This is a genomic window from Ruegeria sp. HKCCD4884 (genome assembly GCF_013110855.1).
Taxonomy (GTDB): Bacteria; Pseudomonadota; Alphaproteobacteria; order Rhodobacterales; family Rhodobacteraceae; genus Ruegeria.
Map to the genome: position 1 here is coordinate 171,555 of NZ_WVRJ01000006.1, position 56,392 is coordinate 227,946.

54 protein-coding genes and 1 pseudogene (2 of these 55 only partly in view) are annotated in these 56,392 nt (G+C 57.8%); 27 read left to right on the top strand and 28 right to left on the bottom strand.

Annotation, left to right across the window (positions count from 1 at the left end; translation table 11 throughout):
• Positions 1-30 carry the 3' portion of an efflux RND transporter permease subunit gene (locus tag GS636_RS11090; protein ID WP_171669493.1) on the top strand. 3,012 nt of this gene lie to the left of the window's left edge, so only the last 30 of its 3,042 coding nucleotides appear in the window; its start codon lies beyond the left edge, outside the window; its stop codon occupies positions 28-30.
• Between the two features lie 229 nt (positions 31-259).
• On the opposite strand, the gene carB is transcribed toward GS636_RS11090, so the two are convergent.
• Positions 260-3,604 carry a carbamoyl-phosphate synthase large subunit gene (carB, locus tag GS636_RS11095; RefSeq protein WP_171091640.1) on the bottom strand — a complete coding sequence of 1,115 codons (3,345 nt, stop codon included), beginning with the start codon at positions 3,602-3,604 and terminating at the stop codon, positions 260-262.
• 178 nt (positions 3,605-3,782) lie between these two features.
• Here carB and GS636_RS11100 point away from each other — a divergent pair, with 178 nt between their 5' ends.
• From GS636_RS11100 to aspS, 4 genes are all read left to right on the top strand, one after another.
• The gene (locus tag GS636_RS11100) at positions 3,783-4,910 is read left to right on the top strand and encodes an aminodeoxychorismate synthase component I (protein WP_171669494.1); all 1,128 of its coding nucleotides are present in this window, start codon (positions 3,783-3,785) and stop codon (positions 4,908-4,910) included.
• A complete protein-coding gene (locus GS636_RS11105) occupies positions 4,865-5,512 on the top strand; it encodes an aminotransferase class IV family protein (protein WP_171669495.1) in 648 nt (215 codons plus the stop codon). The genes GS636_RS11100 and GS636_RS11105 overlap by 46 nt, the downstream gene beginning before the upstream one ends.
• Positions 5,509-6,180: a CPBP family intramembrane glutamic endopeptidase gene (locus GS636_RS11110; RefSeq protein ID WP_371808722.1), complete on the top strand. Its 672-nt coding sequence runs from the start codon at positions 5,509-5,511 to the stop codon at positions 6,178-6,180. The genes GS636_RS11105 and GS636_RS11110 overlap by 4 nt, the downstream gene beginning before the upstream one ends.
• Before the next feature lie 79 nt (positions 6,181-6,259).
• Positions 6,260-8,035, top strand: a complete 1,776-nt coding sequence (gene aspS, locus GS636_RS11115; protein ID WP_171669496.1) for an aspartate--tRNA ligase — start codon at positions 6,260-6,262, stop codon at positions 8,033-8,035.
• Positions 8,036-8,215: 180 nt separating this feature from the next.
• Here aspS and GS636_RS11120 read toward each other — a convergent pair whose 3' ends face one another.
• Complete coding sequence (locus tag GS636_RS11120; RefSeq protein ID WP_171669497.1) at positions 8,216-8,935, bottom strand: response regulator; 720 nt, start codon at positions 8,933-8,935, stop codon at positions 8,216-8,218.
• 136 nt (positions 8,936-9,071) lie between these two features.
• On the opposite strand from GS636_RS11120, the gene mce reads away from it, so the two are divergent.
• Together mce and GS636_RS11130 are read left to right on the top strand one after the other, a co-directional pair.
• Complete coding sequence (gene mce / locus GS636_RS11125) at positions 9,072-9,476, top strand: methylmalonyl-CoA epimerase (protein WP_171091628.1); 405 nt, start codon at positions 9,072-9,074, stop codon at positions 9,474-9,476.
• Positions 9,477-9,500: 24 nt separating this feature from the next.
• Positions 9,501-9,773, top strand: coding sequence for a DUF1467 family protein (locus GS636_RS11130; protein WP_171091626.1), 273 nt, complete (start codon positions 9,501-9,503; stop codon positions 9,771-9,773).
• A gap of 7 nt (positions 9,774-9,780) precedes the next feature.
• Here the strand turns inward: GS636_RS11130 and GS636_RS11135 are convergent, their stop codons facing one another.
• Together GS636_RS11135 and GS636_RS11140 are read right to left on the bottom strand one after the other, a co-directional pair.
• A complete protein-coding gene (locus GS636_RS11135; RefSeq protein WP_171669498.1) occupies positions 9,781-10,479 on the bottom strand; it encodes an EI24 domain-containing protein in 699 nt (232 codons plus the stop codon).
• A complete protein-coding gene (locus GS636_RS11140; protein ID WP_171669499.1) occupies positions 10,476-11,054 on the bottom strand; it encodes a nitroreductase family protein in 579 nt (192 codons plus the stop codon). Before GS636_RS11140 ends, GS636_RS11135 begins: the two co-directional genes overlap by 4 nt.
• Before the next feature lie 135 nt (positions 11,055-11,189).
• On the opposite strand from GS636_RS11140, the gene GS636_RS11145 reads away from it, so the two are divergent.
• A complete protein-coding gene (locus tag GS636_RS11145) occupies positions 11,190-11,465 on the top strand; it encodes a DUF167 domain-containing protein (protein WP_171669500.1) in 276 nt (91 codons plus the stop codon).
• Here GS636_RS11145 and GS636_RS11150 read toward each other — a convergent pair.
• On the bottom strand, positions 11,453-11,701 hold the full coding sequence (locus GS636_RS11150; RefSeq protein WP_050604775.1) for a hypothetical protein: 249 nt from the start codon (positions 11,699-11,701) through the stop codon (positions 11,453-11,455). The two genes, GS636_RS11145 and GS636_RS11150, sit on opposite strands and share 13 nt — an antisense overlap.
• Before the next feature lie 121 nt (positions 11,702-11,822).
• Here GS636_RS11150 and GS636_RS11155 point away from each other — a divergent pair, with 121 nt between their 5' ends.
• The 5 genes from GS636_RS11155 to GS636_RS11170 all read left to right on the top strand — a co-directional run bounded on the left by GS636_RS11155 (position 11,823) and on the right by GS636_RS11170 (position 13,761).
• Positions 11,823-12,530: a M48 family metallopeptidase gene (locus tag GS636_RS11155; RefSeq protein WP_171669501.1), complete on the top strand. Its 708-nt coding sequence runs from the start codon at positions 11,823-11,825 to the stop codon at positions 12,528-12,530.
• The gene (locus tag GS636_RS11160) at positions 12,527-12,895 is read left to right on the top strand and encodes a YigZ family protein (RefSeq protein ID WP_171669502.1); all 369 of its coding nucleotides are present in this window, start codon (positions 12,527-12,529) and stop codon (positions 12,893-12,895) included. Before GS636_RS11155 ends, GS636_RS11160 begins: the two co-directional genes overlap by 4 nt.
• Positions 12,896-12,965: 70 nt before the next feature.
• A complete protein-coding gene (locus GS636_RS22690; protein WP_256369065.1) occupies positions 12,966-13,217 on the top strand; it encodes a DUF6455 family protein in 252 nt (83 codons plus the stop codon).
• Between the two features lie 14 nt (positions 13,218-13,231).
• Positions 13,232-13,501 carry a DUF6455 family protein gene (locus GS636_RS11165; RefSeq protein WP_171091614.1) on the top strand — a complete coding sequence of 90 codons (270 nt, stop codon included), beginning with the start codon at positions 13,232-13,234 and terminating at the stop codon, positions 13,499-13,501.
• The gene (locus GS636_RS11170; RefSeq protein WP_171091612.1) at positions 13,501-13,761 is read left to right on the top strand and encodes a DUF6455 family protein; all 261 of its coding nucleotides are present in this window, start codon (positions 13,501-13,503) and stop codon (positions 13,759-13,761) included. Before GS636_RS11165 ends, GS636_RS11170 begins: the two co-directional genes overlap by 1 nt.
• Here the strand turns inward: GS636_RS11170 and GS636_RS11175 are convergent, their stop codons facing one another.
• The gene (locus tag GS636_RS11175; protein ID WP_171091611.1) at positions 13,762-14,004 is read right to left on the bottom strand and encodes a CDGSH iron-sulfur domain-containing protein; all 243 of its coding nucleotides are present in this window, start codon (positions 14,002-14,004) and stop codon (positions 13,762-13,764) included.
• A gap of 229 nt (positions 14,005-14,233) precedes the next feature.
• On the opposite strand from GS636_RS11175, the gene GS636_RS11180 reads away from it, so the two are divergent.
• Positions 14,234-14,422, top strand: coding sequence for a hypothetical protein (locus tag GS636_RS11180; RefSeq protein WP_170346096.1), 189 nt, complete (start codon positions 14,234-14,236; stop codon positions 14,420-14,422).
• A 106-nt stretch (positions 14,423-14,528) separates the two neighbouring features.
• Here the strand turns inward: GS636_RS11180 and GS636_RS11185 are convergent, their stop codons facing one another.
• A complete protein-coding gene (locus GS636_RS11185; RefSeq protein ID WP_171669503.1) occupies positions 14,529-14,888 on the bottom strand; it encodes a hypothetical protein in 360 nt (119 codons plus the stop codon).
• 113 nt (positions 14,889-15,001) lie between these two features.
• Positions 15,002-16,390: a 30S ribosomal protein S12 methylthiotransferase RimO gene (gene rimO / locus GS636_RS11190; protein WP_171669504.1), complete on the bottom strand. Its 1,389-nt coding sequence runs from the start codon at positions 16,388-16,390 to the stop codon at positions 15,002-15,004.
• Between the two features lie 95 nt (positions 16,391-16,485).
• Between rimO and GS636_RS11195 the strand changes: the two genes are divergently transcribed.
• Entirely contained in the window at positions 16,486-18,441 is a 1,956-nt protein-coding gene (locus GS636_RS11195; RefSeq protein WP_171669505.1) for an AsmA family protein, read from the top strand.
• A 41-nt stretch (positions 18,442-18,482) separates the two neighbouring features.
• Here GS636_RS11195 and GS636_RS11200 read toward each other — a convergent pair whose 3' ends face one another.
• Genes GS636_RS11200 through GS636_RS11215 form a run of 4 tightly spaced genes read right to left on the bottom strand, consistent with a single transcriptional unit; the run spans position 18,483 to position 23,054 of the window.
• The gene (locus tag GS636_RS11200) at positions 18,483-19,979 is read right to left on the bottom strand and encodes a phosphomannomutase/phosphoglucomutase (RefSeq protein ID WP_171669506.1); all 1,497 of its coding nucleotides are present in this window, start codon (positions 19,977-19,979) and stop codon (positions 18,483-18,485) included.
• A gap of 15 nt (positions 19,980-19,994) precedes the next feature.
• Entirely contained in the window at positions 19,995-20,828 is an 834-nt protein-coding gene (gene kdsA / locus GS636_RS11205) for a 3-deoxy-8-phosphooctulonate synthase (protein ID WP_171669507.1), read from the bottom strand.
• A 5-nt stretch (positions 20,829-20,833) separates the two neighbouring features.
• Complete coding sequence (locus GS636_RS11210) at positions 20,834-22,417, bottom strand: capsule biosynthesis protein (protein ID WP_171669508.1); 1,584 nt, start codon at positions 22,415-22,417, stop codon at positions 20,834-20,836.
• On the bottom strand, positions 22,395-23,054 hold the full coding sequence (locus tag GS636_RS11215; RefSeq protein WP_171091597.1) for an ABC transporter ATP-binding protein: 660 nt from the start codon (positions 23,052-23,054) through the stop codon (positions 22,395-22,397). The genes GS636_RS11210 and GS636_RS11215 overlap by 23 nt, the downstream gene beginning before the upstream one ends.
• A 214-nt stretch (positions 23,055-23,268) precedes the next feature.
• Here GS636_RS11215 and GS636_RS11220 point away from each other — a divergent pair, with 214 nt between their 5' ends.
• The gene (locus tag GS636_RS11220; RefSeq protein ID WP_171669509.1) at positions 23,269-23,856 is read left to right on the top strand and encodes a uracil-DNA glycosylase family protein; all 588 of its coding nucleotides are present in this window, start codon (positions 23,269-23,271) and stop codon (positions 23,854-23,856) included.
• Positions 23,849-24,637 (top strand): SseB family protein, encoded by a 789-nt coding sequence (locus tag GS636_RS11225; protein WP_171669510.1) that lies wholly within the window; start codon positions 23,849-23,851, stop codon positions 24,635-24,637. Before GS636_RS11220 ends, GS636_RS11225 begins: the two co-directional genes overlap by 8 nt.
• Before the next feature lie 61 nt (positions 24,638-24,698).
• On the opposite strand, the gene yghU is transcribed toward GS636_RS11225, so the two are convergent.
• Positions 24,699-25,577 (bottom strand): glutathione-dependent disulfide-bond oxidoreductase, encoded by an 879-nt coding sequence (gene yghU, locus GS636_RS11230; protein ID WP_171186333.1) that lies wholly within the window; start codon positions 25,575-25,577, stop codon positions 24,699-24,701.
• Positions 25,578-25,813: 236 nt separating this feature from the next.
• Here yghU and GS636_RS11235 point away from each other — a divergent pair, with 236 nt between their 5' ends.
• Complete coding sequence (locus GS636_RS11235; RefSeq protein WP_171091582.1) at positions 25,814-26,332, top strand: YHS domain-containing (seleno)protein; 519 nt, start codon at positions 25,814-25,816, stop codon at positions 26,330-26,332.
• 58 nt (positions 26,333-26,390) lie between these two features.
• Here GS636_RS11235 and GS636_RS11240 read toward each other — a convergent pair whose 3' ends face one another.
• Both GS636_RS11240 and metF read right to left on the bottom strand, forming a co-directional pair.
• A complete protein-coding gene (locus GS636_RS11240) occupies positions 26,391-27,056 on the bottom strand; it encodes a J domain-containing protein (RefSeq protein WP_171091580.1) in 666 nt (221 codons plus the stop codon).
• 228 nt (positions 27,057-27,284) lie between these two features.
• A complete protein-coding gene (metF, locus tag GS636_RS11245) occupies positions 27,285-28,151 on the bottom strand; it encodes a methylenetetrahydrofolate reductase [NAD(P)H] (RefSeq protein WP_171091579.1) in 867 nt (288 codons plus the stop codon).
• Between the two features lie 94 nt (positions 28,152-28,245).
• Here metF and GS636_RS11250 point away from each other — a divergent pair, with 94 nt between their 5' ends.
• Positions 28,246-29,151, top strand: coding sequence for a LysR family transcriptional regulator (locus tag GS636_RS11250; protein WP_171669570.1), 906 nt, complete (start codon positions 28,246-28,248; stop codon positions 29,149-29,151).
• Positions 29,152-29,249: 98 nt separating this feature from the next.
• Positions 29,250-30,035 (top strand): inositol monophosphatase family protein, encoded by a 786-nt coding sequence (locus GS636_RS11255; protein WP_171186328.1) that lies wholly within the window; start codon positions 29,250-29,252, stop codon positions 30,033-30,035.
• 12 nt (positions 30,036-30,047) lie between these two features.
• On the opposite strand, the gene GS636_RS11260 is transcribed toward GS636_RS11255, so the two are convergent.
• A complete protein-coding gene (locus GS636_RS11260) occupies positions 30,048-30,791 on the bottom strand; it encodes a rhomboid family intramembrane serine protease (RefSeq protein ID WP_171669511.1) in 744 nt (247 codons plus the stop codon).
• 42 nt (positions 30,792-30,833) lie between these two features.
• On the bottom strand, positions 30,834-34,232 hold the full coding sequence (gene putA, locus GS636_RS11265) for a bifunctional proline dehydrogenase/L-glutamate gamma-semialdehyde dehydrogenase PutA (RefSeq protein ID WP_171669512.1): 3,399 nt from the start codon (positions 34,230-34,232) through the stop codon (positions 30,834-30,836).
• 108 nt (positions 34,233-34,340) lie between these two features.
• On the opposite strand from putA, the gene GS636_RS11270 reads away from it, so the two are divergent.
• Positions 34,341-34,823 carry an Lrp/AsnC family transcriptional regulator gene (locus tag GS636_RS11270; RefSeq protein ID WP_171647808.1) on the top strand — a complete coding sequence of 161 codons (483 nt, stop codon included), beginning with the start codon at positions 34,341-34,343 and terminating at the stop codon, positions 34,821-34,823.
• Positions 34,824-34,837: 14 nt separating this feature from the next.
• Here the strand turns inward: GS636_RS11270 and GS636_RS11275 are convergent, their stop codons facing one another.
• Positions 34,838-35,611 carry a FadR/GntR family transcriptional regulator gene (locus tag GS636_RS11275; protein WP_171669513.1) on the bottom strand — a complete coding sequence of 258 codons (774 nt, stop codon included), beginning with the start codon at positions 35,609-35,611 and terminating at the stop codon, positions 34,838-34,840.
• A gap of 334 nt (positions 35,612-35,945) precedes the next feature.
• On the opposite strand from GS636_RS11275, the gene GS636_RS11280 reads away from it, so the two are divergent.
• From GS636_RS11280 to dld, 4 genes are all read left to right on the top strand, one after another.
• Positions 35,946-36,995 (top strand): TRAP transporter substrate-binding protein, encoded by a 1,050-nt coding sequence (locus tag GS636_RS11280; RefSeq protein WP_171669514.1) that lies wholly within the window; start codon positions 35,946-35,948, stop codon positions 36,993-36,995.
• Between the two features lie 116 nt (positions 36,996-37,111).
• On the top strand, positions 37,112-39,175 hold the full coding sequence (locus GS636_RS11285) for a TRAP transporter large permease subunit (RefSeq protein WP_171186319.1): 2,064 nt from the start codon (positions 37,112-37,114) through the stop codon (positions 39,173-39,175).
• Positions 39,176-39,187: 12 nt separating this feature from the next.
• Positions 39,188-40,339, top strand: coding sequence for an alpha-hydroxy acid oxidase (locus GS636_RS11290; protein ID WP_171091562.1), 1,152 nt, complete (start codon positions 39,188-39,190; stop codon positions 40,337-40,339).
• Positions 40,340-40,358: 19 nt separating this feature from the next.
• Positions 40,359-42,038, top strand: a complete 1,680-nt coding sequence (gene dld / locus GS636_RS11295) for a D-lactate dehydrogenase (RefSeq protein WP_171669515.1) — start codon at positions 40,359-40,361, stop codon at positions 42,036-42,038.
• Between the two features lie 10 nt (positions 42,039-42,048).
• Here dld and GS636_RS11300 read toward each other — a convergent pair whose 3' ends face one another.
• Together GS636_RS11300 and gph are read right to left on the bottom strand one after the other, a co-directional pair.
• Positions 42,049-43,749, bottom strand: coding sequence for a SulP family inorganic anion transporter (locus GS636_RS11300; protein ID WP_171669516.1), 1,701 nt, complete (start codon positions 43,747-43,749; stop codon positions 42,049-42,051).
• Positions 43,750-44,071: 322 nt separating this feature from the next.
• On the bottom strand, positions 44,072-44,731 hold the full coding sequence (gph, locus tag GS636_RS11305) for a phosphoglycolate phosphatase (protein ID WP_171669517.1): 660 nt from the start codon (positions 44,729-44,731) through the stop codon (positions 44,072-44,074).
• Positions 44,732-44,937: 206 nt separating this feature from the next.
• On the opposite strand from gph, the gene hemP reads away from it, so the two are divergent.
• Positions 44,938-45,105 (top strand): hemin uptake protein HemP, encoded by a 168-nt coding sequence (gene hemP, locus GS636_RS11310; RefSeq protein WP_171669518.1) that lies wholly within the window; start codon positions 44,938-44,940, stop codon positions 45,103-45,105.
• The gene (locus tag GS636_RS11315; protein ID WP_171091554.1) at positions 45,102-45,578 is read left to right on the top strand and encodes a hypothetical protein; all 477 of its coding nucleotides are present in this window, start codon (positions 45,102-45,104) and stop codon (positions 45,576-45,578) included. The genes hemP and GS636_RS11315 overlap by 4 nt, the downstream gene beginning before the upstream one ends.
• Before the next feature lie 50 nt (positions 45,579-45,628).
• On the opposite strand, the gene GS636_RS11320 is transcribed toward GS636_RS11315, so the two are convergent.
• The 8 genes and pseudogenes from GS636_RS11320 to GS636_RS11355 form a co-directional block, all read right to left on the bottom strand.
• Entirely contained in the window at positions 45,629-48,694 is a 3,066-nt protein-coding gene (locus tag GS636_RS11320; RefSeq protein WP_171669519.1) for an aminotransferase class III-fold pyridoxal phosphate-dependent enzyme, read from the bottom strand.
• Positions 48,695-48,802: 108 nt separating this feature from the next.
• Positions 48,803-49,690: pseudogene (locus tag GS636_RS11325) on the bottom strand (NAD(P)-dependent oxidoreductase); the annotation flags it as partial.
• A 75-nt stretch (positions 49,691-49,765) separates the two neighbouring features.
• Positions 49,766-50,155 carry a Cu(I)-responsive transcriptional regulator gene (cueR, locus tag GS636_RS11330; protein WP_171091548.1) on the bottom strand — a complete coding sequence of 130 codons (390 nt, stop codon included), beginning with the start codon at positions 50,153-50,155 and terminating at the stop codon, positions 49,766-49,768.
• On the bottom strand, positions 50,152-52,620 hold the full coding sequence (locus GS636_RS11335) for a heavy metal translocating P-type ATPase (protein ID WP_171669521.1): 2,469 nt from the start codon (positions 52,618-52,620) through the stop codon (positions 50,152-50,154). The genes cueR and GS636_RS11335 overlap by 4 nt, the downstream gene beginning before the upstream one ends.
• A 78-nt stretch (positions 52,621-52,698) precedes the next feature.
• Positions 52,699-53,463: an SDR family oxidoreductase gene (locus tag GS636_RS11340; RefSeq protein WP_171669522.1), complete on the bottom strand. Its 765-nt coding sequence runs from the start codon at positions 53,461-53,463 to the stop codon at positions 52,699-52,701.
• On the bottom strand, positions 53,460-54,392 hold the full coding sequence (locus tag GS636_RS11345) for an SDR family oxidoreductase (RefSeq protein ID WP_171669523.1): 933 nt from the start codon (positions 54,390-54,392) through the stop codon (positions 53,460-53,462). Before GS636_RS11345 ends, GS636_RS11340 begins: the two co-directional genes overlap by 4 nt.
• Complete coding sequence (locus GS636_RS11350) at positions 54,389-55,291, bottom strand: bile acid:sodium symporter family protein (RefSeq protein ID WP_171669524.1); 903 nt, start codon at positions 55,289-55,291, stop codon at positions 54,389-54,391. Before GS636_RS11350 ends, GS636_RS11345 begins: the two co-directional genes overlap by 4 nt.
• On the bottom strand, positions 55,288-56,392 hold the 3' portion of the coding sequence (locus GS636_RS11355) for an NAD(P)/FAD-dependent oxidoreductase (RefSeq protein WP_171669525.1). 212 nt of this gene lie beyond the right edge of the window; 1,105 of the gene's 1,317 nt are visible here — the last part of the coding sequence; its start codon lies beyond the right edge, outside the window — the gene reads right to left on this strand; the stop codon is at positions 55,288-55,290. The genes GS636_RS11350 and GS636_RS11355 overlap by 4 nt, the downstream gene beginning before the upstream one ends.

Sequence of the window (56,392 nt, forward strand, 5' to 3'; positions counted from 1 at the left end):
GATGAAAGACGCGAGGCGCACGCAGCTTGAAGTCTAGGTGCAACCGGGTCCGGCTAAACTCCCAGACCCGGTTGCATCAAATTAATGGAACAAACGGCACATCACAGGCGGCCAGAATTGTGAGTGCAGCGAGAACCAGAATTGTGCGCATTATTCGTACTCCTGAGTTCTGCAAAAAATGCGCGCCCGCTGATTTTGGGTCAACGGGCGCGTATCTTTAGGATCTTGAATGAGCCGATTGTAGCTCAGGCGACGTAGATCACCCCTGCAGCGACTTCACCTCTACATCCCCTTCGGCCTGCGCCTTGATCGCCAGCGCGGCGGCGTTGGCTCCGGCGGCGGTGGTGAAGTAGGGGATTTTGTCATACAGCGCGATTGAGCGGATGGCCTTGCTGTCTTCGACCGCCTGCGCGCCTTCGGTAGTGTTCATCACCAACTGCACCTGACCGTCTTTCAGCATGTCCACAACATCCGGGCGGCCTTCGTAGACCTTGTTTACAACCTCACAGGCAACGCCTTGTTCGTCCAGCCAGCTTTGCGTGCCGCGGGTCGCCACAAGCGTAAAGCCCTGATCCACCAGAACCTGCGCCGCTTCCAGCATGGCGTTCCCTTTGTCGGCATCCTTGATGGAAATGAACGCCCGCCCCGAGGACGGCAGTACCATCCCCGCGCCCATCTGCGCCTTCAGGAAGGCGCGCGGGAAGTCGCGGTCCCAGCCCATGACTTCACCGGTCGAACGCATTTCCGGGCCCAAAATGGTGTCAACGCCAGGGAAACGAGCGAAGGGCATCACAGCCTCTTTCACCGAGAACCACGGCATATCCGGGTCGGCCAGAGTCATCTGGTCCGCGATCTTGGTGTCCTGACCTTCCTTGTAGGCAGGGCGCATCGGGAAGTTCGACAGTTTCTCGCCCGCCATGACGCGCGCTGCGATCGAGGCAATCGCGCTGTCGGTCGCCTTGGCGACAAATGGCACGGTGCGTGAGGCGCGCGGATTCACTTCGATCAGATAGATCTCATCGTCCTTGATCGCGAACTGCACGTTCATCAGGCCAACAACGTTCAACGCTTTGGCCAACTTGAACGCCTGATCCTTGATCTGGTCAATGATCTCTGCGGACAGCGAATAGGGCGGCAGCGAACAGGCCGAGTCGCCCGAGTGCACGCCAGCCTCTTCGATATGCTGCATGATGCCCGCGACGTGGACGTCAGTGCCATCGCACAGCGCGTCGACGTCCAACTCCACGGCACCGGCCAGATAACTGTCGAGCAGAACGGGGCTGTCGCCTGAAACCACAACGGCCTCGTTGATGTAGCGCCGCAGCTGATCCATATCGCGCACGATTTCCATTGCGCGGCCGCCCAGCACGTAAGAGGGGCGAATGACCAGGGGGAAGCCGATTTCTTCGGCGATCTCAAGCGCCTGTTCGTCGGTAGACGCGATGCCGTTCTTGGGCTGCTTCAGGCCCAGATCGTTGACCAACGCCTGGAACCGTTCGCGGTCTTCGGCCAGGTCGATGGCGTCCGGGGTGGTTCCGAGGATCGGAATGCCTTCGGCCTCAAGCGCGTTGGCAAGTTTCAGCGGTGTTTGGCCGCCGAACTGAACGATGACGCCGTGCAGCGTGCCGTTTTCCTGCTCTTTCGTCAGGATTTCCATGACGTGCTCAAACGTCAGAGGCTCGAAATACAGACGATCCGAGGTGTCATAGTCGGTCGAAACCGTCTCGGGGTTGCAGTTGACCATGATGGTTTCATACCCAGCTTCGGTCAACGCGAAACAGGCGTGGCAGCAGCAGTAATCGAACTCGATGCCCTGACCGATCCGGTTCGGGCCGCCTCCAAGAATGACGACCTTTTTGCGGTCAGACGGACGTGCCTCGCATTCAACCTCGCCCATCATGGGTGCTTCGTAGGTCGAGTACATATAGGGCGTCTGCGCCTCGAATTCGGCGGCGCAGGTGTCGATGCGTTTGAACACGGCTGAGACGCCCAGATTGCGGCGGGCGCGGCGGACGTTGTCTTCTTCACGGCCAGTCAGGTTGCCCAAACGAGCATCGGTGAAGCCCAGCATTTTCAGCTTGCGGATACCGTCTTCGGTCATCGGCAGGCCGTCCTTGCGAACCTGACGCTCGGCCTCGATGATCTCGCGGATGCGGGCCAGAAACCACGGGTCGAACTTGGTGACGCCAAAGATCTCGTCATCGGTCAGACCATGACGCATCGCTTGCGCGATGGTGCGCAGGCGGTCAGGTGTCTGTTGGCTGATCGCCTTGATCACGGCAGCCTTGTCGTCGGCTTCGTCCCACACGCCCACGTTCAGGCCGGGGATTTCGATCTCATCAAAGCCTGTCAGACCCGACTCCATCGAAGCCAGCGCTTTCTGCATCGATTCGTGGATGGTGCGGCCAATAGACATGGCTTCGCCCACCGATTTCATCGCGGTGGTCAGGTAGGGCTCAGATCCCGGGAATTTCTCGAACGCGAATTTCGGAATTTTGGTGACGACATAGTCGATGGTCGGTTCAAACGAGGCGGGAGTGACTTTGGTGATGTCGTTGTCCAACTCGTCCAGCGTGTAGCCCACGGCCAGCTTTGCGGCGATCTTCGCAATCGGGAAACCGGTTGCTTTGGAAGCCAAAGCGGACGAGCGCGATACGCGCGGGTTCATCTCGATCACGACCATACGGCCGTCATCGGGGTTGATCGCCCATTGCACGTTCGAGCCACCGGTCTCGACCCCAATCTCGCGCAGAACGGCAATCGAGCCGTTGCGCATGATCTGGTATTCCTTGTCCGTCAGCGTTAGGGCAGGGGCCACGGTGATAGAGTCACCCGTATGCACGCCCATCGGATCGACGTTTTCGATGGAACAGACGATAATGGCGTTGTCAGCAGTGTCGCGGACCACCTCCATCTCATACTCTTTCCAGCCCAGCAGGCTTTCATCGACAAGGATCTGGTTGACGGGCGAGGCATCCATGCCCGAACGACAAAAGTGGATGTAATCTTCGCGGTTATACGCCACGCCACCGCCTGTGCCACCCAAGGTAAAGGCGGGGCGGATGATGGCAGGCAGGCCAATCTCTTCCAGCTCGTCCAGCGCCATCTGCACGCCGGCATCCAGATCAGTGGAACCGTCTTCGCGCTTGGGCGCGGTTACGATGGTCGCCTTGGGGTTTTCCAGTCCCAGCCGGTCCATCGCCTCACGGAACAGGGCGCGGTCTTCGGCCATTTCGATGGCGTCGCGCTTGGCGCCGATCATCTCGACACCAAACTTGTCCAGCACACCCATCTCTTCTAGTGCGAGCGATGTGTTCAAACCGGTCTGCCCGCCCATTGTGGGTAGAAGGGCGTCGGGGCGTTCTTTTTCGATGATCTTGGCGACTACTTCGGGTGTGATCGGCTCGATGTAGGTGGCATCCGCCAGCCCAGGATCCGTCATGATCGTGGCGGGGTTCGAGTTCACCAGAATGACCCGGTAGCCTTCCTCGCGCAGCGCCTTACAGGCTTGAGCACCGGAATAGTCGAATTCGCAAGCCTGTCCGATAACAATGGGACCTGCCCCGATGATCATGATCGACTGAATGTCGGTTCTCTTCGGCATGGTCTGGCCCCTTCGATTTTGCATGAGTCGCGGGCACCGCCCAAGCGCCCAAATTGTCGTGCGTTATAGGGACCGCGCAAAAAGGTTCAAGGGGTATCGGAAACAGAAGCGAAATTGCCGCTTTCCCCCCTTTCCCTTGGCAGAGTATTCTCTATATCGCCCCACACGGCAAATGAGGATGCAATTGCGTATTCGTTTCGATCAAGGACCGGCCGGGCGTGGAACCCGGTTCGAGCGTCCGTCTCAAATCATCCGCGCGGATGTTGCGGAAGAGGTGCCCCAGGCTTTGGCGGCGCTGGATGAGGTGCGCACAGGTGGTTCCTGGGTGGCGGGGTATGCGAGTTACGAGCTTGGTTATGCGCTGGAACCCCGGTTGCTGAACCTGTTGCCCAAGGATCGCCGTCTGCCCTTGTTGTGCTTTGGAGTATACGACGCGCCGGATCGTGTTGCCCTGCCAGCAGCAGCAGGAGAGGTCAGCACTTTTGAGCCCCGTTGGGACGAGGCACGTTATACGCAGGCGTTTCAGGCCGTACACGATGCTATCGGTGCTGGCGACATTTACCAAGCCAACTTGACCTTTCCGATCGATCTGACGGTCTCGGGCGACAGTGAAACGCTGTATGCAGCGCTTGCTGCAGGGCAACCGGTTGGCCACGGAGCGTTAGTGCAACAGGACGGATTGCCCGATTTGCTCAGCCGGTCGCCCGAACTGTTCTTTCGCACAGATGAGGCGGGCAGGATCGAAACCCGCCCAATGAAGGGCACCCAACCGCGCAGCGATGACCCGGAAGAAGACGCGCAGCGCCGGGCCTTTCTGACCACGGACGTAAAGAATCGCGCCGAGAACCTGATGATCGTGGATTTGCTGCGCAACGATATCAGCCGTGTGGCATTGCCCGGATCTGTTCACGTGCCCGAGCTGTTCAAGGTCGAGACCTACGCCACTGTGCACCAGATGGTTTCGCTGGTGCGTGCTCAGTTGCACAAATATGTAGGGCTGGGTGAGATTCTGACAGCGCTGTTTCCATGCGGTTCGATCACAGGCGCCCCCAAGATTCGCGCGATGGAAATTCTGGCCGACCTGGAACCCTGGCCGCGTGACATCTATTGTGGGACTATCGGGTGGGCCGCGCCGGATGGCCGGTCCGAGTTCAATGTGGCCATTCGTACCCTGATGCGAGAGGATGATCGCGCCACGCTGAATGTGGGTGGTGGTCTCGTTTGGGACAGCACCGCCCCTTCAGAATACGAGGAGGCGCTATGGAAAGCCCGCTTTGCCCGTCAAATGAGCCTGATTTCCGTGTAATCGAAACACTGGCTTTCCGGCCGGATCAGGGATTTGTGCGGCAGGACCGCCATTTGGCGCGTATGGCCCGCACGGCACGGGTTTTCGATCTTCCGTTCAACTTGGATGCTGCAAATGAGACCTTGGTTGCTGCCGAGGGGGATGCGCCACTACGCTGTCGACTGACGCTGGATGCGAGCGGCGCATTCGAGCTGACGACTGGTGACTTGGCTGAAAACCCGCCGATTTGGCGCGTGGCCGTGTCCAAAGAATGTCTGGCATCGAATGACCTGTGGTTGCGGCACAAGACCACCCACCGCGCGCTGTATGACAAGGCACGTGCCTCGCTGCCGGAAAATACAGACGAGCTGTTGTTCCAAAACGAACTTGGCGAGCTATGCGAAGGCACCATCACCAACCTATTTGCTGAAATGACCGATGGTCGGTTTCTGACACCTGCGCTGTCCTGCGGGTTGTTGCCGGGTATTTTGCGTGAAGAGCTGCTGGATAAAGAAACAGTGACCGAGGCCGTGCTGACCTTGACCGATCTACAGAACGCGCGGACTGTGTATATGGGCAATTCATTGCGCGGGTTGATCCGGGTGGAGCTGATAGATACGTGACCAAAGACAGCACTTTGATCGGCCCGCCTGTGGCGCTGTTGCGGCTGCGGCTGGAGTTTGGGCTGTTCTATATCGGACTGCCACTGCTGATTGCCGTACTCTTTCCACCGAACTGGATGTTTCCCGCGCTGTTCGCGCTGACCGGGCTGGGCATCGTATTGCTGCATCAGACACCGGGCTTTCAATGGTCCGAACTGCGGTATGAGTGGGCCAACTGGTCCTTGCGAGAAGTACTGCTGTTCACGGTTGTTATGGCCGTCTTCTGTACCGGCCTGATCCAAATCACGCGTCCGGATGCGGCGTTTTTCCTGGCTATTCACCGACCCGAGATGCTGGCCTTTATCTGGATCGGCTACCCGCTTTTGTCAGCCCTGCCGCAAGAGCTGCTGTTCCGTCCTTTGTTCTTCCGCCGCTATCACGCGATCCTGCCAGACGGACGCGCGGCCTATTTGCTGAACGCGGCCGTATTCTCGTTCGCGCATCTGATGTATTGGAACTGGATCGTCGCCGTAATGACCTTTGCGGGCGGGCTGCTGTTCACGTGGGCGTACCGACGGCGCGGGTCGTTCTTTTATGCAGTGCTGTTGCACGCAATCGCGGGCAATATCATCTTTGCAGTGGGACTGGGTGTCTATTTCTACTCGGGCAACGTGCAAAGGCCGTTTTGACGGGGCGACGCGCCTTGACTTTCCGGGCCTGACAGGGTGTATCGGCGCGACGAATTCTGCGCCCGAAGGGATATGATCCATGCACGCCTATCGCAGCCACACCTGCGCCGCTCTGACCGCCGCCAATGTCGGTGAAACTGTCCGCCTGTCCGGCTGGGTGCATCGGGTCCGAGATCACGGTGGCGTGTTGTTCATCGACCTGCGCGACCATTTCGGCGTAACTCAGGTTCTGTGCGACGGCGACAGCGCGGCCTTTGCCGAGCTGGAGAAAGTGCGGTCCGAATGGTGCATCCGCATCGACGGTACCGTCAAAGCACGCGATGCCGACTTGGTGAACCCGAAGCTGCCGACCGGCGAGATTGAGGTCTACGTGCGTGAGCTGGAAGTGTTGGGTGCGGCCGACGAACTGCCGCTGATGGTGTTCGGCGATCAGGAATACCCCGAGGAGACGCGCCTGCGCTATCGCTATCTGGACCTGCGCCGCGAAGCGATGCAGCGTAACATGACCCTGCGCTCGGACGTTGTGGCATCCATGCGTAAACGTATGTGGGATCAGGGCTTCCGCGAGTATCAGACGCCGATCATCACAGCATCCTCGCCCGAAGGCGCGCGTGACTTTCTGGTACCGTCGCGTCTGCATCCCGGTAAATTCTACGCTTTGCCGCAAGCGCCTCAGCAGTTCAAGCAGCTGATCATGGTGTCTGGCTTCGACAAGTATTTCCAGATCGCGCCCTGTTTCCGTGACGAAGACCCGCGTGCTGACCGATCGCCCACTGATTTCTACCAGCTTGACCTTGAGATGTCCTTTGTCGAGCAGCAGGATGTGTTCGACACGATCCAGCCTGTTCTGACCGGCGTGTTTGAAGAATTCGGCGGTGGCCGCAAGGTCGATCAGGAGTGGCCGCAGATTTCCTACAAGGACGCGGCCCTGTGGTACGGTACCGACAAGCCCGACCTGCGGAACCCTATCAAAATGCAAGTGGTCTCGGACCACTTCCGCGGGTCTGGTTTTGCAATCTTCGCAAAACTGTTGGAGCAGGACGGCACCGAAATCCGCGCCATCCCCGCACCAACCGGCGGCAGCCGCAAATTCTGTGACCGCATGAATGCGTTCGCCCAGAAAGAGGGTCTGCCGGGGATGGGGTATATCTTCTGGCGCGATCAGGGCGAGGGCATGGAAGCTGCTGGTCCTCTGGCCAAGAACATCGGCCCCGAGCGCACAGAAGCGATCCGTCAGCAACTGGGTCTAGGCGTGGGCGATGCCGCGTTCTTCCTGGGCGGCAAGCCGAAAGCTTTCGAAAAGGTCGCTGGCAAGGCCCGCGACGTGATCGGCGCGGAACTGAACCTCACCGAGAAAGACCGCTTTGCCTTTGCCTGGATCGTGGATTTCCCGATTTATGAGCAGGACGAAGAAACTGGCGCGATCGATTTCGAGCACAACCCGTTCTCGATGCCGCAGGGTGGCATGGAGGCACTTCAGGGTAACCCACTGGACGTGCGCGGATACCAGTATGACTTGGCCTGTAACGGGTATGAGCTGGTCTCGGGCGCGATCCGGAACCACAAGCCTGAGATCATGCTGAAAGCCTTTGAACTGGCGGGGTATGGCGAGGATGAGGTCAAGTCCCGCTTCGGCGCTCTGTTTAGCGCCTTCCACTATGGCGCACCGCCGCACGGGGGCTGCGCGGCAGGCATCGACCGGATTGTTATGCTGTTGGCCGATGAGGCCAATATCCGCGAAGTCATGATGTTCCCGATGAACCAGCGTGCCGAAGATCTGATGATGGATGCGCCCTCTGATCCAACTTCGGATCAGTTGATGGAGCTTGGTCTGCGCATCATCCCTCAGGACTAAGAACAATCGCCCGCATTAAGCGGGCGATTTTCATTTGGCGGCAGGAAACGTTCGGCGTATCAGTCCAGCGGGTTTTCCAGATGATCCCGATTGACCCGAATACTGCGTGCTGTCTGGCGCGTCTGACGATAAGCCCAGACACACAGAAGTGTTGCGGTAATGAAATAAGCCGTAATCATTTCAAATCGCTTCCCGCCGTTCCAATCGGTTCTGCACCATCCCAGCGACTTGCGCTGCCTGTGCTGTGAGCGGTGCCCCGCTTGCGCGTGACAGAGCCAGTTTGCGCGCGGCTTCGGTCAGCGGTTTATCTCCTGCCTCTCGTGCGACGCCTTGAAGGAACTGGGCGGCATAATCCAGAGTGTGTTGATCGTTGGGTCCGGTCAGGAAATCAGCGATATGGGCCATGTCATCCTGATAGGCCAACGGGTCCGGTTTGATGACCTCGTCCCGGATTGCATGTAACCCGCTTGGACGCCGATCCTCGGGCAACCGCTCCAGAATGGATTTCTGAAAGTAGGACATTGATTTTAGCGGCTTGGCCAAAAATCCATCCGCTCCGGCAGCCAGTGCCTGACTTTCGTTGGCATTATCGCCTGACAGGCCCATGATGACGCTGATACGGGGCGTTGCCTCGGACAGTTCGGCGATCAGATCGGCCCCGGACCCATCCGGCAGACCCATATCGATCAATATGACCGAGGGACGATAGATCTGAAGGTGTCGTCGGGCCGATTTCAGACAATCCGCGCGGCGAATACGTGCGCCGCTGTGTAGACACATAAGTCGGATTGCGTCGCACGCGTATCGGCTGTCTTCAACAACCAGAATGGTCTGACCCAGCAAGGGCCGCGTTGCGGTGGGCGTGACGGTGGTGGTGGCAAGTAGGCCCGAATCGTCCATGGCAGCTCTCCTATCCAGCAGATGCTTCACTCTAGGAACTTCTGGCTAACACGACGTTAACGCGCGATTTGGCGCACTTGTCCTTTGGCCGAACAGCCCCCATAACCCATGCAACGCAGGACATCAGGAGTGAGATATGATTGGACGTCTGAACCACGTCGCCATTGCCGTGCCGGATCTTGAAGCAGCTTCGGCGCAATATCGCAATGCGCTGGGCGCCAAGGTCGGCGCGCCGCAGGACGAACCGGATCACGGCGTCACGGTTGTGTTCATTGAACTGCCCAATACCAAAATCGAGCTTCTATATCCGTTAGGTGAAGACAGCCCGATCAACGGCTTCCTGGAAAAGAACCCGTCGGGCGGCATTCATCACGTGTGCTATGAGGTTGAGGACATTATCGCCGCCCGGGATCATCTGAAGGAAACCGGTGCCCGCGTTCTTGGCTCGGGCGAGCCCAAGATCGGTGCGCATGGCAAGCCGGTTTTGTTCCTGCATCCAAAGGATTTCAACGGCTGCCTTGTCGAGCTTGAGCAGGTATAACCCCCCAGCGCCGGAGGGCTTGAAATGACCATCACTGCCGCACTTGTACTGTTCGCCGTCATCTGGTTCCTGACGCTGCTGATCGTGCTGCCCGTTCGCATTAAAACACAAGGCGATCTGGGCGATATCGTTCCGGGCACTCATGCTGGTGCCCCGGAAGTGCATCACATGAAGAAAAAGATGTGGATCACGACCGGTATTTCCGTGGTTTTGTGGGCCATCATTGCAGGTATTATTTTGTCGGGATTGATCTCGGTCCGGGATTTCGACTGGTTGAACCAGCTAGAGCCCCGCTGACCCAATGTCAGGCCCGTGGGCCTGACACTGCGTGATAGATGTGGGTGAACGTGGCTGCCCCGATAATTGGGATCACCAGATTGACCAGCGGTACCGAAAGCGGAACCGCCATCAAGGTACCCGCCACCCAGATCGTTGTTGAATGCTTGGCGCGCAACTTTCGCGCGCCTTCACGCCCGACCCGACGCATGGCTGCCAACGTAAAATATTCCCGCCCCAGCAGGAACCCGTTCATCGCCCAGAAGATAAAGGGCGCCAGCGGGGTGAAAACCGCATAGAGAATGAACGCCAGCAGGTTGGCGACAATCAGCACGCCAAGAAAGCTGAGACCGTCCAAAAGTGCTTCGGACATTGGGATGCGCCGCGCGGGTGGCAAGGTTGGAAAATGCTTGTCCTCAACTGCCTGGGCCACTTCATCCAAAAAGATCGAGGTGATGGCCGAGGCCACAGGCACCATCAGGAAAACCGGCAATATCAGGACCAGCACGATCCCTGAATAATTCAGAACGTCATTCAGCCAGGGGACAGCACCTATGAAGGGCAGGGAAATCTCACTGCCTGACAACCAGTTGATCAACCAGATTGCCCCGGCACTGGCAGCGATCAGGAGCAGGATCGTCAATCCGACACCCCTTAATAAGACCCCCCGGAATTTTGGGTCTCCGATCTGGCCAAGTGCGTTGAAAAAGGCGTTCAGGATTGTCATTCGCTGAGCCATTCCGTCAAGGCCGCCACATCAGGTCGGGGGCGCTCGGGCGGGGCCGATCCTTCGGTCGCGATATGGATCAACCCGGCCACGCTTTCGTTGTCTGCCAGTCCAAGCGCCTGGGTGCAGAAGTCGCGGTCATGGGTTTGCCAGCCCGATAGCCAGTTTGCGCCCCATCCTGCCGCCAGCGCAGCATTCAGCAGGGCCAGACAAACAGCTCCGGCAGAATAGGTTTGCTCAATTGCGGGGATCTTTTCGGACGGTTTTTGCACTTCGATCACCGCAACCGCCAAGTGCCCCATGTCGAACTGGCTGCGCGCTTTGGCGATGTCCTCGGGGCTTTTCCCCAGCTTTTGACCACATGCTTCGGTCAAATCTGCCAAACGCGGCATGGCACCCTTTTCCAAAACGATGAAGCGCCAAGGCTCTAACTTGCCATGATCGGGGCTGCGCGCCGCAGCGGTGAGCAAGGGCAGCAATTCGTCCCGTGTTGGGGCCGGAGCAATCAATGTCTTGGCGGGGCGGGACCGGCGCGACAGTAAAAACTCCAGAGCGGCGGGGCTTTTCAGGGACATATGTTAACTTCCTTTACATCACGACTCTGTATCTTGGTCGGCAACCCGCCCGATTCAAGGGTGTGCCGATACATTGCGTGGATCATTTTCATTCCGACGCCTGTCATGCAAGGTTTTGAAGAAAAAGGGGTGACAATGGCGAAATCCAAACTGCGTGATCTGCCCGATCTCAGCGCGCTGGCAACGCCCGGGAGGGTATTCAGCGTCAAGGTGACGCCCAAGGCAGCGCGGGATCGAGTGATCTGTGAAGAAGATCAGATCAAAATGTTTGTGACGGCCGCGCCCCAGAACGGTATGGCCAATCAGGCAGTTCTGAGTTTGCTCGCCAAATGTCTTGGAGTTGCCCCTTCGACGCTGACGCTGAAACAGGGGCAGACCGCGCGAAACAAGGTGTTTCTCTATGACCCCTGAGGTCCGGTTTCCCGTATCTGATAAACGCCTTCGGGCAGGTCCAGCGCGGCAGCCAGATCGCGTACCTGTTCCGGCGACAGCGTGATCTTCTGAACCTGTTCTGTGCGTGGATCCAGCTGCTCTAGCGTAACGCATTCGGCGAAATTGTTGATCACGACATCTTCCTGCAAAGGTTTTTCACCTTCGTCCACAAGCGTAATGACCGTCGAGTCGAATTCATGCTCAATCGAAAACATGTGTCCACAGTGCAAGTCGCCGAGGCGCAATGCAAGCCGTTCCTTGCCAGCGGCGCAGTGGCATCAGCTGACGGGGCGTACTATGTTGAAATGGCGGCCCGATTGGCCCAAAGGATGTAACATGCGCAGATGCTTTGTTTTACCGCTTTTCCTGCTGTTGTCGGCCTGTGCGCAAGGTGTCTTCAGTGTACAATCGCCCGAGGACTGGCTGGGTGATGCGTCGGGTGCCGAACCGACGGCGCAGACCTTTCAGCAGGTTAGCCAGGCTGTTGGTGCGGAAGCACGAAAACAATGTCTTAAACAACCCAGACGCCAGAATTGTGAGTTCAGGATCCTGGTTGATCTAAACCCGCGGGCACCGGCAAACGCGTATCAGACTTTGGACGAAAACGGGCAACCGGTGATTGTTTTCACGCGGTCTATGATCCGGTCCGCGCAAAACGCGGATGAGCTTGCTTTTGTCATGGGTCATGAAGCGGCCCACCATGTGTTGGGGCACATTGCCCGGCAAAGTGAAAACGCCAGCGCCAGCGCCGCAGAATTCGGCAGGCGAGAACAGTTGCGCGGCGGTGATGCAGCCGCCATAGAAGAGGCGCAAAAGCTGGGGGCCAAGGTTGGTGTTCAAGCTTACCTGAAGGATTTCGAGCTGGAGGCAGACCAGTTGGGTACGATCATCACCTACAATGCAGGGTACAACCCGTTGGTTGGGGCGAAGTTTTTTGACCGGATCCCGGATCCCGGCGACAAGTTTCTGGGAACCCACCCGCCCAATGAGCAGCGCGTTCAGATCGTGCTTGAAACTGCAGCACAGTTGGGCCTGGCACAGTGAGCGGCCTTGTGCGTCTTGGGGTGATCCTGACAGATCGCGGCTCGAAATACGCGGTGTCCGGGGCGACAGTTGCTTCGCGGGCCGATATCGACAGTGTTCTGAATGATCTGAAATCGGACAAAACCTATGCCAAGGCGACCCACAACACGTGGGCCGCGACTCTGCCGACCGGCGCGCTTAAGGCGGATGATGGGGAAAGCGGGGCGGGAATGGTGATCCTGCGCATGATCGAACGGGCGGAATTGCAGAACCATGTGATCATTGTCACCCGTTGGTATGGCGGCAAGAAACTGGGCGGCGACCGGTTTCGCAGGGTTCAGGATGCGACCCGAGCCTATCTGGACCATATCGGCGTCCAATCTTGACCTGTGTCAATGTTTGAAGGTGCAAATTCGCTACCCTTTTGCCAAAGCGCGAAAGGGAAAGGAAAACACTATGCCCACCCGAGAGACCTTGCGACTGCACGCCGGTTTGGTGGACGATATGGCCAGCATGCTGGACATTAATCTTGAAGAAGCGGCGATTGGCGGTTTGGTTTCCGTGGATCAGATTTCCGAGGCAGTTCTACGGTGCACCGACTGCCCGAACCCACAGCATTGTCAGGCTATGTTGAGCCAGGCGGCAACTGCACAGCGGGCGCCTGAGTATTGCCGGAACCAGGAATTACTCCATAAATTAATGCCTTAACCTAAAGGTTTGCCATGCCACGTCTAGGCAACATCATGACCCATTTGCGGCTTGTGCTGCGAATGGGGCAAGCCACCGGTACTGATCTGGCCGGGGCATACCGCAAGGGTCATTTGAATCACGAAGAATGGGCCGAGATCGTACAACAATGCCGGGGTTGCGCCTGGGCTCATGACTGCCCGGAATGGCTGGAGCAGAGGGGCCAGATCGATGAAGCGCCAAGCAGCTGCCCCAACCGAGAGCGATTCGCGGCACTTAAGGCGCAACAGCTGGAGAACGTGTGATGGCGCAGGTCCCGCTGGGCGAAATTGAAAAGCATTTCTGGCTAACGCGGTCTGTCTCGCGATGTATGGGCATTTCATTGACCGAGGTGATGGCGGACGGTCGTTTGACACCAGAGGGCTATGCAGAATTGGTCACACGGTGTCGGGCTTCAAGTTGTGACGGCCAATGCGCTTTGTGGCTGGCTGATCAACAGGCATTGGTCGAAAAGGCCCCGGATTTTTGCGCAAACGCCGAGACCCTGAATGGTCTGAAGACCTGATCACAATTTACTGTGGCTGCCATCGCATAGCGGTTGCTTTGCGCTATGTTTGCACGCGCAGAAAAAGACTTTTTTACTGGCATCTGCTGTATATTTTATTGGTTCAAATGCGCTGTCTTTGTGGGACCCGTCGCAAAACGGCTGTCGCGCAGATTTTCCACATGAGCACCAAAAATAGGTCTTCCCTTCGACAACCTCGACCGGAATCGGTGATTTCTGGGCAATATTTGGCGCGTCTGACATGTGGCTTCTCCGTCTTTGGCTGATGTCGTGACAACAGTGTAGAGCAGTGCGGCCAAAAAGGTAGCTTCGAAGCGGTAAATGCCCTTTCCCAAAGCTAAAACCGGCATGGAATCGCTTTGACTCACAAAGACGTGATCGATTCAGTTGCCAGATCGAAGCTCAGCCCGTATTCTGGATGTGGCCCCGAAAAGTTGGGCAATATCAGAAAAGTAATAGAGGATTGACGGACATGAAACTGAAACTCGCTGCCGTTGGCGCATTTGCCCTGATTCTGACTGCTTGCGCGCAGCAGGAAGAACCGACACCTGTTTATGTACAGCCCAGCTATGACAAAGCCGGCACACCCAGCTGTCCGGGCGGCTATGAGCTGGCGACAACCGAAGCAGGCCAGACTGTCTGTAACCCGGTTACTCAGTAAGCTTTTTGCAGGCGGTCCACGACCGGGCCGCCTGCACCACTACTCGATGGACAGCCGCCTTTGAGGCGGCTTTTTTGCTGGTACTAAGCGCGTACAGTTCAGCGGTTCAATATTTCTTGAAACCGTATTTGTGTTTGAACCTGAACGAATTGAACTTGTGCCGTTTGATCTGCCCGTAGGGCACACGACCGATTACGCGCCGTTTCGGTGGGTGAAAGCGATAGGATTTGTGGTGCTTTTTGTGGTGCACCTTCGGCTGTTTGACATGTGCTTTGGATTTTGGCGCAAGATAATAGCGCTTTATCTTGAGGTGGCCGGTCTTGTGAAAGCTGAGCTGCTTATCGCTAACCACGATCAAGCCGTTTGGACCGCCCGACGCCGTTTGTGCGGAAGAAGGTGTTACAAGGCAAAACATGGCCAACAGGAAAACCACGCCGTTCAGGCCGAGTTTGTCGTATCCAGACATGAAACCCTCCGTTTATGGATTTCAGTCTAAGATCGCGTCTTTAGGAGCGTTGGACCAATAAACTCGCTTCACGCTTTGCCCATCTGCAGTGAAACGGGCAGGCGAAAACAGTTCTAAGCGAGCTTGCCCCAAAGATCGTATTCTCCGGCCTCGTCCACCTCAACCGTTACGACGTCGCCAGGATTAAGTGCTTCGAACCCTTCATCAATGAACAGGTTGCCGTCAATCTCGGGCGCGTCCGCTTTGGTGCGGCAGGTGGCGGCTTCGTCATCGACCTCATCCACGATGACCTGCAAGGTCTGGCCGACTTTTGCCGCCAGTTTGGCTTCGGAAATCGCTTGAGCCTTTTCCATGAAGCGATCCCAGCGCTCTTGCTTGACCTCGGCCGGGACGTGATCGGGCAGGTCGTTCGACCGCGCGCCATCCACGTTTTCGTACTGAAAGCAGCCGACGCGATCTAGCTGCGCTTCGTCCATCCAGTCCAGCAAAGTTTGGAATTCTGCCTCAGTCTCTCCGGGATAACCGACAATAAAGGTCGATCGCAGGGTGATGTCCGGGCAGATGTCACGCCAGGCCCGGATTTCGTCCAGTGTTTTGGCTGCGGCGGCCGGGCGGGCCATACGTTTCAAAACGTCGGGGTGCGCGTGCTGGAAAGGAATATCCAGATAGGGCAGCACATTGCAGCCCGCATCCGCCATCAGTGGGATCAACTCGCGTACATGCGGGTAGGGGTAAACATAATGCAGGCGCACCCACGCCTCCAACTGTCCCAGCTCCCGCGCCAGATCGGTGATATGGCTGCGCACGTCGCGGTCTTTCCACGGGTTCACATCATATTTCCGGTCCAGCCCATAGGCCGACGTGTCCTGCGAGATCACCAGCAGCTCGCGCACGCCGTTATCGACCAGCTTTTCAGCCTCACGCAGAACCGCGTGGGCCGGGCGGCTGGCCAGTTTCCCGCGCATATCTGGGATGATGCAGAACTTGCACTTGTGATTACAGCCTTCCGAGATCTTCAGATAGCTGTAATGGCGCGGGGTCAATTGCACGCTGCTGGCAGGCAGCAGATCGACAAACGGATCGGGTGAGGGCGGCACGGCGACGTGCACCGCATCCAAAACCTGTTCATACTGATGCGGTCCGGTGACGGCCATGATGCGGGGGTGATGTTCCCGGATGTAATCCGGTTCCGCCCCCAGACAGCCGGTTACAATGACCTTGCCGTTTTCAACCAGTGCCTCTCCGATTGCGTCCAGCGATTCCGCCTTGGCGCTGTCCAGAAATCCGCAGGTGTTCACAATGACGGCATCGGCCCCGGCATAATCGGGCGAAATGCCGTATCCTTCAGCGCGAAGCCGGGTGAGAATGCGTTCACTGTCGACCAACGCCTTGGGGCAACCCAGCGACACCATGCCGATGGTCGGCTGGTCGGAACGGGGCGACTCGGTGATCCGGGCGGCGGGCGCTAGGTCGGGGCGGAGGTTTGGCGGGTTCGTTGTCATGGCGCGGCATATAGTGGGGAACGCTTCCCCTTGCAAATGTGACGTGTGATTTGAATGATCACGGCAAAGATAAGCCAAAAGGCGGAGAGCAGATCATGAAGTGGCTGATGCGCATTCTATTTGTTGTTGTGGCTGTTGCCGGGCTCGTCATTGGCGCGCTTTTGCTGATGCCCGGGGACAAGCTGGGCGCGATTCTGGCCGAGCAGGTGAAGGCGCAAACCGGGCGTGATTTGACACTGAGCGGGGACGTGCGCTTGTCCTTCTGGCCCGTGCTGGGAATGGAAACCGGCCCGGTACGTTTTGGCAATGCTAGCTGGGCAGCGTCCGAGCCAATGCTGAGTGCAGAAAGTCTTGCCGTCGGTGTGGACGCTGCTGCGCTGTGGAATGGAGATCTGCGTATCAAACGCGTGTTTGCTGAAAACCCGATATTGCGGCTGGAGCAATCACAGGGGCGAACGAACTGGCAATTTGGCGCCCCGACTTCGACCCCACCTGCCGAAACCTCTGGGGCAGCTGTGCCTGCGGAAACAACGGGTGAGGTCACCCTGGACCAACTAGAGCTGACAAACGCGCAGCTGATTTTCGTCGAGAATGGTATCACACAGATGGATTTTTCTGGTGTGACACTGGCCGCAAGCTGGCCCGAGGTCACATCTCCCATGATCATGCAAGCCACAATGGCTGTGCCTGGCGGAGCCGTTGAAGTTGACTTGAAAATCCCGGACCTGCCTGCCTTTTCCAATGGCGACGTCACGGCGCTGGAACTGTCTTTGGCTGCGCCAGGGGGTGAGATCGGTTTCGATGGACGTGTCAATCTGGCCGGTGAAATGGACGGTACAACAAGGGTCGAGGCTCGGGACAGCGAAAAGATGTTTGCAGCTTTTGGTCAGGCCGGTGTGCATATCCCGCCGGGTTTGGGTAAAAAGGCCAACATCGCCGCCCATATGACCTATACGCAGGACGGGCGTATTTCGTTGCGGGATATGACCGCTCAACTGGATGACAACCGATTTCTGGGTGAGGCAGATATTACCATTTCGGACCCACCACAGATCGTAGCCAGGTTGGATGCGGGTGATCTGGATCTTTCGCGGATCTCTGAAACGGCACCAGCACCGAGCGGTGCCTCTCAGCCAAGTACCTCTGCAGTGGACGGGTGGTCGCAAGACCCAATTGACGCCTCTGCTCTGGCGCTGGCGAATGGTAAAATCCGCCTGACGGCTAACTCGATTGCTGTGCCGGGAATGGAATTTGGCAAAAGTGATCTGACCCTGTCTCTGGATCGCTCTCGGGCGGTGCTGGAAATGCATCCGGCCACACTGTTTGCAGGTCAGTTGAACGGGCAGGTGGTCGCCAATAATCGCAATGGCCTGTCTGTTGGCGGCAAAATCTCGGCCAGCGGTATCGATCTGAAACAGGCGTTGACCACACTGGCCGGTGTTGAACGCTTGTCGGGCATGGCTGCGGGCAGTCTGGAGTTTCTGGGCGTTGGCCAGTCTGAGGATCAGATCATGCGTTCGCTCAGCGGCAAGGGAAATCTGGATGTCGGGTCAGGAGTGATTTCCGGTTTCGATCTGGACCGTCTGATGGGACGTGGGACCGGATCGGGTGGAACGACCGTATTCAACAGCCTGACCGGCAGCTTCACCATGGATCAGGGCGTGCTGACCAACAATGATCTGCTCATGTCGCTGGAAAACTTCCGCGCGGATGGCACGGGAACCGTGGGACTAGGCGCGCGCGATATCGACTATTTGTTCACACCCGTAGCGCTGCGAGCCAACTCCGGTAAGGGCATATCGGTTCCGGTGCGCATCGTCGGCCCGTGGAGCAATCCGTCGATCAAGCCGGATCTGACCAAAGTCATCGAGGCGGCAGCTGACGTGAAGGTCAAGGAGCTGGAAGACGACGCCAAGCAGAAGGTTTTTGAGAAAGTCGGGAACGAGTTGGATACGACCATCACCGACAGCGACCAGATCGAAGATGCGTTGAAGAAAAAGCTGGAAGACGAGGCAAAGAAAGGTTTGCTCAAGCTGTTCGGCGGCAACTGAGCGCGGCGCTTGGGGCGAGGACACGCCCCAAGCCTTTACGGTCAGATGGTCTGGTCGTAGTCGCCAACACCAGGCTCAGTGCGGATCACAGCATCGATGTCGGCAAAGATCGCGCGCATCTCAGCCTCGCTTTCGCTGCTCTCGCACACAACCACCAGATTAGGGGTGTTGGACGAGGCCCGAACCAGCCCCCAACTGCCGTTGTCCAGAATGACTCGCGCGCCGTTGACGGTGACAACCTCTTTGATTGCGCGCCCAGCAAAGGATTCGCCCGCATCGCCTTTGGCGACCAGCTTGTCGACCAAGCGCTGAAGGATATCGTACTTCTCGGTATCTGCGGCGTAAGGTGACATGGTTGGGGTCGACCAGGTCTTGGGCAGCGCCTTGCGCAGGTCCGACATGCTTTGATCCGGGTTGCGGTCCATAAGTTTGCAGATCTCGACCGCCACGCGCATTCCGCAGTCATATCCACGACCCACAGGCTCGGCCAGGAAGTAGTGGCCAGACTTTTCGAACCCGGCCAAAGCGCCAATTTCCTTAACGCGCCGTTTCATGTGGCTATGGCCAGTCTTCCAGTAATCCGCCTTGACGTCCAATGCCTGCAATTCGGGATCACTGGCAAACAAGCCGGTGGATTTCACATCCGCGACAAAAGTTGATCCGGGATACAGCTTGGCCAGATCACGGGCCATGATCACGCCCACCTTGTCGGCGAAAATCTCTTCGCCTTCGTCATCAACCACGCCGCAGCGGTCGCCGTCCCCGTCAAATCCAAGCGCCAGATCAGCGCCGCTGGATTTCACCGTGGCGGACATGTCATGCAACATCTCCATCGCTTCGGGGTTCGGGTTGTAGTTTGGGAAGCTATAATCCAGCCGGTTGTGGCGGGGCACGACCTCGACCCCGATCCGCTCGAAAATCTCGGGCGCAAAGGCTGAGGCAGTGCCATTGCCAGTGGCACAGACCACCTTCAGCGGGCGGGACATTTTGAAATCACCAACGAGGTCATCGATGTAAGCTTCCTTCACGCCTTCGACGAATTCGCATGATCCGCCTTCGTGCTGTTGACCTTCACCGTTCAGCACGATGTCACGCAACTCCGACATCTCGTCCGGGCCGTGGGTCAGTGGGCGATCAAAGCCCATTTTCACGCCGGTCCAGCCATTGGGGTTGTGGCTGGCCGTGACCATCGCAACAGCAGGCACATCCAGATGAAACTGCGCGAAATAAGCCATAGGGCTGAGCGCGGGGCCAATATCTTTCACGCGGATACCGGCCTGCATCAGACCAAGGATCAACGCGTTTTTGATGGCCAGCGAATAATCGCGGTAGTCGTTGCCAACGGCGATCACGGGTTCAATCCCACGTCTGCGCATCTGGGTGCCCAGACCCAGTCCAAGCGCGGTCATGCCGGGCAGGTTGATCTCTTCGGGGTATTTCCAGCGCGCGTCATACTCGCGAAACCCGGTGGGCTTGATCATCGCGTCGCGCAGAAAACTCCAGGTGTTGGGTGTCACCTCGGGGAGGGGTTTGGTCATAACAAGTCTCAATCGTTAAATTTGAATAGGATTCGCTTTGGCAAGCGCATCAAAACGCATCAATGTGTCAACAAGTTGGGGCATTTGGTCCAATGGGATCATGTTCGGGCCGTCAGAAGGCGCTTTGTCAGGTTCTTGATGCGTTTCAATAAAAACTGCGCCAATTCCCAATGAAACAGCCGCCCGGGCCATCACGGGCGCGAACTCGCGCTGTCCGCCGGACGAACCACCTTTGCCACCGGGTTGCTGGACTGAATGGGTCGCATCCATAACGACCGGATAGCCGGTTTTTGCCATTTGGGGCAGGCCGCGCATGTCAGCGACCAAAGTGTTGTATCCAAAAGATGTGCCACGTTCGGTCAGCAGGATGTTCTGGTTTCCAGTGCTTTCAACCTTGTCGACGATATTCGTCATTTCCCATGGGGCCAGGAATTGACCTTTCTTGACGTTGACGGCCTTGCCGGTATTGCCAGCGGCCAGCAGCATGTCTGTCTGTCGGCACAGAAAGGCAGGGATTTGCAGAACATCCACAGCTTCGGCTGCGAGGGCGCAGTGTGCCTCGGTATGGACATCGGTCAGGACCGGGATGCCCATCGTTTTGCGAATGTCATCCAGAACCTGCAGGCCCGCATCGATTCCCATGCCACGCTTGCCCGACAGCGATGTCCGGTTCGCTTTGTCGTAAGACGCCTTGAACACATATTGCGCACCGGCTGCGTCGCAGGCTTCTTTCATCTTGCCCGCAATCATTTGCGCATGGTCTGCTGTTTCCAGCTGGCAGGGGCCAGCGATGACAGTCAGCGGAAGGTCGTTGCCGACCGTCAGGCCGGAGATTTTTACATGTTTCATGGGTCTTATGAGGATACCTGTTCACGAAGGACCGACGCAGTAAGCGAGATCATGAGGTAGATACCAGCAAATAACAGGAATGCCAAAATCGTATTTTCAAACTTGCGCGGATAGCTGGGTTCCTGACTGGGAATAGGGTTCACCGAAACAGTCAGATACCGAACCTGCCGGTTGGCCTCGGACCGGGTCGTTTCCATTTGCTGCATTGCCGTTTGCAGCATCATATCCCGAGCCGCCAGATCGGCCTGGGCGATCTGTATGCGCACGCTTAGCCGGGCCAGCGAATTTTCGCCGGCAGAGGCGTCCTGCATTTGGGCATTCAAATCTTCCAGCACCTTTTCCAGTCGGGCGATGTCAGCCTGAACACCATCTACTTTGGCTTTGTTCGGACGCAGATTGTCCTGCAAAGCCGCTAGCTCCAGCTCTTTGTCCTGAACCAGTATCTCGATCTCGTTGATGCGACTTCGCAGGCTGGCGATTACGTTTTCCGGATCCAGCACAGCACCCTGCAACTGAAGTTCAATCAGCTCTTCCTGCGCCTGTTTGCGCGCCTCTTGAGCCGCCTCAAAGCTTTCAACCGCATCACGCATCTGGTCTTCACGTTTTTTACCGGAAAGCGCGTTCACCCTGTTTTCGGCGTACGAGATCAGACGCTCCGAGAACTCGGTCGAGGTCTGTGGATCCGGGGCCGCGACCTCCATCCGAATAACCCCTTCGGTTGGATCGTAGCCGATGGTGATCATCCGGTTGAACAGTTTGTACGCGTCCTCAAGTGACGCATCGGCGGCCAGCCTTTGAACCGGGTCGATCCAGTCCTGTTTGAAGACGTCCGAAAATCCTGCATCCTGATCCAGCAACAGCAGCGCCTCTTTCGATTCAAGAAAGGACTGCACGGAGATCGAGTCCTGCGTTGTGGCAAACTGAGTTCCCGCCAGCAAACCGCCAACACTGCCCGGTCCACCGTCTGCCTGCAGGATCAAAAACTCTGAATCGCTGGCATACATCGGGGTGGCGATGCGGTAGCAATAGAAACCCACGACAAAAGTCGGCAGAAACACAAAGACGGCCAGCCGCGCAAACAAGGCAAACAGTTTGCGCCTGCGTCTGCGTGCAATGTCTTTCTGGATTTCCCCGATCTCAAGGTTGCGTCGTTCAGCGGGGCTCAGCTCGGGTCCTGGTAAATTGGACTTTTTCGCACCCACAGCCTGCGGAAGCTTGATACTGACCTTGTCCTTGGTGTTGTTCTCTTCGTCGTTGGCCGAGGGCCTGGCGGCAGCAAGATCCAGAAGATTGGTGCGCTGGAACGGGTCAATGCCCTTTTGACGCAACAAACGCACCGCATCATAATCCGAGGTCGCAGCCAGCCCATGTTTCTGCGCCAACCGTCGCGCAATACGCAATTGGCGTCCCGTTAAACCTTCGCGTTTGATGTCGTCCAACTGTGTTCCTGGCTGCGCCTGATCCGCAGCGGGTTGGCCTTGCGTTGCGTTGCGAATGCGCGAAATTGCGTCGGCCCGCGCTTCGGCGGAACCGTCGGCCTGCTGGTTGCGGCGCCAGTTGTACTTTCTAACCTTGGGATTCGTAGTCATATAACTGCTTAGCCTCTTCCAAGGATTCAAACATGTACAATTGCCCGTCCAAAAGGACGGCGGCTTGTTGGGCAAACTTTTCTAACACGGACGGGCTGTGTGATACGATGACCAGAGTTGTGGTGCGCAGTCTCTCTTTCAGGATCGAGCCGGCTTTTTCGTTGAACTCGACATCCGTTGATGCGGGCATCCCTTCGTCGATCAGATACATGTCGAAATCCAGCGCCAACATCAAAGCGAAGGTGAACCGGGAACGCATCCCCGAGGAATAGGTCGCCAGCGGTTGATCGAAATATTCGCCCAGACCACAAAGCCATTTGCAATAGGCTTCGATATAATCCGGGTCCATCCCATAGATCTTGGCGATGTAGCGCGCATTCTCAAGAGCGGACAGCTTTCCCGACACACCACCTGTGAACCCCATGGGGAAAGAGACGCGACATTCGCGTCGGATCACGCCCTCGTCTGGTTTTTCCAAACCAGCCATCATATTGATTAGCGTGGTTTTTCCAGTGCCGTTCGGGGCCAGAACCCCCAGTGACGTGCCCAGCTCGACCCGGAACGAGACCTGATCCAGAATCACCTTGCGGCGGGTTCCGGTCCAGAAGGACTTGCTGACATTGTCGAACTCTAACATTCGGGGCCTGCTGCTCGTGTTCCGTTGTGTTGCCGTTCTTTGGGACGGCCGGAGAAGGTTATTTTTACCGTTCCATGTTGGCTACATTATGTCGAATTATGAAACAAATGATCAATGCGTTGAGGTAAAACCTGTGACAACCTGATTGGCGGTGTGTCCGGCGGGCCTTATGTTCCCCGTCGTGACGCGTGGGCAGAAGAGGTTTTGACATTAGATGGACAGTTTAGCCGACGAAATTCGGGCCTGTCGCCTGTGCGCAGAAAGGTTTGCACAAACAGCAACGGCGCATGAACCACGCCCGGTAGTTTGGTTTCGTTCAGGCACACCAATTCTGATTGCAGGGCAGGCGCCGGGTGCACGCGTGCATGAGTCGGGGCGGCCGTTCACCGACCCTTCGGGTGACAGATTGAGGCATTGGTTGGGGATTGATGAGACGATCTTTTATGACCGCGACCGCGTGTCGATTGTACCCATGGCCTTCTGTTTTCCCGGTTATGATGCCCGCAGCGCCGACCTTCCGCCGCCCGCCCTGTGCCGAAACACCTGGCATGATCGGGTGATGAGCGTTCTGGGCCAGGTGCCGTTGACCGTCCTGGTCGGGGGGCATGCGCATAAGTACCACCTTGGCGTACGCGGTTCGGTCACAAACACCGTCCAAAGCTGGCAGGACCATGCGCCGCGGGTCTTTGCCTTGCCTCATCCGTCCTGGCGCAATACGGCATGGTTAAAGAAAAACCCGTGGTTCGAGGCCGAGCTTTTACCGGTTCTGCGCGCGCGGGTCCAAGAGGTGTTGAATGACTGAACCCACGGCGTTGGACGCAGCACATGCCGCGATGCAGGCAGATCCGCAAAACGATTCCGCCCGGTTGCGATTTTTTGAGCGGCTGGCCGACAGCGAGCTGTTCCTGATGCTGACCGAGGAAGCGCAGGACGAGAATATCTCGCCCGAGTTATTCGACGTTGCGGACGGGCGCTTTGTGCTGGCTTTTGACCGAGAGGAACGGTTGGCGCAGTTCGCAGGTCGGCCTGTACCTTACGTGGCGCTTTCGGGGCGGGTGCTTTCTGGGATGCTGGCAGGGCAGGGGATCGGGCTAGGCCTGAATCTGGAAACTGCGCCATCCTCGATGCTGGTCCCGGCAGAAGCATTGGGTTGGTTGGCCGAAACGCTGCAACACAGTCCAAAAGAGGTCGAGGAAAAACTGGCTGAGTTCATGCCGCCGTCTGGTTTGCCTGATAATTTGCTGACCGCTTTGGATACCAAACTGGCAACCGCAGGCGGGTTGGCCACTGCGGCCTATTTGGTTGCCACTAAGTCAGAAGCTGGTGCGCAGGGACATTTGTTGGGTTTTGTCGATGTTCTCGACGGGGCAGAGCCTGCGCTGGCCAAGGCCGTGTCCGAGGCGTTGACCTTTTCCGGGATCGAGGCGGGCGCGATGGATGTCGGTTTTTTCACCGCCAGCGAGCCTGCTGCTGCGTTGTTGGCCAAGGTTGGACTTCGGTTTGATCTGCCCGTGCCCAAAAGCGTCAAGCAGGTAAGAGAGGCCCCCGGCAGTAACCCGGACAATCCGCCAATTCTGAAATAAACTTCCAAACGCATACACGCGGCGCAGACCGCGCCGTGTGTTGTTGCATTAACGCCTTTAGTTATTCCGCCGCTGGTTCCAGTTTGTCCTGCGTGCGGGTCTCGAAATCGCTGGCATCGTGGCGCTCGTGCAACTGCGTGTGCGGCTCGCCAAAGGCACGGTTGACCATGCGACCGCGCTGAACCGCTGGGCGCGCGTCAATTTCCTTGGCCCAACGCATGACGTTTTTGTACGATTCAACGTCCAGAAACTCGGCGGCGCTGTAAAGACGGCCCAATACCAGTTGGCCATACCAAGGCCAGATCGCCATGTCGGCAATCGTGTACTCGTCACCAGCAATATAGGTCTTGTCCGCCAATTCCCGATCCAGAACGTCCAGCTGCCGCTTGGTCTCCATCGCAAAGCGGTTGATCGGGTATTCCCATTTCTCGGGCGCGTAGGCGTAGAAATGGCCGAACCCGCCGCCCAGATATGGCGCGCTGCCCATTTGCCAGAACACCCAGTTCATCACCTCGGTGCGCTCAGGGCCCGACGCAGGAAGGAACGCGCCGAACTTTTCAGCCAGGTGAAACAGGATCGAAGCGCTTTCGAACACGCGCGTGGGTGTATCCCCGGACCGGTCCCAAAGGGCCGGGATTTTCGAATTTGGGTTGGCTCCGACAAAGCCCGAGCTGAACTGATCGCCCTCGCCGATATTGACCAGCCAGGCATTGTATTCAGCACCTTCGTGACCCAGCGCCAACAGTTCTTCCAGCATGACCGTAACCTTCACGCCATTGGGTGTGGCCAGTGAGTACAGTTGCAGTGGGTGGCGTCCGACCGGCAGGTCTTTGTCGTGGGTCGCACCCGCAATCGGCCGGTTGATATTGGCGAACTGGCCGCCGCTTTTGCTGTCCCAGGTCCAGACCGCTGGGGGGGTGTACGGGGATTGGTCGCTCATCTCTTGCCTTTCTTGCCGTTATCAGGGCTGTCTTAAAGCTAATATTGCAAACCGCCGAGTCCAACCCGCTGCTGTTGGCTTATTCTGTAACAATCTCCGTCCAAACTCTCACGTTTTCTCGTGTCGGGTCACAGCGGCGTTAGGGGGACTACGAACTGCACGGGAATCGCATATTGTCTTGTCAGACCTGCCACAACGGCATCACGGACACAGTTGACCCGAAAAGGATAGACCACATGAAACGCTTTGCATTGACCTTCGCTGCGGCCATGGCTCTGGCGGTTCCGGCATTTGCCGGGCCTCAATATGTTGATGGCACCGGCTTTGCTGTCTCGGGCTACGACGTGGTTGCATATCGCAGCCTTGATCAGGTTCCGGTCGGCCAATCGCAGCCCGAAGCCGTGCGCGGAAAAGCCGACATTACTGCGGAATACAACGGTGCAACCTGGGCTTTTGCGACCGAAGAAAACCGCGACACGTTCCTGGAAAATCCGGCCTTCTATGCGCCGCAATATGATGGCCACTGTGCTTATGGCGTGTCAAAAGGCGGTAAGGTTCCGGCCAACCCCAACTTGTGGCGCATTGTTGATGACAAGCTGTACCTGAACATCACCGATGTGGTTGTTGGCTTTTGGGAAGAAGATGTGCCCGGCAACATCAACATCGCTGAAGGCAACTGGCCGGGCATCGAGTCCTCGGACGCATCGACAAGTGTGATCCCGAAATTCACTTCGGAAGGCCCGGTCACAAACTGATCGACGCCTTGGATTGAAAAATTCAAAGCCCGGCTGATCTGGCCGGGCTTTTTTGCATTCAGCCCGCCAGCCAGAATTGATCGCGGATGTCCTGATCGGCATCAAACCGGATCTTCACGCTCTTGGCGCCAGGAAATTTGCGTTCGCAAATCGTGTCCGGGATCACCACCTCTCCGGCACCGGTGTCCTTGGACTGAAAGCTCAGAATCTCTGCCTCGGTATGCCGCGCACCGCTCAGGACTGTTGTTGGCAAGGCCACACGATTTGCACCGTGATGCACGGGTGTGGTGACGAAATAGGTCAAATGCCGCCCGTAACAGCCTACCGCATCTGGAACATGGTCCGAAATGCACGCTTCGGGTACGTCAAACGCATCTGCTGGGCTGTGCTCATGAGACAAGACTTCCTCAGGGCTCAGCATTGCTTTGCAGGCGGCGATGTCTTCCTGCGGCAACTCAATGATCCGCTTTTTCAAACGCGGACGACGCGGTTGAGCCTGGCCAGCTTTGCCACCGCCCTTTTTCGTCAATCCTTCGTTGCGTAAGAAATCATAGGCGGCCTTGGCGCGCGAGAACCCGGAACTGTCCCCATCCCGGTGATCGGGATGCGAATGAAAGGCGATCTGCCGCCACGCCTCTCTGATTTCATTGGAACTGGCAGATGGGGGTAATCCCAAATCTGCAAGGGCATCAGTGCGCGCCCGCACTTTATCTACAGGTTCCATACTCAAAACACTCGTTACAAACTACACGCCTCCAGTGTCGCCCAGGTCATAGTTTTGTCAAATTCCGAGGTGGATTTGCGAGGGTGCAGACAACAATCGCGATCTTGCGATTCAATTGTCCTGTAAAACTGCAATTTTGCGAATATGAGTGTGAAACAGTTCACACAAAATAGAACGAAAGTCGCCCGAGGTGAGCGTAACCCGGGCGAATCGTTGAGTTTTTCCGACTTAGGCGACGTTTTCCAGTTCAACGCGCGGCGTAATGCCAAGCGCAAAGCACACATCACGGGTCAGTTCCGGACGGTTCAGTGTGTAGAAATGCAGCTTGTCCACGCCGCCTTCGATCAGATCTGAACACAGCTCGGTGCAGATCGCGGTTGCCAGCAGATCCTCGCGTCCGTCACGCACTGCCTTTTCGAAAGCCTGTTCCACCCACACAGGAATATGTGTGCCGCAGCGCTTGGCGAAATTGCGGGCACCTGCCCAGTTCTCGATCGGCAGAATGCCGGGCACAATCGGCTTGTCGATGCCCGCTTTGGCGCAGGCGTCACGGAAACGGAAAAAGGTTTCTGCCTCGAAGAAGAACTGCGTCAGGGCTTCGTCCGCGCCCGCGTCAAGCTTGGCCTTCAGCCAATCCACATCCGCAGCCAAATCGGCAGCTTCGGGGTGTTTGTCAGGATAGGCACCGACGCGAATACTGAACATCTCGGTTTCGGCCAGCGCTTCAATCAGCTCGACCGAGCTGGCAAACCCGTCGGGGTGCGGAACGAACTTGTCCTGACCCTTCGGCGGGTCGCCGCGCAGGGCGACGATGTCTTGCACACCGGCGCGTGCGAATGTGTCGGCGATTTCCAGTGTTTCCTGCCGTGAGGCATCGACACAGGTCAAATGTGCAGCGACGTTCAGGCCCGACGACTTATGAAGGGTCGAAACTGCGTCACGTGTCAGCTCGCGCGTTGTGCCACCAGCGCCGTAGGTAACGGACACGAAGCGAGGGTCCAGGGGGGCCAAAGTCTGAACCGTGTCCCAAAGACGGAATGAGGCTTCCAGAGTTTTGGGCGGAAAGAACTCAAAGGAAATTTCAGGTTTGGACATAACGGCCTCGCTGGATCATCTGAGCCTCTTGTGCCATGGCAGGCAATGTGAGACAAACTCATATTATTCAACAACAACATGAATGCTGTTCGAAATGCACATTGAATTCCGGCACCTGCGTACCATCAAAGCGATCCATGAATGCGGCGGGCTGGCGCGTGCAGCAGACCAGTTGAACATCACTCAGTCTGCGTTAAGCCACCAGATCAAAGGATTAGAGGATCAGGCGGGGGTCGAGCTTTTTCTGCGTCGCTCCAAGCCCATGAAACTGTCGGCCGCCGGATTGCGTTTGCTGCGACTTGCGGAACAGATCCTACCGCAGGTCGAGGCTGCTCAGCATGAATTTTCTTCGCTGCGGGATGGGCGTACCGGGCGGATGCATATCGCAATCGAATGCCATGCCTGTTTCGAATGGCTTTTCCCGGTACTTGAGGCTTTCAGGAAGTCCTGGGGCGATGTCGATGTGGATATCCGCCCCGGCCTGGCCTTTGATGCCCTTCCGGCCTTGCAGAAAGAAGAGGTTGATCTAGTGGTGTCGTCCGACCCCGAAGACCTGCCGGGTGTCGACTTTGTGGAGCTGTTCGACTACAACGCCGTCTTTGTGGCCGCCTCGACCCATCCACTGGCCGAGAAAGAATATATCGAGGCAGAGGATTTTCGCGGTCAAACCCTGATCACGTATCCGGTGGAGCGTATGCGTCTGGATGTGTTCAGCCAGTTGCTGATCCCTGCTCGGGTTGAACCCGCCGCGATCCGGCAGGTCGAGTTGACCGCTGTTATTCTGCTTTTGGTCGCGTCTAACCGGGGGATTTCAGTCTTGCCGGATTGGGTCGTGCGCGAGGTCAAGTACAATTCGGACTACGTGACCCGGCCCCTGACGAAAGAAGGGATCACGCGACGCCTGTACGCTGCGATCCGGTCGGAGGATCTTGAGAAACCTTATGTGCAGGAACTGGTGAAACTGGCCCGGGAAGAAGCCCGCAAGCTGCAATCCCAGTAACGGCGTTTCCTGCGGGTCCGTTATGCGTATCATTCCTCTTGGCAATGGCGCATTGCGGCAGTATACGCGCGGTTTGACCGGACAGGAGCCTTTTGACAATGGTTGGCAGTGCAAATCTCAACATCATGATCAAAGCCGCGCGCAAAGCGGGGCGTTCTTTGGTCAAAGATTTCCGTGAAGTCGAGAATTTGCAGGTGTCGATGAAAGGCGCGGGGGACTTCGTTTCCAAAGCTGATATCGCCGCCGAGGCCATCTTGAAAGAAGAGTTGCTGGGCGCACGCCCTACCTATGGGTGGTTGGCCGAAGAGGGTGGCGCCATTGACGGCGAAGACCCGACCCGTCGTTGGATCGTCGATCCGCTGGATGGCACCACCAACTTTCTGCACGGCCTGCCGCATTGGGCGATCTCGATCGCGCTGGAACACAAGGGTAAGATTGTAGCCGGTGTGATCTATGACGCCGCCAAGGACGAGATGTTCTTTGCGGAAAAAGGCGAGGGCGCATGGATGAATGATATGCGTATTCGCGTGTCAGGCCGTCACCGCATGATTGAATCGGTCTTTGCGACTGGCCTGCCTTTTGGCGGTCGTTCGGACCTGCCAGCGACTCTGCAGGATCTGGCACGTCTCATGCCCGCTTGCGCTGGTGTACGCCGCTGGGGTGCCGCTGCGCTTGATATGGCGTATGTCGCCGCTGGCCGGTACGAAGGTTTCTGGGAACGCCGCCTGAACGCCTGGGATCTTGCGGCCGGTATCATCATCGTGAAAGAGGCAGGCGGCTTCGTGCAGGCACTGAACCCCGAAGGCAATGTGCTGGAGGACGGTGAAGTGATCTGTTCTAACGAACCGATCTTTGATCAGTTCTCTAAGGTTATCCGGGGCTAAACAGTTCTCAGGTTACTTGCGCGGAACACGTGGAATACGTGACTGCGAAAGCTTGTATTTCGCTTCCGGGTGTGGCGGGTGGCCATGGGTGCGGTCCCAAAACTGCACCCCTCCGCGCCGCAGCCAAAGCGGTATGCACAGGATCAGGCCCACAGCAAACCCTCCGGTATGGGCCCAATAGGCAATGCCGCCTTCGTCGGGGTTGCTGGTGACGCTGCCGAAGAACTGAATCGCCAGCCAGACCCCCAGCATGATGAAGGCCGGAATGGTGAAGACCCTGAAATAGACAATCAGGATCAGCAGGATATCCACCCGCGCTTTCGGGAACAGCAACAGATACCCACCCATCACACCTGCAATTGCGCCCGAGGCGCCGACGGTCGGCACCTGAGAGTCCGGCCCGGTGATGATGTGAATGAGGCCAGCGCCAATCCCGGCTGCCAGATAGAACAGCAAGAAGGGCAGGTGTCCCATCTCGTCTTCCAGGTTGTCACCGAAAATCCAAAGGAAAAGCATGTTTCCGGCCAGATGCATCCAGCCGCCATGCAGGAACATGGAAGTCACAAGGGTTTCCAACCCAAACCCATCGCTGACGCGCGCTGGGATGATGGCGTAGTCGAAGAACAGCCTGCTGATCCGCGGCCCGTCATCCATGATCCCCACATAGCTGAGGAAGATCAGGATGTTGGCCGCCAACAGAGCATAGACAACATACGGCGTGCGCCCCGAAGGGTTATGGTCACGGATCGGAAACATGGTGCGACGCTGGGCTTTTGCGCGCCCAGCGTCAAGGCAAGCTTATGCCGCACCTCCCAACAACGCAGCGTTTCCGCCCGCAGCTGTCGTGTCGACGCAGACATGACGTTCGCCCAGAACCCGCGCGCGGTCGGGCTTGCCAGGGATCAGAGGCAGAATCGGGCCGTCGCGGCGTGCCAGATGTTGCTCGATCTGCCGGGCGGTCTCGTCATCCCCCCACCACAGTACACCTGAGATGCCGGTCAGGTTTTCCAACCGATGCAGGTCAAGCATTCCGGTTGCTTGAATGGCGGTGCCACCCAGCGCCTGAACAGCCTCGGCCTGGGCGCGCGCTGCGGCCTCTCCGGGCCCCATACACAGCAATGGCTGGCGAGGGTATTCGCTCAGGCGGTTCGATTCTCCGGTCGGACCGGGCAAGGATTGCGTTTTGACTGGCGCTGGTTGCCCTTGAGGGGCTGGCAGGTCGGCCACGGTGCTCCACGTATCTGCGGTGCTTTGACGATCCGGCGCGCAGAAGCGGGCCATGTAGTTCGGCCCGCCCGCCTTGGGGCCGGTGCCCGACAGACCTTCGCCCCCAAAGGGTTGCGAACCGACGATGGCCCCAATCTGGTTGCGGTTCACATAAATGTTGCCGGCATGGATCGCCTCGGTCACATGCTGGACCCGGTCGTCGATGCGCGTGTGCAGTCCAAAGGTCAGCCCGTATCCAGTGGCGTTTATATCGGCGATGACCTTGTCGATGTCCTGCGCCTTGAACCGGGCCACGTGCAGTACGGGGCCAAAAATCTCGCGTTCCAGCGCGGTAATGCCAGAAACCTCGATCAGTGTTGGGGCAACAAAAGTGCCTTCGGGCGGCAGCGGAAGCTCTTTCAGAACCCGCCCCTCGCCACGCGCTTTGGCCACGTGATCAGCTATGCCTTGCCGGGCCTGTTCGTCGATGACCGGGCCGCAATCGGTTGAGATGAGCCAGGGGTCTCCAATGCTCAGGGCGTCCATTGCGCCTTTGAGCATGGTCAGAACGTCGTCGGCGATGTCTTCCTGCAGATACAGGCAACGCAGGGCTGAACAGCGCTGGCCCGCCGATTGAAAGGCGCTTTCGACGATCGATTGCACGGCTTGTTCGGGCAAGGCGGTACTGTCGACGATCATGGCGTTCAGACCGCCGGTTTCCGCGATCAGCGGCGTACCGGGGCGCATGTTCCCGGCCATCGCGGCCCTGATCTTGAGCGCTGTGGCCGTAGACCCGGTAAAGGCCACGCCCGAAACGCGTTCATCCGACGTTAGCGCGGCGCCTACAGCAGGTCCACCGGGCAGCAATTGCAACGCATCGCGCGGCACGCCTGTCTCGTGCATCAATTGAATGGCGCGATGCGCAACCAAAGGCGTCTGAGGCGCAGGTTTGGCCAACACAGCGTTTCCGGTGGCCAGCGCCGCTGCGATCTGCCCTGAGAAAATGGCCAGAGGGAAGTTCCAGGGGCTGATGCAGGTAAAGATTCCGGCAGGCTTGGCCGCAGGAATGTTGGCTGCGTAATACCGCAGGAAGTCCACCGCCTCGCGCAGTTCCGCCACAGCGTCAGGCAGTGATTTCCCGGCTTCGCGAGCAAGAAGGGCGAAAAGCTCGCCATAGTTCGCTTCATAAAGATCGGCAGCGGCGTTCAGAACGCGCGAACGCTCAGCAGCCGGTGCGTCCCAGGGGTTGGCCGAGGCCAGGGCCAGCTCTGCATCCGCCGCGCTGGCTGGCGCAACGGACCCGGGCCGGTCCTGCGGACTGGCCGGGTTGGTAACAGGTTCTTCGGCCTCTGGCTTGGCCTTGTCAGCCAACAGAGGTTGAGCAAACCAATGATGCGCCCGGAACCCATCCCGCGCCGCCTCGATCCGATCCAGAGTGGGCGTGTGGTGCAGATCAAACCCTTTGGAGTTAGGGCGTTCTGGTTGAAACAGCTCGGGTCCTGTCGGCAGGGCGGGCGGCGGCGTCTGTACAGTGACAAACGGGTCTGCGGCGACTTCTTCCGGCGGCACGTTTTCATCGACAATCTGGTTGACGAACGACGAGTTCGCCCCGTTTTCCAGAAGACGTCGCACAAGATAGGCCAGTAGGTCGCGATGCGCCCCGACCGGCGCATAGATGCGGCACCGGGTGTTTTGCTTACCCATCACGATCTGATGCAGAGTCTCGCCCATGCCATGCAGGCGCTGGAACTCATAAGGTTGATCGTCGGCCATATGCAGGATGGCGCTGACCGTATGGGCGTTGTGGGTCGCAAATTGCGGATAGATCCGGTCGGTCATGTTCAGCAGTTTGCGGGCATTGGCGATGTAGGAAACATCGGTTGCCGCCTTGTGGGTGAAGACCGGAAACCCATCCACCCCTTCGACCTGCGCACGTTTGATTTCTGTGTCCCAATAGGCGCCTTTGACCAGACGCACCATCAGCTTGCGGTCGTGGCGTTCGGCCATGTCATATAACGTATCGAGAACCAGACCGGCGCGTGGCCCGTAGGCCTGCACCACGATACCGAACCCGTGCCACCCGGCGAGGGCTGGATCAGACATGACTGCCTCTATGACTTGCAGTGATAGCGAAAGGCGGTCTGCCTCTTCGGCATCGACGTTCAGACCCATGCCAGCGGCTTTGGCCAGCAATGCCAGAGCCCGCAGGCGCGGGACCAACTCGTCCATGACCGTCTGTTCTTGCGCAAGCTCGTAGCGAGGATGCAGGGCGGACAGCTTGACCGAGATGCCGGGATTGGCGCGGATGTCGTCATGGATGCAGGCCTCGGCAATGGCCGAAATGGCGCGCGAGTATGACAGGTGATAGCGCGCGGCGTCCGCCTCGGTGCGTGCGGCTTCGCCCAGCATGTCGTAGGAATAGGTGTAGCCGTTATCCTCCATCCCCCGCGCACGTTTCATGGCGGACTGAATGGTTTCACCCAAAACGAATTGCCGCCCCATTTCTTTCATCGCACGCGCCACGGCGGTACGGATCACGGGCTCGCCCAAGCGCTTGATTGCACCGCGCAGCGCACCGACCGGAGAGGCCTGGCCTTCGTCCAGCACTTTGCCGGTCAGCATCAGCGCCCAGGTGGATGCGTTCACCAGCGATGAAGAGGATTGCCCCAGATGTTTGCCCCAATCGGATGGCGCGATCTTATCTTCGATCAACGCATCGATCGTGTCGGCATCGGGCACGCGCAGAAGTGCTTCGGCCAGACACATCAGAGCGATGCCTTCGTCGGTGGACAGGCCATATTCGGCCAAAAATACCTCCATCAAGCCGGGTGAGGTGCTGGACCGGATGTCGCGAACCAGCTGCGCGGCAGCAGCACAGATGGCGTTGCGATCTGTGTCCGTCAGGTTGGCCTGAGTGATCAGGGTATCAAGAACAGCCGACTGATCGGCATAGGTTGGGGTGTCAATGAGTGTACGCAGGCTGTGTGACATGGGTCCTCCGGTCTTTGTGATAATATAAGTCGGATGAAACGGGACAACGGACTGAGTTTGGAATAAATAGAGGCGAGTGTTCCGAATTTACGGCGAAAGACAGTGCAAATGAACTTCCCTGATCTGGACCGCTTCGACCGGTCGATTCTGAAAATATTGGCTGAGGATGGCCGTGTTTCGGTTGCTGATCTTGCGCGCGAGATCGGTTTGTCGAAATCACCGACGCAAGCGCGGCTAAAGCGGCTCGAGGCGAGTGGCGTGATAAAAGGGTATCGGGCAATGCTTGACCCGATCAGATTGGGCCTGGATCACGTGGCTTTTGTCGAGGTGCGTATGACAGACACGCGAGAAAAGGCACTGGCCGAGTTCAATGCCGCCGTTCGCCGGATCGCAGAAGTCGAGCAGGCCCATATGATTGCGTCAAACTTCGACTATCTTTTGAAGGTTCGAACCGGATCCATGTCAGAATACCGCGCGGTGCTGGCAGAAAAGATTTCGTCTCTGCCACATGTGGCGAGCACATCCACCTTTGTGGCGATGGAGGCGGTTAAGGAAACCGGCATGTTGGGCGCATTGGACGTGACGGGCTGACCGCCCACAAATCATCAGCGCGACAATATCCGACGCTTTTCAGCCATGGCTTCGCGGCGTTGCTGTTCGATTCCCAGTTTGAAGGAATCTTCAACGAAATCGATATGTGCAAACGCAGCCTGTTCCGCACGCTCTTCATCGCTGTCGATCACGGCCTGACCCAATTCAAGATGCTGTTCCAGCAATTTCTTGCCAGACCCGTCAATCGACTTCAAAAAGCTGCGGTTGTAGAAGACGCCTTGCTTGGTCAATTCATAGATGGACGCCATCATATGGATAAGAGTTGCATTCTGGCTGGCATCAACAATGGCTGAATGCAGCGCGAAATCTGCTTCGCGCGAGGCCAAGGCATCATTTTCTTCCCAGGCGCGTTGGTTTTCGGCCAGAATCTCGGCAATTCGTTCCTTGTCCGCCTTGGTCGCGCGTCGGGCGGCCAGGCGGGCGGCAAACCCTTCTTGCTCGCGACGGTATTCCAGATAGTCAAAAAACGCGGGCTCGTGCCGTTCGTAAAGTGAGAGCAACGCCGGTAGCATCGCCTGCCCTGTCAGGGCGGCTACAAATGTACCTTCTCCGTGCTGAGTGGTCACCAAGCCGCGCTCTTCCAGCGCGGCCAGCGCTTCGCGCAGTTTCGGGCGCGACACGCGCAGCATCTCTGCCAGATCACGCTCGGAAGGCAGCTTGCGCCCCTGTTTAAGAATACCCGATGCGATCAGATCTTCGATTTGTGAGACAACAGCGTCTGCCAGCGATTCGTGTCCGACCGGTTCAAAAATCGCCTTGGTGCTCATGGGTTTTGCCTCATATGAAATGCGAAGATCATATTACTGGTAAATAAATATAACCATATCGCGGTAATTTTCAAGAAAACACGGTTCGCTGAATTCTTAGGCATAATTACCAGAATTGATTGGGAAAATTGCAGGATTTTCAAATCTGAACCAAAAACGCAACGCGCTGACGAACCGCGCGGACACGCTGCAAGTGAAAGCAGCTTCATATCCAGTGGTAAATAAAATTGTTGACTGGATCGTAATGGTAAAGTTAGTTTACCACCGGAGCGGCGCTGGAAGAGCCTGCGCCAATGATCGGGCTGAAACCCCGACCAACCCTGGAGGAGATCTCATGAAGAAGACCCTGACGAGCTTGGCCGTGGCGGCCAGCATTATCGCCGCACCTGCGGTTGCCGCAGACAAACTGCTGTTGAAAACGCCGATTGCGTTCTCGACCGAGTTGCCGGGCTTGGGCTCGCCGATCCCGCGTGTTGCCGAACAGCTTGACGTGATGTCGGGCGGCACGCTGAAGATGAAAGTGTACGAGCCGGGCAAGCTGGTTCCGCCGTTCGAGATTTTGGACGCGGTATCCACTGGCAAGATCAACTCGGGCTACACCACAGCTGGATATTGGGCCGGTAAAATCCCGGCTGCGCCGCTGTTTTCGGCTGTGCCTTTCGGCCCCGAAGCGGGTGAATACATGGCGTGGCTCTATTACGGCAACGGCATGACCCTGTATCAGGAAATGTATGATCAGGCCGGCTACAACGTTCACGTTCTGCCCTGCGCGATCATCGCCCCCGAAACCTCGGGTTGGTTCGCAACCGAGATCAACTCGCCCGAAGACCTGAACGGTCTGAAGATGCGTTTCTTTGGTCTGGGCGGCAAAGTCATGCAGAAGCTGGGTGTTGCAACGTCGCTGCTGCCAGGTGGTGAGATCTTCCCCGCGCTGGAAAAAGGCGCGATTGACGCGACTGAATTCTCGATGCCCGCTATTGATGCACGCTTGGGCTTCCATAAACTGGTCAAGTTCAACTATTTCCCCGGCTGGCACCAGCAGGCGACTGTGTTCGAACTGTTGATCAACAAAGACGTCTGGAATGAAACCAGCGACCAGCACAAGGCGATCATCGAAAGCGCCTGCAAAGCGTCGATGGCAGACAGCTTTGCCGAAGGTGAAGCGATCCAGCATGCCGCACTGATCGACAACGTTGAAAACAACGGTGTCACCATTAAGCAGTGGTCGCCCGAGATGCTGGATACATTCCGCGCAACGTGGGACGAGGTTGCTGCTGAAGAAGCCGCAAACGATGCTTTCTTTGCCCAAGTCCTGGCGGACATGAACGAATTCCGCGACGGCTATAACCTCTGGAAGACCAACGCGTTCCTCCCACGTCAGTAAACTCTCCCTAACTGACGTAACCGGGGCGGCGGAGTCCGCCGCTCCGAACTCTCCCAATAACGGAATTTCTAACCCTTCACCGTCCCGCGCGCCGGGGTGCTGAGCGAGGAATGACCATGGCCAACGAAAAATATACAAATGATCCGGTCGAAGCCTATGAAGGCATCCTGGAACATCCAGATACCGACCGTCAGAAGATCGCCGTCGCCATCGACACGGGCGTCAAGGCGGTGGGACATGTGGTCATGTGGGCGAATATCCTGCTTATGGCCGCGATCTTTAGCCAGGTTTCGCTGCGCTACCTGTTCAGCCAGAACTATCCCAAGCTGGATGAGATCCAGTGGCATTTCTACGGCGTCGTCACGATGATCGGCATCTCATATGCCTTGATCACCGACAGCCATGTCCGCGTTGACGTCCTGCATATGCAGTTGTCCCGCCGGGCGCAGCGGATCATCGAAGTGATCGGCATCCTGACTCTGTTGACCCCTTTCATCTATTTGATGGTCGACCAGGGGTATGACTATTTCTACGAAAGCTTCCGCGTGAATGAACGCTCGGACAGCCCAACTGGTCTGCCTGCGCGCTGGGCGTTCAAGGCTGTCATTCCGATCAGTTTCATCCTGCTCGCACTGGCTGCACTCGCACGGTTGATCCATGATGGGCACGCGCTGCTTTATGGACCGGCCTCAGAACGGGAAGGCGCGCCGCTGCGCCGTATTCTGCTGGTTCTGGCCGTGTTCGCCGCTGTTTGCGTGGGCCTAACCTTCCTTGTCGAAACGACCGAGGAAAAGCTGGTCATCGCGATGTTCCTGACCTTCATTGCGCTGCTGTTCACTGGTTATCCGGTGGCATGGGTGCTGGCGGGTGTCGGTGTGGCCTATTGCGGTCTGGCTTACCTGTTCGACAACGATCTTATGCTGTGGACGGGTCTTGAGAGCACCTTTACCGGGCTCGATTACCTGACTCTGGGTGCTGTGGTGAACCGCGTTTATGCCACCATGTCCAACGCGGTTCTGGTCGCCTTGCCGATGTTCATCTTCATGGGCCTGATGCTGGACGAATCCGGTGTGGCCGAGCGTCTGATGTCCTCGATGCAGCGCCTGTTCGGGACCGTGCGCGGAGGTCTGGCGATTACCGTGACCCTAATCGGGATCATTCTGGCAGCCTCGACCGGCATCATCGGAGCCTCGGTTGTGCTGCTGGGCGTACTGTCGTTGCCGTCGATGATGCAGCAGAAATATCAGCCGACGCTGGCTGCTGGCGTGGTTTCAGCGTCCGGTACGCTGGGTATCCTGATCCCGCCCTCGATCATGCTGGTGATCATGGCCGACCAGATGGCCTTGTCTGTCGGCGATCTGTTCATGGCAGCCGTTTTCCCCGGTGTCATCATCGGCGGGCTGTACCTGACCTACATCTTCCTACTAGCTTTGATCAAACGTGACGCGGCCCCTGTGCCGGAAGGTGCGAAAGCCCCCGACTGGGCTGCTGTCAAAGACGTGCTGATTGCCGTCATCCCGACGCTGATGCTGATCCTCGCCGTGCTAGGTTCGATCTTTGCGGGTCTGACCACGCCGACCGAAGCTTCGGGCATCGGTGCGCTGGGCGCGACACTGCTGGCGCTGGGCTATCGTAAGCTGACTTTCGCCAAGCTGTGGAACGTGCTGGTGTCGACTTTCAACACCACTGCGTACATCTTCGCGATCTTCCTTGGCGCGACCGTATTCTCCTACGTCCTGCGTGAATTGGGCGGGGACGAGTTGATCGAACATGTGGTGCAGTCCACCGGTTTCGGAGCCAACGGGACGATCCTGTTCATCCTGTTCATCGTGTTCTTGCTGGGCTTCGTTCTGGACTGGATCGAGATCACACTGATCGTACTTCCCCTGATGCGCCCCATCGTGAACGGGTTGGGCATCGACATCCCCGGCTTCGGCGTATTGGATGAACCGGCGTTGGTGTGGTTCGTGATCCTGGTCGCGGTAACGCTGCAAACCAGCTTCCTGACCCCGCCGGTTGGCTTCGCCCTGTTCTACCTGAAAGGCGTCTGCCCGCCCGAGATCAAGCTGACCCACATCTACAAAGGCATCATCCCCTTTGTGCTGTTGCAGCTGACCGGTCTGGCGTTAGTCTTCCTCTGGCCGACGCTCGCCACCTGGTTGCCCTCGGTCGCTTACTAAGGAGCCTGCCCGATGCGTCTGAGCCAATGTCATAACTTCCACGACTTCCGGCGGCTGGCCAAGCAGCGGCTGCCGGGCCCCATCTTCAACTACATCGACGGTGGCGCGGATGATGAGGTGACGTATCGGGAAAACACCAATGCGTTTGACCGGTGTGATCTGTTGCCGTCGGTCCTGCGCGGAGTGTCAGACGTGGATATGTCGGTCACGGTGATGGGGCAAAAGCTGGACATGCCCGTCTATTGCTCGCCCACTGCCTTGCAGCGCCTGTTCCACCATCAGGGCGAACGCGCCGTCGCGGCGGCGGCTGAAAAATACGGGACGATGTTTGGTGTTTCTTCGCTGGGGACCGTGTCGCTGGAGGAGCTTCGGAAAAAGCATAAGAACCCGCAGGTCTATCAGTTCTATTTCCACAAGGATCGGGGCCTGAACGCCGCCATGATGCAGCGCGCGAAAGAGGCGGGTGTCGAGGTCATGATGCTGACCGTCGACAGCATCACCGGAGGCAATCGTGAGCGTGACTTGCGCACAGGGTTCTCGATCCCGTTCCGGCTGACGCTAGGCGGAATGATCCAGTTCGCGATCAAGCCGATGTGGGGGATCAACTACGTCACACACGAGAAATTCCGCCTGCCGCAACTGGAAGAACACGTGGATATGGGTGGCGGCGCCAGCTCGATCGGCGGCTACTTTACCGACATGCTCGACCCGTCGATGAACTGGGATGACGTGGCACAGATGGTGCGCGACTGGGACGGTCAGTTCTGCCTTAAGGGCATCATGACCGTCGAAGATGCTAAACGCGCGGCTGAGATCGGATGCACCGGCATCATCCTGTCGAACCACGGTGGTCGCCAGTTGGACGGCTCACGCACGCCCTTTGACCAACTGGCTGAGATCGTCGATGCCGTCGGCGACAAGCTGGATGTGATGATGGACAGCGGCATCCAACGCGGTACCCATGTGCTGAAGGCGCTGTCGATTGGGGCCAAGGCCGTGGGTGTCGGGCGGCACTATCTCTACCCGTTGGCCGCCGCCGGGCAGGCGGGTGTCGAGCGCGCGCTTGGCCTGATGCGGGCCGAGATTGAGCGCGACATGAAACTGATGGGCGTCACCAGCGTCGACCAGTTGAGCCGCGAGAATATCCGTTTCCGCAACGCCTGAACCCAAATTGGGGGCCGAGATGACCAATGACGAGTTGATCAAGCACTTCCGTTCTATCGTCGGATCACGCCACGTCTTGACTGGCGAACGCGCGACCGAGCGGTTTCGGCGTGGCTTCCGCTCGGGCGAAGGTGAGGCGCTATGTATCATTCAGCCCGGTACCCTGCTGGAACAGTGGAAAATCCTGCAAGCCTGCGTTGCCTCGGACAAGATTGTCATCATGCAGGCGGCCAATACCGGCTTGACCGAAGGCTCGACACCGTCGGGCAGCTATGACCGCGATGTCGTTCTGATCAACACCCGCCGGATGGATACACTGGTCCCGTTGAACAATGGCGAGCAAATCGTCAGCTTTCCCGGTGCCACCCTTTTCGCGTTGGAAAAACTGCTGGCTCCGTTGGGGCGCGAGCCGCATTCAGTGATCGGATCCTCGTGCATCGGTGCATCGATTGTGGGTGGGGTCTGCAATAACTCGGGCGGGTCTTTGGTCGAGCGTGGGCCGGTTTACACCGAACTGTCCGTGTACGCCCGGATATCCGAGCAGGGCGAGCTGGAACTGGTCAACCATCTGGGCATTGATTTGGGCGATACGCCCGAGGAAATCCTGGCAAGCCTCGACGCTGGCATGTTCGACCGCAACCCCGGTGCCACAAACAAGCGCGCCTCAGCCAGCGATTATGCGCAGATCGTGCGGGATGTGGACGCAGAAACGCCTGCGCGCTTCAACGCAGACAAGGCCAAATTGTTCGAATCCGCTGGCTCTGCCGGTAAACTGGCGGTCTTTGCCGTACGTCTTGATACCTTCAAGAAAAATGACGCGGAAAAAGTGTTCTATATCGGAACAAACAACCCCGATGATCTGGCCGCTTTGCGCCGTCATATCCTGTCCAGGTTCAAGTCCCTTCCTGTTTCGGCCGAATATATGCAGCGTGAGGTGTTCGACATCACTGCCAAATACGGCAAGGACACGGTTGTGATGATCGACAAACTGGGTACGGATCGCTTGCCGTTCTTCTTTGCGATGAAAGGCGCGGTCGATGCACGTCTTCGGCGGATCCCGTTACTAGATAATTTCACCGACCGTTTCATGCAAATGGCCGTGGCGCTATGGCCACGTGTTCTGCCCAAGCGGATGGTTGAGTTCCGTGACAAGTACGAACATCACCTGATCCTGAAGATGAAAGATGACGGTATAGCAGAGGCTGCTGCGTGGTTGCCGAATTTCTTGGAAGACCGCGACGCCGGATTTTTTGAATGCGACGCCCGCGAGGCCAAGATTGCCGGTTTGCACCGCTTCGCAGCAGCCGGAGCCGCCGTGCGTTACATGGCTCTGCATAACTCGGAAGTAGAAGACATTATCGCGTTGGACGTGGCGCTGCGCCGCAACGATCAGGACTGGCTTGAAAAACTCCCGCCCGAAATCGAGAGCCAGCTGGTGCACAAACTCTACTATGGCCACTTCATGTGCCACGTCATGCATCAGGACTACATCGTCAAAAAGGGCGCGGACCCCAAGGCGTTGAAGGCGGCGATGCTTAAGCTGTTCGACGAACGCGGTGCGGAATATCCGGCCGAGCACAATGTGGGCCATTTGTACCCGGCCAAACCTGATCTGGCGGCGCATTACAAATGCTGCGACCCAACCAACTCGTTCAATCCCGGCATTGGAAAGATGTCGAAGGCGAAACACTATCACTAAGTGAACATCGTTACGTCTTTTGACGCTTGTGAAAGGCTTCGAGAAGGCTGGTGCCGCTGTCGAAAAACGCGGTTTCTCCCACAATGTCGGTCACGCCATATCGATCCAACTCGGCCTTTACGTCGTGCTCAACCAGCGTGAATACCAGCTTGATGTCGTTTTCCTTCAGGACCCCGGCCATGTTGCGCAAGGCGTATCCGGCGGTGAAATCGACCTCATCTATGGCTGACGCGTCAAGGCAGAACCATTCAGGTTTGGCGTCCGGGCCTTGCGCAATGGCGGTAACTTCATCGGTAAAACGCTGCGTGTTTGCGTAATACATGCCGTGCGAAAACCGATAGATCACGAGGCCGGGCTCGAACTGGTTAGGCGGGGCCAGATCTTTTGAATGCCAGCCACCGGACTGGGTTTTGACAATCACAGCGTTCTTTGGGCGATACCCTCTGCGGGTGTGATCGACCAGCGACAGGACCATTGCAAAGATGATGCCTTGTTCCACGCCGACCACGACAACCACAGCTGCCGTCGCAGTGGCCACCCAGAACTCGGATCGGGCTTGTTTGTAAATCGTTGTCAGACCACGCAGATCGATCAGTTTCAACCCGATCAGGAAGACGATAGCGGATAAGGCGGCATTCGGCAGATAGGCAAGCGGTTTGGTCAGAAACAGGATCACAAGCAGGACTATGGCAACCGTGGTCAGTTGCGCCACCTGACTACGGCCACCCGCGCTGGCGACCATTTCGGTTTTGGTGGGGCTGCCGTTGACCACAAATGTGCCGGTGAATGCCGCTCCGAAATTGGCAAGCCCAAGCCCGATCAGGTCTGTGTTCTCGCTGAACCTCTCGTCATATCGGGCCGCGTACGCGCGCGAGGTCGCAGCGCTTTGGGCCAGAATGACAACGAAGATGGACAGTGCAGTGGGCAGGAGTTGTTTGAACAGGGTCCAACTCCAATCCACCTCGGGGATCGAGATCGATGGCAAGCCGCCGGGCACTGTTCCCAGCAGGGCAATTCCCACCGTTTCGAAGGAAAAGGCCCAACTGCATAAGATCACCCCCACGATCGCGATCAAAGGTCCTGGTACTTTTCGCGACAACATTGTGCAGGCAAGCACAATACCAAGAACGGCCGCCGATACACAAACGGTTGGCCAACTGACCTGAGCCAAATTGTTGAAAACATCGGTCAGTCGCGCAAGCGTGCCGTGCCCCGTGGCCTCGATCCCCAATAGACCGGGTATTTCACCCGTGGCGACCTGAATGCCTACGCCGGTCAGGAAACCAACAAGAACGGTACGAGACAGGAAATCGGCCAGGAATCCCAGTCCGATGATCCGCGCGCCAATCAAAAACACGGCTGCCATCAATGCCAGAAGCGATGCCAAAGCCAGATACTCGGACGAGCCTGTAACCGCCATGCCCGCAAGGGCCGAGGCGGTAATGGCTGCCGTTGCCGAATCGGCCCCGACCACCAGGTGCCGTGATGAGCCGAATAGGGCGAACAGGGCCATGGGAATCAGGATCGTATACAGCCCGGTGACGACCGGCGTACCCGCAATTTTGGTGTAACCCATAACTTCGGGTATCGCGAGGCAGGCAAATGTAAGCCCTGCTAGCATCTCTGCAGGAAGGCGTGATCGGTCCAAAGGCAAGACACCTTGCAGCACTGGTAAAGCCGACAGTTTGCGATTTCTGCCCGGTTTTTCCATGGGTTACCTTTCGCCCGATTTGTCCTTCATTTCCACCTTTCATACCACCAGAGCGCCGGGTCGGGATGAATGCAAGGGAAGAGGGGTAAATCGAGATGACTTTGCAGCCGTTTTCGACAGGTTTTCAGGGAATTTTACACAACTACGGGAAACCCCCAATTTCGCGCGGGGCCTATCAAGGGTAAACATGACCTACCGTATTTACCACACAAACACACGGTAATTACTTTCCCCGATGAGGGGCTGGTCACACCCCCTCGGCCGGCCCCTCTTAACTTTTTGGAGACGTGAAGACGCGCCGGGCTTGGAAAACCGATTGCGCTCAGGCCGTGGCCAGTGTTGTCACATGAGCGGGCAGGTCGGCGGCAGCCTCATAAGCAATATCATGCGGAATGTCCTGTACGGGGGATTTTCGATATCCTTCCGTGAACAGAAGAAACGGGACTTTTGCCCTGACAGCGGTTTCAGCGTCAACCTCGCTGTCTCCGACAAAAATACGCGGTCCTGATCCGTCAAGGGCGTCGAAGCTTGCAAACAGATGTTGAGGGTCTGGTTTCCGTGTCTGCAGACTGTCGCCACCAAGCACGACGTCGAAGAATTGCGACAGGTTCAACGCCTCCAGCACATGCCGCGCCGGGGCTTCGGGCTTGTTGGTGCACACACCCAGAACGCAGCCCATCTGTTGTAAACGTTCCAACGCAGCGGGAACACCGGGATAAGGAACGGTTGTTTCGCTGGCAGCGGCATTATAGTGCTTGAGGGTCAATTGCGCCAATTCCGCGTGACGGTCCATCGACAGATCGCAGTGGTGGATCACGCGTTCAACCAGCTTGGGCAGGCCATTTCCAACGAATCCTTTGATGATCTCGAAGGACAGGGGATCCTGCCCGGTGTCATCCAGCATTCGGTTTGTCGCCGCAGCCAAATCACCCAGGCTGTCCACCAGCGTTCCATCCAGATCAAATACAACAGTTGCGGTCATGTTTTTCCTGCCTTTTCCCCTCTGCCCACAGAGGTAACCCGCCCTTTTTCCGGGCGCAATCACTTGTGTTAAAACGACACTTGACAATCCTTACTAAATTAATCAGATTAACCGCAGGAACAGAAAGCCAGCCCATTCGGGGTCAGCCAGATCACATGAAACGCAACTGAATTGGCACTAAGCCGACACGCTCTGGAGATGTCCCGATGAACGTTCAGAACCCGACCCCAAGCCAAGGTTACGCTGTCTCGATGCTTCCCGCGCACAAGGCCGAAGACCTGACAAAAGGCGGCAACCTGGCACATATCGAATTGGGCGACCAACTCTACACTCTGCGCATTACCCGCGCGGGCAAACTGATCCTGACGAAATGAGCGCTGGCAAAACGCGCGGCGGCGCTACGGTAGGTCGCCTTGCCGACTTGGATCTCGTTGAGGCGGGGGCGGTCATGTATCTGCGCATGTGGAGCGCGGGTGAAGGTGCAAGGGCCGATGCTGCCAGTGACTTTCAGATCGCTTTGGGGGCAGAGAGCGGGCAGGCCGCGATGCTTACACTGGATCGCCTGTGTTCACTTTGCGCAAATTACGGTCGTCGTCCATTGATCAGGCATGGGTTGGGATGTGCGTGTCTTGGCGCGGACGAAAACTGTTTCGCTCAGATGATTTCAGCCGCCTCTGAAGGTGCGCGTGAAGACGCAATGATGATGGCATCTCTGATCGTACGCCCGGATTTTGCACCTGCGCTTGCCGCGTTGTCAGAAGAACTTGGCCTTGCCCTCAGACGCATGACGGCCGGGTTCAGGATCCCTACTACGGGACACCATACCCCCTCGGCCGTTCTCCACTGATCCCCGGTTCAGGACGGCTTAACCCCGGCATTGCGCCGGGGTTATTTTGTTCAGCAGCACCCACATCCGGCATGATGATGATCGTGATCGCAAACCGGGGCAGGGGTGTAATCGCCCACCTCTGACAGCACGTCTCGCAACGCCCAAAGGACCATGTCCACATCCTCGGCCTCGATGGTCAGCGGCGGGCGGATCTTCAGGATGTTGTCCTTTGGTCCTTCGCTACCGATCAGAATACGATGGTCGCGCATCCGGTTTTTGACATAGCTGCAAATCTCGGTTCCCTCTGATCCGTCAGGGTTAATCAGTTCCACACCAAGGAACAGCCCCACGCCCCGCACGTCGCCAACACAGCCAAAGTCGTTTTCGATCTGACGCAAGCCGGTCATCAGACGGTCTCCCATCAGGCGGGCATTGTCTTGCAGAGCTTCGTCGTCGACGATGTCCAGCACCTCTTTGCCGATCCTGCAGGACAGGGTCGAGCCGCCGAAGGTGGAAAAGAACTCGATCCCGTTGTTGAAGCTGTCTGCGATTTCTTTGGTCGTTACTAGCACGCCCAGAGGGTGCCCGTTTCCGATAGGTTTGCCCATCACAACGATATCGGGAAGTGCGCCCTGGTGTTCAAAACCAAAGTAGTACTCGCCCAGACGACCAAGACCTGTCTGCACCTCATCGGCGATGCAGACACCACCTGCGGCGCGGATTTTTTCATAAACCGCAGGCAGATAGCCCTTGGGCGGAATGATCTGTCCTCCGACCGAGGGGAAGGTCTCGGCGATGAACCCGGCGACGCCTTGCCCGCGCGCGTTCAAGGCCGTGATTGCCGGATCTACAAGATCGGCAAATTTCTGGGCCCGATCCGCATCGTCGCGCTTGAACGAACCACGGTAGTCATCCGCAACCTCAACCAGTTCAACCCAGTCGGCTTTGCCGACGCCACCCGGTTTGTTGAACTTATAAGCCGAGATCGCCACGGCCGCGTTTGTATTCCCGTGATAGCCATGATCCGGTGTCACGATCCCTTTCGCTCCGGTATGGGCACGGGCCAGCCGCAGAGCCAGCTCATTGGCTTCGGTCCCGGAATTGACAAAGAAGCAGACCTCGAAATGATCTGGCAGTTTGGACAGGATTTTGTCGGCAAAAGCGGTCTGGGCTGGATGCAGATAGCGGGTGTTCGAGTTCATCCGCCTCAGCTGTTCCGCTGCCACGGCCTGAATACGCGGATGCGCATGACCGACATGAGGGACGTTGTTATAGGCGTCCAGATAAGGGCGGCCCCATTCGTCGAACAGGTGGTGTTTCCACCCACGCACCAGCATGACCGGATCGTCATAGGTCAGAGACAGGTTACCACCAAAATGATCGCGTCGCCCTTGCTGGATCGCCTGCTTGTCAGTGGGTTGGTAAAACACCTTGTCATCCGGCAGGTTCAGCAAGGCGGCGGGGTTCGGACAGACCGCGTGCCACAGCTCCATCTCGTCAGGATCGCCAACACCAGGCCAGTCCGCCTCCATGCCATCGGTGGTCAAGGCCAGTTGGAAATGCACATGAGGGGACCATCCGCCATTCTGGCTGGCATCGCCCAGCCGGGCAAACGCCGCCCCCTGTGCTACCGGATCGCCGGGTTTCAACCTGTCACAGCATTCTGGATCCAGATGACCATAGAGCGTGTAAAACGGATCACCTTCGGGCGTTTCGTGATGCAGGATGATCACCCCGCCATAGTCGAGATGGTTGTCGCGGTTCTCGACGACCTCAACCCGCCCGCTCATGGGCGCGTGCAGCACCGTCCCGGCAGGCGCAAACACATCCACGGCCAAATGCACTGTCCGCCGGTCCGAGGCTTTCCACGGGCCCTTGCGGAACCCCGGTTCGGCATAGATCAGGCGGGGCTCGTTGTAATAGCCCAGCCACAGATCTTGCCCATATTCTTCGCCAACCCGCGCGGCCTCGGCCAAAGGCATGTGGAACGGGTTCTGCGGCCAGACACAGTTTTCAACCGACAGCGAGCCCATGGGCATATCGCTCAGATCCTGATCGAACATCTGGGCGAACTGACCGCGATGCTCCTGTAGATAGGCATGGATCCGTTCGGCCCCATCGACCACCGGCAATCCACAAGCCGCCCGCAAACGCGCCGACATGAGGCCACCATTGACCGAACCGTTCTCAAGAAACCGCCATGCGGGCGCTTGAGAGATGGTCACATAAGGATCATCCGGGGTCTCGGCGGCCATCAGGGTCGAGTTGACAACAGACACGGCAAGCCGCATCCGCAACAACGGCCAGATCAAATCCACCTCATCCTCGCGCAGCCGGTTGGCCGCGTGATACCCTTTCACCAACGCAGCCAACGCCCGTTCCGGCTTGGGATGGTCCAACACGATATAGGCCCCGGCAATCGCCAGATCGCAAACCCGCGGCGCCGCGCACATGTCACCCAGATCAATCAGCCCCGAGATCCGCCGCCGTTCGCTCAACTCCCCTTCGACCAGAATGTTATAGTCATTGGCATCATTGTGAATGGCCTGCTTGGGCAGATCCGCAAGGGTGCCGGAAATCGCGGCGAACCCGTCGCAGATTTCCTTTAGCAAGGCTTGCCGCGAAGGATCTGAAATCGCGCCCAGCTTTTCCGCAATCCAATCCGCCTGCATCAGGTCCCATTTGAAGCCGGCCCGATGCAACCCCTCATGCTGGAACCCTTCCAGGGCCCGGTCAGTTGCCCCCAACACGCGCCCCAGTTTCAGGATCAGTTCTTCGGATTTTGGTGCCGCCTTCGCATAGCATTGTCCCGGCAGGCATTCCAGCAACCAGGTCAGCCTCGGCTGGGCCGCAGAATCCGCAATCTCGGGCAACAGAGCGCCATTCAAATCGGGAAACACCTTGGGAAAAGGCAAACCCGGTGCTTCCGACGCAATATGAGCCAGCGCCTGTATCTGCAGATCCACCAGATCCGCCTCACAGCCCGCACGCATAACCTTCAGCACATAATCCTGCCCATTGGTGGCCTGCACCAGAAAGTTCAGGTCATATTCACCGTCCAGCCGAGTCAACCGTGCGTCCAACCCCCAATGCTGACGCAGCGCATCCGCCCAGAACTTCACCAATTCGCTCATGTCGTTCTCCGTCCCGTCACGCGCGGGATCCTTTTCATCTGGCTAAAAATACCTTCGGGGGTGAATTGGCCCACCGGGCCAAGAGGGGGCAGACAGCCCCCTGATCCCTCAATCCAAAGCGCGCAGGCGTTTGAACAGCGACGACGTATCCCAGCGCCCGCCGCCAAGTTTCTGCACATCCTTATAAAACTGGTCGACCAAAGCCGTCAGAGGCAAAGAAGCCCCGTTGGAATTGGCCTCATCCAGACAAATCCCCAAATCCTTGCGCATCCAGTCCACAGCAAAGCCGTAATCGAAGTGATCGTCCAGCATCGCCTCGTGCCGGTTCACCATCTGCCAGCTTCCAGCCGCGCCCTGACTGATCACCTCGACCACAGAGCGCCCGTCCAAGCCGGCCTTTTCCGCAAAATGCAGCGCTTCGCTGAGGCCCTGTACGACACCGGCGATGGCAATTTGATTGCACATCTTGGTCATCTGGCCCGTGCCGCTCTCTCCGATACGGCGGCAGATCTTTGAGTAAACCTGCATCAGGGGTTCCGCTGCATCATAGGCATCCTGATCGCCGCCACACATGATCGACAGGACCCCGTTTTCCGCCCCGGCCTGACCACCCGAGATCGGGGCGTCGACAAAGGCACACCCTTGCGCTGCTGCTGCCGCATAAAGCTCTAATGTGACAACTTTGGAAACCGTTGTGTGATCAACAAAGATGGCCCCATCCGACATGCCATGAAACGCGCCGTTCTCGCCTGTGCAGACCATGCGCAGATCGTCATCGTTGCCGACACAGGCCATGACAAACTCTGCATCTTTGACGGCATCTTTCGGAGTAATTGCCATGGCACCGCCATGCTGTGCCACCCAGGCTTCAGCCTTGGCGGTGGTGCGGTTGTAGACGGTGACGTCATGACCTGCGGCCTTCAGAAATCCAGCCATGGGATAGCCCATGACACCAAGGCCAAGGAACGCGACTTTTGCCATTTTGTGATCCTCTCGGCTGTTCGACCGTTGTCTGGGGCCGAAATCTTCGACGAAGACAAAGCAAAGCTGCGCCCAAAGGGCAACCCCAAGTCAGCCTTTCCCACCCAGATCCTGTAATATGGGACAATCGGGCCGGTCATCCCCGGCGCAGGCGTCAACCAAATGACTCAGCGTGTCGCGCATGGCGTTCAGGTCCGCGATCTTGGCCTCGATCTGCGCCAGATGATCCCGCGCAACCTGTTTTACATCGGCGCTGGCGCGGGTTTCATCCTCGTACAGCGCCAACAGAGTCCTGCAATCCTCGATGGTAAACCCAAGCGCGCGGGCGCGACCCAGAAAGTTCAGTTTATGCACGTCCTGATCGCGAAACCGGCGATACCCGTTGTCGTCGCGCAGAGGCTTTATCAGGTCGATGTCCTCATAATACCGGATCGTCTTGGCGGGCAGGCCAGTGCGGGCAGAGACATCTCCGATATTCATGCGTGCACCTCGTTGGTTTCCAAGGTCGAGGTTTCCGGCACGTTGGCGCGGACGCGACGCAGACGCAGAGCATTCGAGACCACAAAAACGCTGGACAGCGCCATCGCGCCAGCTGCCAAAGCAGGCGACAACAGATGACCGCCAAGTGGATACAGCGCGCCAGCCGCCACCGGGATCAGCAGGACATTGTAACCAAACGCCCATCCGAGGTTCTGGCGAATGTTTCGCATTGTGCGACGGCTGATCTCGGTCGCGTTTGCAACGCCGCGCAGATCGCCCGACATCAGAACCACGTCGGCCGTTTCAATGGCCACATCCGTACCTGTCCCAATGGCGATGCCGATATCCGCAGATGCAAGCGCCGGGGCATCGTTGATCCCGTCGCCAACAAAAGCCAGCGTTCCGAAATTATCCCGCAAAGCCGTGATCGCATCTACCTTGCCGTCCGGCAACACCTCGGCAGTGACGTGATCGATCCCCAACCGATCAGCCAGCGCCTGTGCCGTCCGCGCGTTGTCTCCGGTGATCATGGCCACAGTTAGCCCCATCTGGTGCAACCTCTGCAGCGCTTCTTCGGTGCCGGTCTTGATCGGGTCGGACACAGAAATCGTCGCAGCGGCCTGCCCATCAAGAGCAACGAATAGCGGCGTTGCCCCTTCAGAGGCGCGCTCTTCGGCCTCGTCCGCCAAACGGCCAAGATCAATCCCCCGGTTTTCCATCAGCCTGTAAGACCCGACCAACACTTCTCGACCTTCAACGAGGCCCTGTACACCCAGTCCGGTGATTGATTGGACATTCGACGCCTCGGGCAGAGCAGAAGGGCCGGCCCGAGTGATAGCTGATGCAATTGGATGCTCTGACTGTACTTCTAGGGACGCAGCGAGCCGCACAACCTCATCCCGGTCAAACCCGTTCGTCGTCATCACGCTTTCCAACTCGGGACGTCCGAGTGTCAGAGTTCCGGTTTTATCCAGCGCGACAATGCGTGCTTGTTGAAGCTGCTGCAATGCATCGCCTTTGCGGAACAATACTCCCAGTTCTGCTGCGCGCCCCGTGCCCACCATGATTGAAGTGGGCGTCGCCAGTCCCATCGCACAAGGGCAAGCAATGATCAGCACCGAAACACCTGCCACAAGCGCCAGCGGCAGGGCGGGGCTGGGACCGAAAACCAACCAGAGTATGACGGTGATCACAGCGACGAGAATGACGGCTGGGACAAAACGATAGGTGATTTGGTCGACCAGCCCTTGAATGGGCAATTTGGCCCCCTGTGCTTGCTGCACCATGCGGATAACCTGAGCCAGAACTGTGTCGTCCCCAACGCGCGCGGCGCGTACCCGCAAGGCGCCGGTCCCGTTCACCGTGCCGCCAACAACAGCGGCCCCTTGCGATTTTCCGACCGGCACAGGCTCGCCAGTGATCATGCTTTCGTCGACGTAAGATGTGCCCTCTAGCACTTCGGCGTCCACTGGCATCCGTTCGCCCGGACGAACGCGCAAAATGTCTCCCACAACTATTTCAGCAATAGGACGGTCCTCTGTTCGGCCATCTACTTCGACCCTTGCGGTCTTGGGCTGCAAGCCTACCAGCTTCCGGATTGCGGCGCCGGTTCTGCCTTTGGCGCGCGCCTCCATGAGTCGGCCCAGAAGGATCAATACAATGATGACTGCTGCGGCTTCGAAATAGACATTCGCGGTGCCTTGCGGCAGCACACCCGGGGCGAATGTGGCCACCACGGAATAGAGATAGGCCGCCCCGGTCCCAAGCGCGACCAGCGCATTCATGTCTGGCGTGCCGCGTAACAGGGATGGGATGCCCTTGCGGTAAAACACCCGTCCCGGACCGATCAACAGGGCCGAGGTCAGAGCAAACTGGATAAGCTGACTGGTCTGCACACCGATGGTGGCGTGTACCCAATGATGGAATGCGGGGATCATGTGCCCGCCCATCTCAAGAATAAACACGGGCAGCGCGAGGACGGCGGCAAGCATCGTGGTGCGGACCAGACTGCGAATTTCGTCATCTTCGCGGCTTTCAGGTTCATGGGCGTTTTGAAGGCGCGCGGGGTATCCGATTCCGGTGATGACCTGTGCCAACTGCTCTGGCGTGGTTGTCCCCGCCGCGTATGTCACTGTGGCGGTTTGAGTTGCGAGATTGACCTGCGCGTCGATCACACCCGGGTTGGCTGCCAGCGCGCGTTCGATCTTGGCCACGCACGAGGCGCAATTCATCCCGTCGACATTCAGATCAACGCATTTGGTTTCAGCAGGATACCCTGCCGCGTCCAGCGCCGCAGTCATAGCCGTAACCGGCCCGTCAAACGCCACTTGCGCTGATTTGGTTGCAAAGTTTACTGAGGCCGCATCGACACCTGGCACATCGCGCAGGGCGGCTTCGACACGGCCCACACAGGACGCGCAGCCCATGCCGGTGATTTTTAGCTCTGTGAGTGTTTTATGTGCCATGCGACTCGTTCCGCAGCTTGCCTTGCCCTCCAAATGAGGGTTCCAGTCACGGGAAGGTCAAGGGGTCATGGCAAAATTCTATTCTGCTGGCCCGCGTATGTTGCGCTCCATCATGCGTTGATACAGGCGCGGTGAGAGGCTGTTCAGCCACCAAGACAAACGCGCCACACGTCCAACCGGAATCATTGGCTGCGATTTGTCCAATCCTCGCAGGATTGCTTTGGCGGCGGCCTCAGGGCTCATCTCATCCATACCATCCTTTGCCGATCCGGGTCTTGCCGTTCCATCGGCCTGCTCTTGTGCGTTGCCCGGGTTGGTGGCCACGAAAGACGGTGCCGCGATCTGAACCCGAACACCATGAGGTGCTTCTTCGGAGCGGAGTGACTTAAAGAACCCTTCAAGCGCGTGTTTCGATGCAGCATAGGCCGTTCGGTGATAGAGCGGTGCAAACCCTGCTACGGACGAAATCGCAAGATGCGTTCCCTGTGATACCCGAACCGCTTGCAGAAACGCGCGGGCCATTTCAACGGCCGCGAAGTAGTTAATGTCGAACACCATTCGATGGCTGGCAGCGTCGGACTGATCAAACCCCCGAATTTGCGTTACCCCGGCGTTGTAGATGACCAGATCGATACTTTCGCTGGATTCGATCACCCTTTGAGTTGCGTCAGCAAGCTGCTCGGGATCTGTAAGATCGCAAGCGATTGGCAACTGGTTTGGCCTTGTGTCCAAGCCTGAGACGTCAAGGTCCAGCAACACCACCCGCCAACCGCGAGCTTGTAGGGCTTGGCTCAGGGCTTGCCCCAAACCGCCCGCCCCGCCTGATATGACAGCTGTCTTCATAGCCCGGCCTGCTTTAGCCAGAACGCGAACACCTCGGCGCTGGTTTTTTCGGGTGTATAGCCGAATTCTGATTTGAGGGCGGAATTGTCCAAAACCGGTCGATATTGCAGAAACCGCACCTGTTCCGGCCCATAGCGAGACAAGCCAAGCGGGCGTGCCACGGTCAGGGCCGCTTTCAGCGCCCAAGCGGGAAGACGCAGAACCGATTTCCCCATAGCATCAGCCAGATCTGTGACGCCCATTGCACCGTCCCCAGCGACATTGAAGATACCGGGTGGCCCGTCTGTCGCTGCGCGCCGCAGGATGCGGGCCAGATCGTGTGTCCAGATAAAGACAAAAGGACTTTCACTGCCGGTTACGGCCAGCAGGCGAGGCTTGTGAAACAGGGCGGTGATCTGGTTTTCGGTTCCGGCCCCCAGAACTGTCCCCACGCGCAGAACCACTTGTTCAAGATCAGGGGCAGTATTGCGGGCTTCCGCCAACAATTCCTCGACCTGTCTCTTGTGGTCGGAATAAGGGAATTCCGGATTGCCCCGCAGCGGGTCACGCTCACGCAGCGGAATGCGGTTGTCCGGGTGATAGCCATAAGCGGCACCCGAGGATGTGACCACAAGCCGTCGCACCCCGTTGGCAATCGCCGCATTCACCACCTTGCGTGTTCCATCGACGTCAACTGCATATGCTGCGGTGCGTCCAGTCTTGGGCGGGGGCGTCACGATGGAAGCAAGATGCACGATGACATCCGGCTTCACCTTGGTGATCACGCGGGCAGAGGCATCGCTTGTCACGTCCATCGGCAGGAAGGCGATACATTCAGGCAAAGACTCCGGGCGCTTGAGGTCGGTGGCAAAGACCTCATGCCCTTCAAGTTCCGGCAATAGTGCTTGCCCGACCATACCGGCGGCGCCTGTGATCAGAATACGGGTCATCGCGCAGCCTCGGTTCGGGCCATGATCGACGCAAGCGCAATGCCCGATATCGCGTGCCAGATGCCCCAGAACGCGGCCACAACGGCCATGCCGCCCAGCCCGTGGAAAAAGGCGAAGATCAAGACCAGTCCAAGCCCTGAATTCTGAATGCCGGTCTCTATGGTGATTGCGCGACGATCAAAGGGGGACAGCCGGGTCAGAGTGGCCACGACCCAACCGCCCCCCAGTGCCAGGGCGTTGTGAAGGATCACAAGCCCGGCGACAGCCCCGGCAAAGCTGAGGAAGAATCCCCAGTTGGCGGCCAGGGCAAGCAAGATGAAAGCCGCGAAGATACCCATCGACAAGTATTGCAGCGGTGCGCGTAAACGTGCGGTCAGGGCGGGACGACGCTGATTCAGTGTGATGCCCAGAACAAGGGGCAGGATCAGCATAAAGCCGACGAGAATGGCGATTTGCACCGGATCGATCTGGGTTTGCTGCAGGATCGCACGGGTCGGTGGAAACAGCCCGCCCCAAAGCGCGATGTTGAAAGGCGTCATGAAGATTGCGCCAATGGTGGCGAATGCGGTCATCGACACGGACAGCGCCGCATTGCCGCCCGCGCGATGTGTTATGAAGTTCGAGATGTTGCCGCCCGGACAAGCTGCCACAAGGATCAGCCCTAACGCTATGGAAGCACGCGGCTCTGTGAACCAGACCAGCGCAAAGGTCAGTGCGGGCAAGACCACAAACTGAGATACCAGCCCGACAATCACAGGTTTTGGCGCGCGTCTCAGGCGATCAAAATCCCGAGGCGTCAGGTCGATCGCGATCGAGAACATCACAATGGCCAGAATAGAGTTCAGCAACGTCAGCGACGCCGGGCTGAAATTCAGCGTGACTTCGTCGATACCATTCATGCGGCGGCTTTCCGCAGCCGGTCGATCCAGCCAGTGACGGCTTTTCTATAGGTGGCCTTGTCAACGTAGTAAGCCATGCGGGGTAGGTCGATATAGTTCATGCCTCCGGTGGCGCGCCTGTAGTCTTTTTGTTTTTCGGTTTTCAGATCGGCCGCCGCCGGGCAACCGCTTTGAAGACCCTTGATATAGCGCGCCACCATCTCGGCCTGTTCGTGTCTCCCCTGCCAGCCAAGACCCGTGGCCTCGACCATGCCCAGCACAAACAGATCGTCGCGTTCGGGGTGTATGGTGTTCAGGTACAGATGCGGTGCATCGCCCTGCCAGTTCAGCAGGTCCTTGTCGACAAACGGATAGTGCAGCTTGTATCCGGTGGCAGCGAGGATCATGTCATAGTCTTCGCTGGAACCGTCTTTGAAGTGAACGGTGTGACCCTCCAGCCGGTCGATATCGGGGCGAATGCGCAAATCGCCATGACCCGCGTGATACAGGACCAGTGAATTCACCACAGGATGGCTTTCGTAAAGCTGATAATCGGGTTTGGGAAAGCCGTATTTTTGGGGATTTCCGACGAACCAGCTGAGGATCAGGCTGTCGACCTTTCGCTTTAGCCACATGGGCAGGCGGATCTTGCCACCCATCGTGTCAGCAGGTTTGCCAAAGACATATTTCGGGACGAAATAGTATCCGCGCCGCATCGACAGGTCGCAGCGTTTTGCATGGTGGATCGCATCCACCGCAATGTCGCAACCGGAGTTGCCTGCACCTACAACCAATACTCGTTTGCCGTCGAATTGACTGGGATACCTGTAGTGCGAGGCATGGATCAATTCGCCGTCGAAGGTTCCGGGAAATTCAGGCATGTTCGGTTCCGACAAGGTGCCGTTTGCTATCATAACACCTGCGAAGTCGGCCTGATGGTCACCTTCGGCATCCCTCCAACTGACACGCCAACCATCCCCCGAGTTGCCCAGCGGCGTGATCTGGGTGACTTCTGTGTTAAACCTATAGTCCTTACGCAACCCGAAATGATCCGCAAACGCGCGGAAGTAGTCGCGCATCGCCCGGTGAGAAGGGTACTCGGCCACGGACTCATCCATCGGG

Coding starts and splice junctions, on each gene's coding strand:
- GS636_RS11255 (WP_171186328.1), top strand. CDS start 29,250: ATGGTTGGCAGTGCAAATCTCAACATCATGATCAAAGCCGCGCGCAAA.
- GS636_RS11280 (WP_171669514.1), top strand. CDS start 35,946: ATGAAGAAGACCCTGACGAGCTTGGCCGTGGCGGCCAGCATTATCGCC.
- GS636_RS11320 (WP_171669519.1), bottom strand. CDS start 48,694: ATGAGCGAATTGGTGAAGTTCTGGGCGGATGCGCTGCGTCAGCATTGG.
- mce (WP_171091628.1), top strand. CDS start 9,072: ATGATTGGACGTCTGAACCACGTCGCCATTGCCGTGCCGGATCTTGAA.
- GS636_RS11290 (WP_171091562.1), top strand. CDS start 39,188: ATGCGTCTGAGCCAATGTCATAACTTCCACGACTTCCGGCGGCTGGCC.
- GS636_RS11350 (WP_171669524.1), bottom strand. CDS start 55,291: ATGAATGGTATCGACGAAGTCACGCTGAATTTCAGCCCGGCGTCGCTG.
- kdsA (WP_171669507.1), bottom strand. CDS start 20,828: ATGAAACATGTAAAAATCTCCGGCCTGACGGTCGGCAACGACCTTCCG.
- GS636_RS22690 (WP_256369065.1), top strand. CDS start 12,966: ATGCCCACCCGAGAGACCTTGCGACTGCACGCCGGTTTGGTGGACGAT.
- putA (WP_171669512.1), bottom strand. CDS start 34,232: ATGTCACACAGCCTGCGTACACTCATTGACACCCCAACCTATGCCGAT.
- GS636_RS11170 (WP_171091612.1), top strand. CDS start 13,501: ATGGCGCAGGTCCCGCTGGGCGAAATTGAAAAGCATTTCTGGCTAACG.
- GS636_RS11175 (WP_171091611.1), bottom strand. CDS start 14,004: ATGTCAGACGCGCCAAATATTGCCCAGAAATCACCGATTCCGGTCGAG.
- GS636_RS11345 (WP_171669523.1), bottom strand. CDS start 54,392: ATGACCCGTATTCTGATCACAGGCGCCGCCGGTATGGTCGGGCAAGCA.
- dld (WP_171669515.1), top strand. CDS start 40,359: ATGACCAATGACGAGTTGATCAAGCACTTCCGTTCTATCGTCGGATCA.
- GS636_RS11120 (WP_171669497.1), bottom strand. CDS start 8,935: ATGGACGATTCGGGCCTACTTGCCACCACCACCGTCACGCCCACCGCA.
- GS636_RS11165 (WP_171091614.1), top strand. CDS start 13,232: ATGCCACGTCTAGGCAACATCATGACCCATTTGCGGCTTGTGCTGCGA.
- GS636_RS11225 (WP_171669510.1), top strand. CDS start 23,849: ATGACTGAACCCACGGCGTTGGACGCAGCACATGCCGCGATGCAGGCA.
- GS636_RS11145 (WP_171669500.1), top strand. CDS start 11,190: ATGGCGAAATCCAAACTGCGTGATCTGCCCGATCTCAGCGCGCTGGCA.
- GS636_RS11150 (WP_050604775.1), bottom strand. CDS start 11,701: ATGTTTTCGATTGAGCATGAATTCGACTCGACGGTCATTACGCTTGTG.
- aspS (WP_171669496.1), top strand. CDS start 6,260: ATGCACGCCTATCGCAGCCACACCTGCGCCGCTCTGACCGCCGCCAAT.
- GS636_RS11100 (WP_171669494.1), top strand. CDS start 3,783: ATGCAATTGCGTATTCGTTTCGATCAAGGACCGGCCGGGCGTGGAACC.
- GS636_RS11260 (WP_171669511.1), bottom strand. CDS start 30,791: ATGTTTCCGATCCGTGACCATAACCCTTCGGGGCGCACGCCGTATGTT.
- gph (WP_171669517.1), bottom strand. CDS start 44,731: ATGACCGCAACTGTTGTATTTGATCTGGATGGAACGCTGGTGGACAGC.
- metF (WP_171091579.1), bottom strand. CDS start 28,151: ATGTCCAAACCTGAAATTTCCTTTGAGTTCTTTCCGCCCAAAACTCTG.
- GS636_RS11340 (WP_171669522.1), bottom strand. CDS start 53,463: ATGAAGACAGCTGTCATATCAGGCGGGGCGGGCGGTTTGGGGCAAGCC.
- GS636_RS11180 (WP_170346096.1), top strand. CDS start 14,234: ATGAAACTGAAACTCGCTGCCGTTGGCGCATTTGCCCTGATTCTGACT.
- GS636_RS11335 (WP_171669521.1), bottom strand. CDS start 52,620: ATGGCACATAAAACACTCACAGAGCTAAAAATCACCGGCATGGGCTGC.
- GS636_RS11195 (WP_171669505.1), top strand. CDS start 16,486: ATGAAGTGGCTGATGCGCATTCTATTTGTTGTTGTGGCTGTTGCCGGG.
- rimO (WP_171669504.1), bottom strand. CDS start 16,390: ATGACAACGAACCCGCCAAACCTCCGCCCCGACCTAGCGCCCGCCGCC.
- GS636_RS11215 (WP_171091597.1), bottom strand. CDS start 23,054: ATGTTAGAGTTCGACAATGTCAGCAAGTCCTTCTGGACCGGAACCCGC.
- GS636_RS11105 (WP_171669495.1), top strand. CDS start 4,865: ATGGAAAGCCCGCTTTGCCCGTCAAATGAGCCTGATTTCCGTGTAATC.
- GS636_RS11185 (WP_171669503.1), bottom strand. CDS start 14,888: ATGTCTGGATACGACAAACTCGGCCTGAACGGCGTGGTTTTCCTGTTG.
- carB (WP_171091640.1), bottom strand. CDS start 3,604: ATGCCGAAGAGAACCGACATTCAGTCGATCATGATCATCGGGGCAGGT.
- GS636_RS11130 (WP_171091626.1), top strand. CDS start 9,501: ATGACCATCACTGCCGCACTTGTACTGTTCGCCGTCATCTGGTTCCTG.
- GS636_RS11240 (WP_171091580.1), bottom strand. CDS start 27,056: ATGGAACCTGTAGATAAAGTGCGGGCGCGCACTGATGCCCTTGCAGAT.
- GS636_RS11200 (WP_171669506.1), bottom strand. CDS start 19,979: ATGACCAAACCCCTCCCCGAGGTGACACCCAACACCTGGAGTTTTCTG.
- GS636_RS11210 (WP_171669508.1), bottom strand. CDS start 22,417: ATGACTACGAATCCCAAGGTTAGAAAGTACAACTGGCGCCGCAACCAG.
- GS636_RS11220 (WP_171669509.1), top strand. CDS start 23,269: ATGGACAGTTTAGCCGACGAAATTCGGGCCTGTCGCCTGTGCGCAGAA.
- hemP (WP_171669518.1), top strand. CDS start 44,938: ATGAACGTTCAGAACCCGACCCCAAGCCAAGGTTACGCTGTCTCGATG.
- cueR (WP_171091548.1), bottom strand. CDS start 50,155: ATGAATATCGGAGATGTCTCTGCCCGCACTGGCCTGCCCGCCAAGACG.
- yghU (WP_171186333.1), bottom strand. CDS start 25,577: ATGAGCGACCAATCCCCGTACACCCCCCCAGCGGTCTGGACCTGGGAC.
- GS636_RS11315 (WP_171091554.1), top strand. CDS start 45,102: ATGAGCGCTGGCAAAACGCGCGGCGGCGCTACGGTAGGTCGCCTTGCC.
- GS636_RS11275 (WP_171669513.1), bottom strand. CDS start 35,611: ATGAGCACCAAGGCGATTTTTGAACCGGTCGGACACGAATCGCTGGCA.
- GS636_RS11285 (WP_171186319.1), top strand. CDS start 37,112: ATGGCCAACGAAAAATATACAAATGATCCGGTCGAAGCCTATGAAGGC.
- GS636_RS11155 (WP_171669501.1), top strand. CDS start 11,823: ATGCGCAGATGCTTTGTTTTACCGCTTTTCCTGCTGTTGTCGGCCTGT.
- GS636_RS11270 (WP_171647808.1), top strand. CDS start 34,341: ATGAACTTCCCTGATCTGGACCGCTTCGACCGGTCGATTCTGAAAATA.
- GS636_RS11235 (WP_171091582.1), top strand. CDS start 25,814: ATGAAACGCTTTGCATTGACCTTCGCTGCGGCCATGGCTCTGGCGGTT.
- GS636_RS11300 (WP_171669516.1), bottom strand. CDS start 43,749: ATGGAAAAACCGGGCAGAAATCGCAAACTGTCGGCTTTACCAGTGCTG.
- GS636_RS11250 (WP_171669570.1), top strand. CDS start 28,246: ATGCACATTGAATTCCGGCACCTGCGTACCATCAAAGCGATCCATGAA.
- GS636_RS11135 (WP_171669498.1), bottom strand. CDS start 10,479: ATGACAATCCTGAACGCCTTTTTCAACGCACTTGGCCAGATCGGAGAC.
- GS636_RS11140 (WP_171669499.1), bottom strand. CDS start 11,054: ATGTCCCTGAAAAGCCCCGCCGCTCTGGAGTTTTTACTGTCGCGCCGG.